51 protein-coding genes are annotated in these 57,331 nt (G+C 64.5%); 19 read left to right on the top strand and 32 right to left on the bottom strand.

From position 1 onward, the window contains the following. Positions 1-4 precede the first annotated feature (4 nt). From cysK to JJ959_RS08355, 3 genes are all read left to right on the top strand, one after another. Positions 5-964 (top strand): cysteine synthase A, encoded by a 960-nt coding sequence (gene cysK / locus JJ959_RS08365; protein ID WP_292882003.1) that lies wholly within the window; start codon positions 5-7, stop codon positions 962-964. Between the two features lie 6 nt (positions 965-970). Next, on the top strand, positions 971-1,759 hold the full coding sequence (gene moeB / locus JJ959_RS08360) for a molybdopterin-synthase adenylyltransferase MoeB (RefSeq protein WP_292882001.1): 789 nt from the start codon (positions 971-973) through the stop codon (positions 1,757-1,759). A gap of 174 nt (positions 1,760-1,933) precedes the next feature. Then, positions 1,934-2,113: a hypothetical protein gene (locus JJ959_RS08355; RefSeq protein ID WP_292881998.1), complete on the top strand. Its 180-nt coding sequence runs from the start codon at positions 1,934-1,936 to the stop codon at positions 2,111-2,113. A 6-nt stretch (positions 2,114-2,119) separates the two neighbouring features. On the opposite strand, the gene JJ959_RS08350 is transcribed toward JJ959_RS08355, so the two are convergent. Further along, a complete protein-coding gene (locus tag JJ959_RS08350) occupies positions 2,120-3,106 on the bottom strand; it encodes a D-glycerate dehydrogenase (protein ID WP_292881995.1) in 987 nt (328 codons plus the stop codon). 160 nt (positions 3,107-3,266) lie between these two features. Between JJ959_RS08350 and JJ959_RS08345 the strand changes: the two genes are divergently transcribed. Then, a complete protein-coding gene (locus tag JJ959_RS08345; protein WP_292881992.1) occupies positions 3,267-3,785 on the top strand; it encodes an SH3 domain-containing protein in 519 nt (172 codons plus the stop codon). 18 nt (positions 3,786-3,803) lie between these two features. Here JJ959_RS08345 and irrA read toward each other — a convergent pair whose 3' ends face one another. Then, on the bottom strand, positions 3,804-4,232 hold the full coding sequence (gene irrA / locus JJ959_RS08340) for an iron response transcriptional regulator IrrA (RefSeq protein ID WP_292881989.1): 429 nt from the start codon (positions 4,230-4,232) through the stop codon (positions 3,804-3,806). A gap of 255 nt (positions 4,233-4,487) precedes the next feature. Here irrA and fabA point away from each other — a divergent pair, with 255 nt between their 5' ends. The 3 genes from fabA to JJ959_RS08325 all read left to right on the top strand — a co-directional run bounded on the left by fabA (position 4,488) and on the right by JJ959_RS08325 (position 7,109). Beyond that, a complete protein-coding gene (fabA, locus tag JJ959_RS08335; RefSeq protein ID WP_292881987.1) occupies positions 4,488-5,018 on the top strand; it encodes a bifunctional 3-hydroxydecanoyl-ACP dehydratase/trans-2-decenoyl-ACP isomerase in 531 nt (176 codons plus the stop codon). A 1-nt stretch (position 5,019) separates the two neighbouring features. Beyond that, positions 5,020-6,243, top strand: coding sequence for a beta-ketoacyl-ACP synthase I (gene fabB / locus JJ959_RS08330; RefSeq protein WP_292881984.1), 1,224 nt, complete (start codon positions 5,020-5,022; stop codon positions 6,241-6,243). Between the two features lie 83 nt (positions 6,244-6,326). Then, the gene (locus JJ959_RS08325; protein ID WP_292882192.1) at positions 6,327-7,109 is read left to right on the top strand and encodes an SDR family oxidoreductase; all 783 of its coding nucleotides are present in this window, start codon (positions 6,327-6,329) and stop codon (positions 7,107-7,109) included. Between the two features lie 9 nt (positions 7,110-7,118). Here the strand turns inward: JJ959_RS08325 and JJ959_RS08320 are convergent, their stop codons facing one another. After that, complete coding sequence (locus tag JJ959_RS08320; protein WP_292881982.1) at positions 7,119-7,988, bottom strand: hypothetical protein; 870 nt, start codon at positions 7,986-7,988, stop codon at positions 7,119-7,121. Between the two features lie 253 nt (positions 7,989-8,241). Here JJ959_RS08320 and JJ959_RS08315 point away from each other — a divergent pair, with 253 nt between their 5' ends. Next, on the top strand, positions 8,242-8,661 hold the full coding sequence (locus JJ959_RS08315) for a ribbon-helix-helix domain-containing protein (protein WP_193184779.1): 420 nt from the start codon (positions 8,242-8,244) through the stop codon (positions 8,659-8,661). Here JJ959_RS08315 and ugpQ read toward each other — a convergent pair. From ugpQ to tsaB, 21 genes are all read right to left on the bottom strand, one after another. Further along, positions 8,562-9,296, bottom strand: coding sequence for a glycerophosphodiester phosphodiesterase (gene ugpQ, locus JJ959_RS08310; protein ID WP_292881977.1), 735 nt, complete (start codon positions 9,294-9,296; stop codon positions 8,562-8,564). The two genes, JJ959_RS08315 and ugpQ, sit on opposite strands and share 100 nt — an antisense overlap. 5 nt (positions 9,297-9,301) lie before the next feature. Beyond that, on the bottom strand, positions 9,302-11,419 hold the full coding sequence (pnp, locus tag JJ959_RS08305; protein ID WP_292881974.1) for a polyribonucleotide nucleotidyltransferase: 2,118 nt from the start codon (positions 11,417-11,419) through the stop codon (positions 9,302-9,304). A gap of 378 nt (positions 11,420-11,797) precedes the next feature. Further along, positions 11,798-12,067, bottom strand: a complete 270-nt coding sequence (rpsO, locus tag JJ959_RS08300) for a 30S ribosomal protein S15 (RefSeq protein ID WP_292881971.1) — start codon at positions 12,065-12,067, stop codon at positions 11,798-11,800. Between the two features lie 14 nt (positions 12,068-12,081). After that, positions 12,082-13,008, bottom strand: coding sequence for a tRNA pseudouridine(55) synthase TruB (gene truB, locus JJ959_RS08295; RefSeq protein WP_292881969.1), 927 nt, complete (start codon positions 13,006-13,008; stop codon positions 12,082-12,084). Beyond that, entirely contained in the window at positions 12,998-13,438 is a 441-nt protein-coding gene (gene rbfA / locus JJ959_RS08290) for a 30S ribosome-binding factor RbfA (protein WP_292881967.1), read from the bottom strand. The genes truB and rbfA overlap by 11 nt, the downstream gene beginning before the upstream one ends. A 43-nt stretch (positions 13,439-13,481) precedes the next feature. Further along, a complete protein-coding gene (gene infB, locus JJ959_RS08285; protein WP_292881965.1) occupies positions 13,482-16,085 on the bottom strand; it encodes a translation initiation factor IF-2 in 2,604 nt (867 codons plus the stop codon). Between the two features lie 51 nt (positions 16,086-16,136). Then, positions 16,137-16,799: an RNA-binding protein gene (locus tag JJ959_RS08280; RefSeq protein ID WP_292881962.1), complete on the bottom strand. Its 663-nt coding sequence runs from the start codon at positions 16,797-16,799 to the stop codon at positions 16,137-16,139. After that, entirely contained in the window at positions 16,777-18,345 is a 1,569-nt protein-coding gene (gene nusA, locus JJ959_RS08275; protein ID WP_292881959.1) for a transcription termination factor NusA, read from the bottom strand. Before nusA ends, JJ959_RS08280 begins: the two co-directional genes overlap by 23 nt. A gap of 44 nt (positions 18,346-18,389) precedes the next feature. Continuing rightward, positions 18,390-18,887: a ribosome maturation factor RimP gene (gene rimP, locus JJ959_RS08270; protein ID WP_292881956.1), complete on the bottom strand. Its 498-nt coding sequence runs from the start codon at positions 18,885-18,887 to the stop codon at positions 18,390-18,392. Between the two features lie 162 nt (positions 18,888-19,049). After that, positions 19,050-19,781: a tRNA (guanine(46)-N(7))-methyltransferase TrmB gene (locus tag JJ959_RS08265; protein ID WP_292881953.1), complete on the bottom strand. Its 732-nt coding sequence runs from the start codon at positions 19,779-19,781 to the stop codon at positions 19,050-19,052. 27 nt (positions 19,782-19,808) lie between these two features. Next, entirely contained in the window at positions 19,809-20,978 is a 1,170-nt protein-coding gene (gene metK, locus JJ959_RS08260) for a methionine adenosyltransferase (RefSeq protein ID WP_292881950.1), read from the bottom strand. Positions 20,979-21,157: 179 nt separating this feature from the next. Beyond that, on the bottom strand, positions 21,158-21,598 hold the full coding sequence (locus JJ959_RS08255) for a helix-turn-helix transcriptional regulator (protein ID WP_292881947.1): 441 nt from the start codon (positions 21,596-21,598) through the stop codon (positions 21,158-21,160). Between the two features lie 137 nt (positions 21,599-21,735). Further along, entirely contained in the window at positions 21,736-23,349 is a 1,614-nt protein-coding gene (gene lnt, locus JJ959_RS08250; protein WP_292881944.1) for an apolipoprotein N-acyltransferase, read from the bottom strand. Further along, positions 23,346-24,308, bottom strand: coding sequence for a hemolysin family protein (locus JJ959_RS08245; RefSeq protein ID WP_292881942.1), 963 nt, complete (start codon positions 24,306-24,308; stop codon positions 23,346-23,348). Before JJ959_RS08245 ends, lnt begins: the two co-directional genes overlap by 4 nt. Continuing rightward, a complete protein-coding gene (gene ybeY, locus JJ959_RS08240; protein ID WP_292882189.1) occupies positions 24,305-24,781 on the bottom strand; it encodes an rRNA maturation RNase YbeY in 477 nt (158 codons plus the stop codon). Before ybeY ends, JJ959_RS08245 begins: the two co-directional genes overlap by 4 nt. Before the next feature lie 113 nt (positions 24,782-24,894). Further along, entirely contained in the window at positions 24,895-25,917 is a 1,023-nt protein-coding gene (locus JJ959_RS08235) for a PhoH family protein (RefSeq protein ID WP_366816941.1), read from the bottom strand. After that, positions 25,914-27,350 carry a tRNA (N6-isopentenyl adenosine(37)-C2)-methylthiotransferase MiaB gene (miaB, locus tag JJ959_RS08230; RefSeq protein ID WP_292881939.1) on the bottom strand — a complete coding sequence of 479 codons (1,437 nt, stop codon included), beginning with the start codon at positions 27,348-27,350 and terminating at the stop codon, positions 25,914-25,916. The genes JJ959_RS08235 and miaB overlap by 4 nt, the downstream gene beginning before the upstream one ends. Before the next feature lie 206 nt (positions 27,351-27,556). Continuing rightward, the gene (locus tag JJ959_RS08225; protein WP_292881936.1) at positions 27,557-28,450 is read right to left on the bottom strand and encodes a lysophospholipid acyltransferase family protein; all 894 of its coding nucleotides are present in this window, start codon (positions 28,448-28,450) and stop codon (positions 27,557-27,559) included. Continuing rightward, on the bottom strand, positions 28,447-29,289 hold the full coding sequence (locus JJ959_RS08220; protein ID WP_292882184.1) for a GNAT family N-acyltransferase: 843 nt from the start codon (positions 29,287-29,289) through the stop codon (positions 28,447-28,449). The genes JJ959_RS08225 and JJ959_RS08220 overlap by 4 nt, the downstream gene beginning before the upstream one ends. A 307-nt stretch (positions 29,290-29,596) precedes the next feature. Then, positions 29,597-30,073, bottom strand: a complete 477-nt coding sequence (locus JJ959_RS08215; RefSeq protein WP_292881934.1) for a GNAT family N-acetyltransferase — start codon at positions 30,071-30,073, stop codon at positions 29,597-29,599. Beyond that, positions 30,070-30,759, bottom strand: a complete 690-nt coding sequence (gene tsaB / locus JJ959_RS08210) for a tRNA (adenosine(37)-N6)-threonylcarbamoyltransferase complex dimerization subunit type 1 TsaB (protein WP_292881932.1) — start codon at positions 30,757-30,759, stop codon at positions 30,070-30,072. Before tsaB ends, JJ959_RS08215 begins: the two co-directional genes overlap by 4 nt. A 122-nt stretch (positions 30,760-30,881) precedes the next feature. On the opposite strand from tsaB, the gene JJ959_RS08205 reads away from it, so the two are divergent. Beyond that, positions 30,882-31,961, top strand: coding sequence for a polysaccharide deacetylase family protein (locus JJ959_RS08205; protein ID WP_292881929.1), 1,080 nt, complete (start codon positions 30,882-30,884; stop codon positions 31,959-31,961). A 19-nt stretch (positions 31,962-31,980) separates the two neighbouring features. Here the strand turns inward: JJ959_RS08205 and JJ959_RS08200 are convergent, their stop codons facing one another. Together JJ959_RS08200 and JJ959_RS08195 are read right to left on the bottom strand one after the other, a co-directional pair. Further along, positions 31,981-32,964, bottom strand: a complete 984-nt coding sequence (locus JJ959_RS08200) for a glucosaminidase domain-containing protein (protein ID WP_292881928.1) — start codon at positions 32,962-32,964, stop codon at positions 31,981-31,983. Between the two features lie 120 nt (positions 32,965-33,084). After that, positions 33,085-33,642, bottom strand: a complete 558-nt coding sequence (locus JJ959_RS08195; RefSeq protein ID WP_292881926.1) for a NifU family protein — start codon at positions 33,640-33,642, stop codon at positions 33,085-33,087. A gap of 231 nt (positions 33,643-33,873) precedes the next feature. Between JJ959_RS08195 and JJ959_RS08190 the strand changes: the two genes are divergently transcribed. Next, the gene (locus JJ959_RS08190; RefSeq protein ID WP_292881924.1) at positions 33,874-35,175 is read left to right on the top strand and encodes an adenylate/guanylate cyclase domain-containing protein; all 1,302 of its coding nucleotides are present in this window, start codon (positions 33,874-33,876) and stop codon (positions 35,173-35,175) included. Here the strand turns inward: JJ959_RS08190 and trpS are convergent. From trpS to JJ959_RS08175, 3 genes are all read right to left on the bottom strand, one after another. Continuing rightward, the gene (trpS, locus tag JJ959_RS08185) at positions 35,165-36,166 is read right to left on the bottom strand and encodes a tryptophan--tRNA ligase (protein ID WP_292881923.1); all 1,002 of its coding nucleotides are present in this window, start codon (positions 36,164-36,166) and stop codon (positions 35,165-35,167) included. The two genes, JJ959_RS08190 and trpS, sit on opposite strands and share 11 nt — an antisense overlap. Before the next feature lie 81 nt (positions 36,167-36,247). Next, on the bottom strand, positions 36,248-37,813 hold the full coding sequence (gene murJ / locus JJ959_RS08180) for a murein biosynthesis integral membrane protein MurJ (RefSeq protein WP_292881921.1): 1,566 nt from the start codon (positions 37,811-37,813) through the stop codon (positions 36,248-36,250). Positions 37,814-37,886: 73 nt separating this feature from the next. Further along, the gene (locus JJ959_RS08175) at positions 37,887-40,715 is read right to left on the bottom strand and encodes a [protein-PII] uridylyltransferase (protein WP_292881919.1); all 2,829 of its coding nucleotides are present in this window, start codon (positions 40,713-40,715) and stop codon (positions 37,887-37,889) included. 164 nt (positions 40,716-40,879) lie between these two features. Between JJ959_RS08175 and JJ959_RS08170 the strand changes: the two genes are divergently transcribed. Next, positions 40,880-42,073 (top strand): FAD-binding oxidoreductase, encoded by a 1,194-nt coding sequence (locus JJ959_RS08170; protein WP_292881917.1) that lies wholly within the window; start codon positions 40,880-40,882, stop codon positions 42,071-42,073. Here JJ959_RS08170 and mutS read toward each other — a convergent pair. Beyond that, positions 42,070-44,715 carry a DNA mismatch repair protein MutS gene (gene mutS / locus JJ959_RS08165; protein WP_292882182.1) on the bottom strand — a complete coding sequence of 882 codons (2,646 nt, stop codon included), beginning with the start codon at positions 44,713-44,715 and terminating at the stop codon, positions 42,070-42,072. The genes JJ959_RS08170 and mutS overlap by 4 nt on opposite strands. 380 nt (positions 44,716-45,095) lie before the next feature. On the opposite strand from mutS, the gene JJ959_RS08160 reads away from it, so the two are divergent. The 8 genes from JJ959_RS08160 (at position 45,096) to phoB (ending at position 55,338) form a co-directional block, all read left to right on the top strand. Next, positions 45,096-47,360: an NADP-dependent malic enzyme gene (locus JJ959_RS08160; protein WP_292881914.1), complete on the top strand. Its 2,265-nt coding sequence runs from the start codon at positions 45,096-45,098 to the stop codon at positions 47,358-47,360. 200 nt (positions 47,361-47,560) lie between these two features. Further along, positions 47,561-49,057, top strand: a complete 1,497-nt coding sequence (locus JJ959_RS08155; RefSeq protein WP_292881912.1) for an ATP-binding protein — start codon at positions 47,561-47,563, stop codon at positions 49,055-49,057. 119 nt (positions 49,058-49,176) lie between these two features. Continuing rightward, a complete protein-coding gene (locus JJ959_RS08150; RefSeq protein WP_292881909.1) occupies positions 49,177-50,217 on the top strand; it encodes a PstS family phosphate ABC transporter substrate-binding protein in 1,041 nt (346 codons plus the stop codon). 141 nt (positions 50,218-50,358) lie between these two features. Then, positions 50,359-51,741 (top strand): phosphate ABC transporter permease subunit PstC, encoded by a 1,383-nt coding sequence (gene pstC, locus JJ959_RS08145; protein WP_292881906.1) that lies wholly within the window; start codon positions 50,359-50,361, stop codon positions 51,739-51,741. A gap of 7 nt (positions 51,742-51,748) precedes the next feature. Next, positions 51,749-53,050 (top strand): phosphate ABC transporter permease PstA, encoded by a 1,302-nt coding sequence (pstA, locus tag JJ959_RS08140; RefSeq protein WP_292882179.1) that lies wholly within the window; start codon positions 51,749-51,751, stop codon positions 53,048-53,050. Positions 53,051-53,076: 26 nt separating this feature from the next. After that, on the top strand, positions 53,077-53,868 hold the full coding sequence (gene pstB, locus JJ959_RS08135) for a phosphate ABC transporter ATP-binding protein PstB (protein ID WP_292881903.1): 792 nt from the start codon (positions 53,077-53,079) through the stop codon (positions 53,866-53,868). 28 nt (positions 53,869-53,896) lie between these two features. Beyond that, positions 53,897-54,604 carry a phosphate signaling complex protein PhoU gene (phoU, locus tag JJ959_RS08130; protein ID WP_292881900.1) on the top strand — a complete coding sequence of 236 codons (708 nt, stop codon included), beginning with the start codon at positions 53,897-53,899 and terminating at the stop codon, positions 54,602-54,604. Between the two features lie 35 nt (positions 54,605-54,639). Next, a complete protein-coding gene (gene phoB / locus JJ959_RS08125) occupies positions 54,640-55,338 on the top strand; it encodes a phosphate regulon transcriptional regulator PhoB (RefSeq protein ID WP_193186170.1) in 699 nt (232 codons plus the stop codon). On the opposite strand, the gene JJ959_RS08120 is transcribed toward phoB, so the two are convergent. Then, complete coding sequence (locus JJ959_RS08120) at positions 55,339-56,649, bottom strand: AmpG family muropeptide MFS transporter (RefSeq protein ID WP_292881897.1); 1,311 nt, start codon at positions 56,647-56,649, stop codon at positions 55,339-55,341. Further along, positions 56,642-57,331, bottom strand: a 690-nt coding sequence (locus tag JJ959_RS08115; RefSeq protein WP_292881895.1) for an adenosine kinase, incomplete at its 5' end; no start/stop codon positions are given. The genes JJ959_RS08120 and JJ959_RS08115, both read right to left, overlap by 8 nt.

The raw sequence follows: 57,331 nt of genomic DNA, 5'->3' as shown, positions 1-57,331 counted from the left end.
AGACATGAGCTCACCTGAATTCCGCGGCAGGATCTATGACAGCATCCTCGACACGGTCGGCGCGACGCCGCTGGTCCGCGTCTCCAAACTCGCGGCCGCAGAGGGCGTGAAGGCGGACATCATCGGCAAGCTGGAGTTTTTCAATCCGCTCGCCTCGGTAAAGGACCGGATCGGTGTCGCCATGATCGACGCGGCCGAGAAGTCCGGCAAGCTCAAGCCCGGCGCCACGATCATCGAGCCGACCAGCGGCAATACCGGCATCGGTCTGGCCTTCGTCGCCGCGGCGCGCGGCTACAAGCTGATCCTGACGATGCCGGAATCCATGTCGATCGAACGGCGCAAGATGCTCGCCTTCCTCGGCGCCGAGATCGTCCTGACCGAGGCGCCGAAAGGCATGAAGGGCGCGATCGCCAAAGCCGAGGAACTGCTCGCCGCGACCCCGGGCGCCTTCATGCCGCAGCAGTTCGACAACCCGGCCAACCCGGACGTGCATGTCCGCACGACGGCCGAGGAAATCTGGAAGGATACCGGGGGCAATATCGACATCTTCGTGTCCGGCATCGGCACCGGCGGCACCATCACCGGCGCCGGCGGCGTGCTGAAGCAGCGCAATCCGAAACTCCATGTCGTCGCGGTCGAACCCGAGGCGAGCCCGGTCCTGTCCGGCGGCGACCCGGCCCCGCACAAGATCCAGGGCATCGGCGCCGGCTTTGTACCGAGCATCCTCAATACCGGGATCTATGACGAAATCGTCAAGGTGAGCAACGAGGCGGCGATCGAGACCAGCCGCAAGGCCGCGCGCACCGAAGGCCTGCCTGGCGGGATATCCTCCGGCGCCGCGCTCTGGGCCGCGATCCAGATCGGCAAGCGGCCGGAAATGGCGGGCAAGCGCATCGTCGCCATCATCCCGAGCTTCGCCGAGCGCTATCTCTCCACCGCGCTCTTCGAGGGTCTCGGGGAATAAGCCGGCATGGAGCTGAGCGACGAGCAGTTTCACCGCTATGCCCGCCACCTGATCCTGGACGAGGTGGGCGACGAGGGGCAGGAAAAGCTGCTCTCCTCAAGGGTGCTGGTGATCGGCGCCGGCGGTCTCGGCTCGCCGCTTTTGCTCTATCTTGCGGCGGCGGGCGTCGGCACCCTCGGGATCGTCGACGACGACGCGGTCGATCTCAGCAATCTGCAGCGCCAGATCGCCCATGCAACCGATGCGGTCGGCGTCTCGAAAGTCGAGTCCGCGGCGGCATCGGTCGCCCGGATCAATCCGGGCATCCGCGTCGAGCCCCATGCCGAGCGGCTGACCGCCGCCAACGCCGCCCGGCTGTTCCGGGACTATGACCTGATCGCCGACGGCAGCGACAATTTCGCCACCCGCTATCTCGCCAACGATGCCGCCTATCTTGCCGGCAAGCCGCTCGTCTCCGGCTCGCTGTTGCGCTTCGAGGGCCAGCTCGCGACCTTCCGGGGCGGCGTCAAGGGTCACGAGGGCGAGCCCTGCTACCGCTGCCTGTTTCCGAGCGAACCGCCGGCGGGCATGATCCCGCGCTGCGAGGAGGCCGGCATTCTCGGCGCCGTCGCCGGGGTCATCGGCACCCTGCAGGCGACCGAGGTGATCAAGGAACTGCTCGGCCTCGGCAGTTCCCTCTCCGGCCATCTGCTGATCTACGACGCACTCGGCCCGACCTTCCGCAAGATGAAGGCCGCCCGCGATCCGGGTTGCGCGCTCTGCGGGACCGATCCTTCAATCCGCGAAATCGCCTAGACAGCGCCCCAATTCCGCCCGGTTTGGCATGTGTCCTTTGCCACAGCGGGACTCGGTAATGGTTTGGAAAGACTCATTCCGTGACCATATCCGTTATGTAAGCAATCGCAGAGGGATGCGGCCAACCGATTCCATTAGCGAATGGAACAGGGGCCGTCCCGGGAGCAAGGGGAAATGGCGAAGGATCGGAAGACGAGCAGCAGGACCGAGAACGGCGTCGTGCCAAGCAAGGCCGACCTTCAGGCCACCGGCACCTGGTCGATGCCGTTCCTCACCTTCGCGCTGATCCTGACCATCCTGCTCGTCGGCACGATGTTCGGCTCCGACCATGCCAGCGCCTTCTTCGGCCAGTAGGTCTTCCTAGAAATCCAGCTCGAGGACACGGTCCGGCGGGCGGTGCCCGTCGACGAAGGTCTTCACGTTCACGATCACCTTTTCGCCCATATCGATCCGGCCCTCGATGGTGGCCGAGCCCATATGCGGCAGAAGGACCACGTTTTGCTGCTTCAGCAGCCGCGGATCCACTTCCGGCTCGTGCTCGAAGACATCCAGCCCGGCTCCGGCGAAGTCCCGGTTCGCCAGCGCCTGCACCAGCGCATCCTCGTCAACCACCTCGCCGCGCGAGGTGTTCACCAGAATGGCATGGGGCTGCAGCAGGGCGAGCCGGCGCTGGTTCAGCAGGTGGAAGGTCGCCGGCGTGCGCGGACAATTGACCGAGATGATGTCCATGCGGGACAGCATCTGGTCGAGATTCTCCCAATAGGTCGCCTCGAGCTCCTGCTCGATCTCCGGATGCAGCCGGCGCCGGTTGTGATAGTGGATCGAGAGACCGAAACCGCGGGCCCGCTTCGCCACCGCCTGGCCGATCCGCCCCATGCCGATGATGCCGAGCCGCTTGCCGTGGATGCGATGGCCGAGCATGACGGTCGGCCCCCAGCCTTCCCATTTCCCCGAGCGCACCAGTTTCTCGCCCTCGACCAACCGGCGTGAGACCGCAAGGATCAGGGCCATGGTCATGTCCGCCGTATCCTCGGTCAGGACGCCAGGCGTGTTGGTGACGATGATCCCCTTCTTCTTCGCCGCCGGCACGTCGATATGATCGACGCCGGTCCCGAAGGACGCGATCAGCTTCAGTTTGGGACCGGCGCTCTCGATCAGCGCCGCGTCGAGCTTGTCCGTCACCGTCGGCACGAGGACGTCCGCCTCGGCCATCGCCGCCTGCAGCTGTTCCCGGGTGAAAGGCTCGTCACTCATGTTCAGCCGCGTGTTGAACAGTTCCATCATCCGGGTCTCCACCGGGTCCGGCAGTTTCCTCGTCACGATGACAAGCGGCTTGCTGGTGGTCATGGGTTATGTCCCTCCCCAGGAACGGCTCGATAAACCGGGAAATATCAGGGGTCCGGCGAATTGTCCACAAAGCGCCCGGGCTCCACGCCATATAGCGGTTGGCCCTCTTACCAGCCCCCATCTCTAGTGGTATGCTGAGCGGAAATTCAGGATCGGATCCATGCTGTTCAGACTGTTCTCGCTGTTCGCCGCTCTGCTGATCGTGCCGGCCTCGCTCCTCGTGACGGTCCATGCGCCGGCGCGGGCCGAAACCGTCGGCAGCGTCACCGGCCTGCCGATCCCGCGTTATGTGACGTTGCGCGCCGACGAGGTCAATGTCCGGACCGGGCCCGGCGTCCGCTATCCGGTCGACTGGGTCTTCGTGCGCGAGAACATGCCGGTGGAGATCGTCTCGGAATTCGAGAACTGGCGGAAGATCCGCGATTTCGAGGGCACCGAGGGCTGGGTCCACCAGAGCATGCTCTCCGGCCGCCGCTCGGTTCTGGTCATCGGACGCAAGCAGACCCTGAGACGCGAGGCGACGGACAGCTCGCCCGCGGTCGCGCATATGGAAGCCGGTGTCGTCGCCTGGCTCGACAGCTGTGTGCGGGAATGGTGCGAGATAGAGGTGTCCGGCCTCAGCGGCTGGGTCCATCGCTCGGCGATCTGGGGGGTCCGGGTGGACGAGTCCCTGCGCTAACGCGCCGCCGGAAACCTCTTAATCCTTGGACTTCAGTCGGATGATGAGGTCGACCCGTTCGATCTCCGTGCCTTCCGGCGCGTCCGGGATATTCACGAAGCCGATCTTCTCGCCCGGAATGTCGGTCAGGCAGAGCTCGTCCTCGATGAAGAAATGGTGATGGTCGGTGATGTTGGTATCGAAATAGGAACGGCCGGACTCGACCACGACCTCGCGCAGGAGGCCGGATTCCGTGAACTGATGCAGCGTGTTGTAGACCGTGGCGAGCGAGACGGTGATACCGGATTCCGCGGCTTCCTTGTGCAGCTGTTCGGCCGTGACATGCCGGTCGCCGCCTGCGAACAGCAGATCCGCGAGCGCGAGACGCTGGCGCGTCGGGCGCAAGCCTGCACGGGTCAGACGCCCCGACAGGTTTTCGTTGTCGATATTCACTTCCGCACTGCTCATTCCCGGTTTCCCTTTAGGTCTCTCGGGCACGCCTTTGCCTAGGCATTTCAAACCTTAGACAGAGCGTCAATAAGCCCCATATGTCAAGAGATCCTATGAAGCGCAACATGTGATTGCTTGCGTTCGGCACCGTATCTGCGGTACGCGGTGCATGAAATGTGGGAGATAGCGCGGTCGCCGGGTTGCAGTCTATCATAGAGCCGAATGAAACCGGCAGCGCAAGGTAAAGCCGGTCTGCGGGAAGGAACAGCATTGTTGGACTTCAAGGAAAAGAGCAGCTTCGATTACGACGACCTGATCGCCTGCGCGCAGGGCAAGTTGTTCGGCCCCGGAAATGCACAGCTTCCGATGCCGCCGATGCTGATGTTCGACCGCATCACCAAGCTTTCGACCGAAGGCGGTGCCTACGGCAAGGGCGAGGTCACGGCCGAGTTCGACATCAAGCCGGACCTCTGGTTCTTCAAATGCCATTTCGAGGGCGACCCGGTGATGCCGGGCTGCCTCGGCATGGATGCGCTCTGGCAGCTCCTCGGCTTTACCCTCGGCTGGATGGGCGGTCCGGGTTCCGGGCGCGCGATTTCGGTCGGCGAAGTGAAATTCACCGGACAGGTTCTGCCGAGCGCCAAACTGTTGACCTATACGCTCGACCTGAAGCGCGTGATCATGCGCAAGCTCTATATGGGAATCGCCGACGGCCGCGTCGATTGCGACGGAACCACGGTTTTCGAAGCCAAGGACATCCGGGTCGGTCTGTTCCAGAACACCGCCGCCGAGGGAGCCAGCTGACATGCGTCGAGTCGTCGTTACCGGTCTCGGGATCGTTTCCAGTATCGGCAACAATGCCGAGGAAGTGACCGCCTCCCTCAAGGCCGGAAAGTCAGGTATCGAATTCGCCCCGGACTATGCCGATCTCGGCTTCCGCAGCCACGTGCACGGGTCGATCAAGCTGGATCCGGCAGAGCATATCGACCGCAAGCAGATGCGCTTCATGGGTCCGGGTGCGGCCTATAACTATATCGCGCTGGAACAGGCGATCGCCGATGCGGGGCTCGAGCCGAACGAGATCAGCAACCCGATGACCGGCATGGTCATGGGGTCCGGCGGCCCCTCGACCTCGAACATGATGAACGCGTTCGACATCGCACGCGAGAAAGGCCCGAAGCGGGTCGGCCCCTACATGGTGCCGCGGGTGATGTGCAGCACCAATTCCGCGACGCTTTCGACCGCCTTCCAGGTGAAGGGCCTCAGCTACTCGATCTCGTCCGCCTGTTCGACGAGCTCGCATTGCATCGGCAATGCCTACGAGCTGATCCAGATGGGCAAGCAGGACGTGATGATGGCCGGCGGCGGCGAGGAACTGCACTGGACCCTGTCCGTGCTGTTCGATGCCATGGGCGCGCTGTCCTCCAAGTACAATGACACGCCGGAAAAAGCCTCGCGTGCCTATGACGCGAACCGCGACGGGTTCGTGATCTCCGGTGGCGGCGGGGTTCTGATCCTCGAGGAACTGGAGCGCGCCAAGGCGCGCGGCGCCAAGATCTATGGCGAGATCGTCGGCTACGGCGCGACCTCGGACGGCGTCGACATGGTGGCCCCGTCCGGCGAGGGCGCGGTGCGGTGCATGCAGATGGCCCTCAAGGGCATCGACCAGCCGGTCGATTACATCAACACGCACGGCACCAGCACGCCAGTCGGCGACACCAAGGAGCTGGAAGCGATCCGCGAGGTCTTCGGAAAGCGGAACGCGATTCCCGCGATCAGCTCGACCAAGTCCCTCACCGGTCATTCCCAGGGCGCGACGGGCGTGCACGAGGCGATCTACACGCTGCTGATGATGAAGGACGACTTCATGGCCGCCTCGGCCAATATCGACGAGGTCGATCCCGAAGCGACAGATATGCCGATCCTGCGCGAACGCCGAGACAATGCCGGGATGCGCCTCGCGCTTTCCAACAGTTTCGGGTTCGGCGGAACCAATGCCGTGCTAGCATTTCAGAAGTACGACGCCTGAGCGGAGGGGCGAGCGGGATGACCGACCTGATTGACGACCTTGCCGATCAGCGCGAGGCCGAAAAGGCGCCGTTCAAGGGACTGATGGCCGGCAAGCGCGGCCTGATCATGGGCGTTGCCAACGACCGTTCGATTGCCTGGGGCATCGCCTCCGCGGTCGCGGGCCAGGGGGCGGAACTCGCCTTCACCTATCAGAACGAGAGCCTGAAGAAGCGGGTCGAACCGCTGGCGGGGAGCGTCGGCTCGACGCTCGCGGTGATGTGCGACGTCGGGAATGACGACGCGCTCGACCGGGCCTTCGACGAGATCGGAACCGCCTGGGGCGGCCTCGATTTCGTGCTGCATGCCATCGCCTATTCCGACAAGGGCGAGCTGAAGGGCCGTTACGCCGATACCAGCCGCGAGAATTTTCTCAACACGCTCGATATCTCCTGCTTCTCCTTCACCAATATCGCGCGCCGCGCCTGGCCGCTGATGAAGGACGGAGGCAGCATGCTCACGCTGTCCTATCTCGGCGCCAACCGGACGACGCCGAACTACAATGTCATGGGGGTCGCCAAGGCCGCGCTCGAGGCCAGCGTGCGCTATCTCGCCGCCGATCTGGGTGAGCACGGGATCCGGGTGAACGCGATTTCGGCGGGCCCGATGAAAACGCTTGCCGGTTCGGCGATCGCCGATGCGCGCCACACTTTCCGCTTTGCCGAGAAGAACGCGCCGCTCAAGCGCAACGCTTCGCTGGACGAGGTCGGACGAGCCGGACTGTATCTGCTGAGCGATCTGTCGGCCGGGGTTACCGGCGAGATCCATTATGTCGACGGCGGCTTCCACACCGTCGCCATTCCCAAGCCGGATCGCGAGGAAGAATAGAGAGCCGTCTCAGGGACGGCGGGTTCTGAGGTCGACGACGCCTTCGCCGCCGCCCGGCTCGTATCCCGGAAGCTTCTTCTGCAGCAGGTCGACAGCCAGTCCGTTCGTCTGCGGACGGGTGATGCTGAGAATCTTCGGCAAGCCGTCCTTGGACTCGAACGGGAACAGCAGGCGCAGGAACCGCCGCTCCTCGCCGTGGGCGTAATTCCGATGCACGATGGCAAGGTTCGGCCACTGGGTTTCCCGGCAGACGAGGTAGTCCTCGAGCTGACAGCCCCGCAGGGCCTCGTCATCGAGTTCGGCGAACTTCATCCCGGTTATGTCGGCACCTTTCCACATACCGGTGCCGTTATCCCAGTGCTCGATGAAAAAGGCGTTCGGGTCGTCTTCGCCGACATTGAAGATATGGATCGCGCATTGCGGCGCCAGCGCGCGTAGCACGGCGATCTTGAATTTCGTCTCGAGCAGCCGGCCGTCCGGTTCGCGCACTTTATTTATATAGGCCGCGCAGCGCTCCACCTGGTCCGGGTCGAGCCCGTGCAGCATCTCGTCGCGGACATAGATCTTCCGGCTGCGGCTGAGGTCGCTTTCCCAGATCTTGTATCCGATGACCGGATCGTTCTTTGCGGGGACGATCAGTTTCTCGTCCGCGTCGTCGCTCGCAGGCTCCCACTCCTCCGGGATGACCTCGTCGAGCCGCTGAAGCGTCTTCAGCGACGCCTCGAAATCCGGGCTGTCGATATCTTTCAGCAGAGTGTCGGAAATTCCGGCCGCCGAGGCGAACTTGTACTTCCGTATTCCCGACTCGAGGTAATAGCGGTGGCAGCGGTGCCGGAGCTCCGCTTCGAGTTGAGATATCGCTTTCTTGTATCGACCCATATACCAAGTCTATTCCCATTTTTCTGGGAATGCAATTTCCATTTTTTTGGGAATTTTTTACCAGAGCTCGAAATTGAGCGAAATCGATAGGAAATTTTTTATTCCGTAAAACCAATAGGTTAGATTCTTTTTGTGTACATAAGTATGCAAAATCAACACGCTAGACGCGTAGGCCAAACAATTTACGCTTGCGCTTTCCCATTTTTCTGGGAATAGTGACGCTCATGAATGCCCTACTTACTGGAGACACCTCATGGCAGACAGCTTCAAACCGTCAGGACAGGGTAAAGACATATTCAATTCGGCCCTGAAGACGGTAGAAGACGGAGATAACGACGCGAGCCGCATGGTCCGCCGTCACTTCCGTCTGGAGAACCGGCGGACGAGCATCTGCCTTCATCCGGAAGAGTGGGACATGTTCGACATGGTGTCGAAGCGGCTCGGCTATGACGTCAAGGCGCTGATCAATGAAATCGACCGGACCCGCGGCGACAGCTCGGTTCCGTCCGCGATGCGGGTTTTCATGCTGGGATACTGGCGTGACCTGGCGCGGATGAACGCCGGCCGAGCGGCTCAGGCGAGCGCGGCCACCAGGGAAGGTTCGTCGGTGATGACCGCATCCACGCCCCACGCGATCAAGGTCGCGGCGCGCAGCGGATCGTTCACGGTATAAGTCAGGGTTCTGAAGCCCGCATCCCGGATCGCGGCGACAGCCGCCTCGGTAAGCGGGCGATGGTTCGGATGGACCGAAACACATCCAAGATCTTCGGCGGCTTGCCGCCACCCGTCTGCCAGACGCTCACAGAGATAGCCCCGATGAAAATCCGGGGCTTTTTCTTTGGCCACTTCCAGACAGTCCCGCTCGAAACTCGAGACCACGATCCGGTCCGTCAGATCCGGGCAGAGCGCGTTCAGCGTCTCCGAGACCACTTCCGCAGTCCGGATCGCGTGTCCTTTCGCCGGCTTGATCTCGACATTCATCGCAAGGCCAAGGGCCCGGCAGCAGGCGATTGCGTCGGCGAAGCCGGGAATCCGTTCGCCGGCGAAATCAGGCGCGAACCAAGCGCCCGCATCGAGCCTCTTGAGGGCCTCGGCGTCCTGCTCGCAGAACCGGCCGCGGCCATCGTTGGTGCGGCCCAGTTTCTCGTCATGATGCAGCATCGGAACCTCGTCCGCGCTCAGCATGACATCGAACTCCACCCACGAAAAACCGGCCTCCGCCGCAAGGCGGAAGCCGGTCAATGTATTCTCGGGCGCCGTAGCGGCCACCCCGCGATGTCCGATCACACGGGATAGCCGCAGACCCATGGTGTTTATTCCTCGGCCGGCTTCTCGGAGAGGTCTTCGCCGGTCTCCTGGTCGACGACCTTCATCGACAGCTTGACCTTGCCGCGGTCGTCGAAACCGATGACCTTGACCTTCACCTGGTCGCCGACATTCACCACGTCGGTGGTCTTGCCGACGCGCTCGTTCTTCAGCTCGCTGATATGGACGAGGCCGTCCTTGGCACCGAGGAAGTTCACGAAGGCGCCGAAATCAACGGTCTTCACGACCTTGCCGTTATAGATCACGCCGATCTCCGGCTCCGCGACGATGTAGCGGATCCGCTCGAGCGCCGCTTCGGTGGAGGCGGTATCGACCGCCGCGACCTTCACGGTGCCGTCGTCGTCGATGTCGATCTTGGCGCCGGTGGTCTCGCAGATCTCACGGATCATCTTGCCGCCCGGGCCGATGATCTCGCGGATCTTGTCGGTCGGGACCGTGATGGTGGTGATGCGCGGCGCATTCTCGGAGACGCCCTCACGGGAGGTCGTCAGGGCCTTGGCCATCTCGCCGAGGATGTGCTTGCGGCCGTCACGAGCCTGATCCAGCGCGATCTTCATGATCTCCTCGGTGATCGAGGTGATCTTGATATCCATCTGCAGGGAGGTAACGCCCTTCTCCGTACCGGCGACCTTGAAGTCCATGTCGCCGAGATGATCCTCGTCGCCGAGAATGTCGGAGAGCACCGCGAACTCGTCGCCTTCCTTGATCAGGCCCATGGCGATACCGGCCACCGGCGCGCTCAGCGGAACGCCCGCATCCATCAGCGACAGCGAGGTGCCGCAGACGGTCGCCATCGAGGAGGAGCCGTTGGACTCGGTGACCTCGGAGACGACCCGGATGGTGTAGGGGAAGGCTTCCTTGGACGGCAGCAGCGGCCGCACGGCGCGCCAGGCGAGCTTGCCATGGCCGATTTCGCGGCGCCCCGGGGAGCCCATGCGGCCCGCTTCACCGACCGAGTAGGGCGGGAAGTTGTAATGCAGCATGAAGTGCTCGCGGTATTCGCCTTCGAGCGCGTCGATGATCTGCTCGTCCTGACCGGTGCCGAGGGTGGCCACGGCCAGCGCCTGGGTCTCACCGCGGGTGAACAGCGCGGAGCCGTGGGCGCGCGGCAGAATGCCGACCTCGGAGACGATCGGGCGCACCGTCTTGGTGTCGCGGCCGTCGATCCGCTGGCCGGTCTTCAGAATCGCGCCGCGCACGACGTCGGCCTCGACTTCCTTCATCAGGCTCTTGGCGATTTCCTTGTCCGCATCTTCCTCGAAGAGGGCGATGCCCTTCTCGCGGACGGCGGCGACATTGGCCTGACGCTGGGTCTTGTTCGGCTCGGCATAGGCCTCGGTCATGTCGGCGGAGATGCCGGCCTTCAGAGCGTCACGGACGCGGGCGACATCTTCGCTCTCGCCCGCCATTTCCATCGGTTCCTTGGCACAGGCTTCGGCCAGATCGATGATCGCATCGATCACCGGCTGGAATGCCTTGTGGCCGAAGGTCACGGCGCCGAGCATCACTTCCTCGGACAGCTCGGAGGCCATGGATTCGACCATGAGCACGCCTTCCTGGGTGCCCGCGAGGACCAGATCGAGCTCGGAGTCCGGCAGCTCGCTCTGGCGCGGGTTCAGGATGTATTCGCCATTCTTGTAGCCGACACGGCAGGCCGCGATCGGGCCGAGGAACGGCACGCCGGAAATGGTCAGGGCGGCGGAGGCGCCGATCATGGCGACGACGTCCGGATCGTTCTCGAGGTCATGCGACAGAACGGTGCAGACGACCTGCGTCTCGTTCTTGAAGCCCTTGACGAAGAGCGGACGGATCGGGCGGTCGATGAGGCGCGAGGTCAGCACTTCCTTTTCGGTCGGGCGGCCTTCGCGCTTGAAGAAACCACCAGGGATCTTGCCGGCGGCAAAGGTCTTTTCCTGGTAGTTCACGGTCAGCGGGAAGAAATCGACACCCGGCTTCGGCTGGCGCGCGTAGACGGCGGTGCAGAGCACGGTGGTCTCGCCAAGCGTCGCCATGACGGCGCCGTCGGCCTGGCGGGCGATCTTGCCGGTTTCGAGCGTCAGCTTGCGCCCGCCCCAGTCGATTTCTTTCTTGTAGATCTGAAACATTCAGCTTTCCTTCAAAGCTGAACCGCTCGGTTCCGAGCCTCGGTCGATTTGCTGATTCGCGTGGGAGGGAGCTGTCCGGGACGGTTCTTCAAACGCAGCGCCTCGTCTGGCGCGGGAGAACGGTCCGGGAGGCCCTCGGTCACCGAATACAGTTCGAACGAGGTGACACCCGGCTCATATTTCTCGGTGTCGATATCGGTGCGGTTCTTCGGTTTTTCCTCTATTGAGCGGGCCTTCAATCGCATGGATCGCCGGGGGCGTCAAATGCCAATCACGGCGCCCGATAACGGCGGTCCATCAAAGCCCTGCAGAAACGCAAACCGCCCCACGACAATCGCGGGGCGGGTGCGGTCCTGTTCCTTAGTCCTGCGGCACGGATTAGCGGCGCAGGCCCAGTTCGGAGACGATGGTCTGATAGCGCTCGACGCTCTTCGACTTCAGATAGTCGAGCATGCGGCGGCGCTGGCCGACCATGATCAGAAGCCCACGGCGGGAGTGGAAGTCCTTCTTGTGGGTCTTCAGGTGTTCGGTGAGGTTCACGATGCGCTCGGTGAGGATCGCAACCTGAACTTCCGGCGAACCGGTGTCGCCCTTTTCGCGGCCGAACTTCTGGATGAGCTCGGTCTTGCGCTCTTGCGTAATCGACATCGGATACTCCTAGGTCAAAGGTTGAGTACGCGCATGGGGCAAATACAGCCGCCGTCGATCCGTCCGATCGCGACCGGGCTGCCCCCGGAAACGGCGTACATGAGGTCGCCTTCCCGGAGATCTCCGAAACGGTCGAGGTCCATAGCCCGGAAGACCGGGACGGACTGACCGCATCTGAGCTTATTTGCCTCTGCACCGGCCAGAGTGAGCGCCGGGATGCCGTCCAGCGCCGTTTCCACCGGCAATAGGTGCTCGAAAGCGGCGGGACTATGATCCAAAGCTTTCAAGGAATCCAGAGAAATCGCATCTTTTTCGAGGAACGGGCCGACCCGGTGCCGCCGGAGCATCGAAATATGCCCGAGCGTTCCCGTCGCGCGCGCGATATCGCGGGCGAGGCTGCGCATGTAAGCACCCTTGCCGGAGCCGACCCGGAACAGCGCGCGGTCGGCGCCGCGCATCTCGACCAGGTCGAAGAAATCGATCCGCACCTCGCGCGGCGAGAGCTCGACCGGCTCCTCGTTGCGCGCGAGATCGTAGGCCCGCTGGCCCTGGATCTTCACGGCGGAAAATTTCGGCGGAACCTGGGTGATCGTCCCGATGAAAGCCGGCAACGCGGCCTCGATCGCGGCCTCGTCCGGGCGCACCTCGGAGGTCCCGGTCACCTCGCCCTCGAGATCGTCGGTCGAGCGTTCCTCGCCCCAGGTCACCTCGAAGGTATATTCCTTCGACGCATCCATCACATAGGGGACGGTCTTGGTCGCCTCGCCGAGGGCGATCGGCAGGATCCCGGTGGCCAGCGGATCGAGCGTCCCGGCATGACCCGCCTTCTGCGCGTCGAACACGCGGCGCACGGCGGAAACCGCCTGGGTCGAGGTGACGCCCGACGGCTTGTCGAGGATCACCCAGCCATTGACCGGATTGCCGCGTTTCCTACGCGCCATTGCCGCCCTCTTCCTCGTCATCGTGCTTTTCGAGATCGGCGCGCACCACCGGATCCTGGAACATCTCGTTGATCCGGCTGGCGGTCTCGAATGCCGTGTCGATGATGAAGCGCATCCGCGGAACGGTGCGCAGGGTCATCTGCTTCGCCAGCATTGTGCGCAGGAACGGCGCCGCCCTTTTCAGGCCGGCGAGCACGTCGTCGGCATGGGCGCCGCCGAGCGGCATGACGAAGACCGTGGCGTTGCGCAGGTCGGGGCTGACCGAGACCTCGCTTACCGTGATCGAGACTCCATCGAGCTCCGGGTCATGCAATTCACCACGCTGGAACACGCCGGCAAGCACATGACGCACTTCCTCGCCCACGCGCAACTGGCGCTGGGACGGCGCGCGACCGCGCCGCCCTGCCTTCTCAGGGTGCGATCCAACCACTTTCTAGCTCCCGTCAGTCTGTGTGACAGTCAAACCCCGCCGCTCAGGACGAGGTGCTGGCCTGCTGGACCGATTCCAGGCTGCGCGCGACTTCCTTCACCTCAAAGCACTCGATGAAATCGCCGACCTGGATATCGTTGTAGTTCTCGAACGCGGCACCGCATTCGTACCCCTCGCGAACTTCCTTCACTTCGTCCTTGAAGCGCTTCAGGGTCTTCAGCGTGCCTTCGTGGATCACCACGTTGTCGCGCAGCAGACGGACCTTGGCGGCACGACGGAGCAGGCCTTCGGTGACCATGCAACCACCGACCTTGCCGACCTTGGTGATGTTGAAGACTTCGCGGATTTCCGCATTGCCGAGGAACTCTTCCTTGAGGTCCGGGGACAGCATGCCGGTGAGCGCCGCTTTGATGTCGTCAATCAACTCGTAGATGATCGAGTAATAGCGGATCTCGAGGCCTTCCTGCGCCGCCAGATCCCGCGCCTGCGGGACCGCACGGACGTTGAAGCCAATGATCAGCGCGCCGGAGGCCTTGGCCAGGCTCACGTCGGACTCGCTGATGCCGCCGACGGCACCGTGGAGGATCCGCACCGCAACCTGGTCGTTGGAGATCTTCTCCAGGGTCGACCGGATCGCTTCAAGCGAGCCGTGCACGTCGGTCTTGATGACCACGGGCAGCTCTTCGGCCTGGCCCGCTGCGATAGCGGACAGCATCTGCTCGACGGAACCGCGGGCGCCGGCCACGGCCGACTTCTCGCGCAGCACGCGCTGACGATATTCCGCGATCTCGCGGGCCTGGCCCTCGGTCTCGACCACGCCGAACTCGTCACCCGCGACCGGCGTGCCCTGCAAGCCGAGAACCTCGACCGGCATGCTGGGACCGGCGCTCTGGATGCGCTGGCCATGGTCGTCCAGCAGCGCGCGGACGCGGCCCCATTCGGCACCGGCAACGAAGATGTCGCCGACATTGAGGGTGCCCTTGGTGATGAGCACGGTCGCGACGCTGCCGCGGCCCTTTTCCATCTTCGCCTCGACCACCGCGCCTTCGGCACGACGGTCGGGATTGGCCTTGACCTCGAGCAGTTCGGCCTGCAGGAGGATCGCCTCCTCAAGCTTGTCGAGGCCCTGCTTGGTTTTCGCCGAGACGTCGACGGCAAGCACGTCGCCGCCCATTTCCTCGACCACGATCTCGTGCTGCAGCAGTTCCTGGCGGACCCGGTTCGGATCGGCGTCCGGAAGGTCGCACTTGTTGACCGCGACGATGATCGGACAGCCGGCCGCCTTGGCATGCCGGATGGCTTCCACGGTCTGCGCCATGATGCCGTCGTCGGCCGCGACGACGAGCACGACGATGTCGGTGACATTTGCACCGCGCGCCCGCATCTCGGTGAAGGCCTCGTGGCCCGGCGTGTCAAGGAAGGTGATCTTCGCACCGGAGGGCACGGTCACCTGATAGGCGCCGATATGCTGGGTGATGCCGCCGGCTTCGCCCGCCGCCACGTCGGAGCGCCGGAGCGCGTCCAGAAGCGAGGTCTTGCCGTGGTCGACGTGGCCCATGACGGTCACGACCGGCGCACGCGGCTTCAGGTCTTCCGGAGCGTCGTCCTTGACCTGGAGCTGCAGCTCGACGTCGGATTCCGAGACGCGCTTCGCCTTGTGGCCGAATTCGGCCACCACGAGCTCGGCGGTATCGCTGTCGATCGACTGGGTGATGGTCGCCATCATGCCCATCTTCATGAGCGTCTTGATGACGTCGCCCGCACGTTCCGCCATACGGTTGGCGAGTTCCTGCACGGTAATCGCGTCCGGAATGACGACTTCGCGGACCTGCTTGGCCTGCTCGCCACCCTCCTCGCGCATCCGCTGCTTCTCGCGCTCGCGGGCACGGCGCACGGAGGCAAGACTGCGGGAGCGTTCGCCGCCCCGATCGTCAAGAGCCTGGGAAACCGTGAGCTTGCCGGACCGGCGGCGCTGTTCGCCGCGCCGGCTCGGAGTCGGGGCCGCACGGCGGTCCGGCGCACCGGCGCCGCCACCGCGGCGCTTGCCGCGCCGGCCTTCACTGTCCTCGTCCGGCATTGCCGGAGCCGCGGCCGCAGCCGGGCCACGGTCGCGATCGGGCTGGTTCCGCGGTTCCGCCGCACGGGCGGCGGCACGTTCGGCCTGCGCCTTGGCTTCGCGCGCGGCGGCCTCTTCGGCGAGACGCGCGGCTTCTTCTTCGCGCACCTTGCCTTCAGCCTCAGCGATCCGGCGCATTTCCTCAAGCTCGGCCTGACGGCGATCGACCGGCTCCGGCGCCGCTTCCGGTTCGGCCTGCGGGGCCGCTTCGGGAGCCGGCTGCGCGGGTTCGGCCGCAGCGCTGGGCTCCGGCGCCTCGGCGCGCGCGGCTTCCTGCTGCTTCAGGCCTTCCTTCAGTGCCCGGGTACGGCGTTCCCGTTCCTCCGCGCTCAGGCCTCCGGAATCACCGGCACCGCCAGGACCGCCGGGACCGCCGACGCGCTTGCGCCGCCGCTCGACCTGAACAGTCTTGGACCGGCCATGGGAAAAGCTCTGCTTCACCTGATCCTTGTCGACGGACTTTCCGAGGGAAAGTTTCCCCCGTCCGGACAGGCTCAGTTTCTTGCGATCAGTCTCGTTGCTCGTTGTCATTCTAGGTCGCGCGTCTTTTCCATGATACCGGGCAGGGGCCTCAATACACCCCTAGCCGTTGTTTTCCAAGCCGAGTCGAGAAATATCGCCCCGGAATCCTGCAAGTCGTGCAAATTCTCGTGTCAAACGGGCCGTCAGACCCTTCGAATGGTCGCCTGCCGCCAGGATGGCCGCATGCACCGTCTGCTCACGGTCGAAGGCCGCTCCGAGCTCGGCGCGGGTCAGCAAGGCCAGGGCCGGGAGGCCGCCGCCAAGCCGTGTCATCTTCTCCCGCGCATCCGCAGCGCCGTCCGCCGCTTCGATCAGCAGGACCGCCTTGTGGTGGCGCACGGCGTCTTCGACCTTGGCATGGCCCGCGATGGCCGCTCCCGCACGCCGGGCCAGTCCGATAAGCGACTGGATCGAGGCGACGAGCATGGCTTCGACGGCCTCGACGAGGTCGTCGCGCACCGTGACCTTCTGCTTGGCGGCACGGGAAAAGGCCCGCTTGCGGCTGGCCTCGGCAAGCGCATCACGGCTCGCCGTGACCCAGAGGCCGCGGCCCGGAAGCTTTTCCGAAAGATCCGGAACGACGTCACCGTCCGGGCCGATCACGAAACGGATCATGCCCTCCGGGCCGCCGCTCTCGCCGGTGGCGATGCACCTGCGGTCGCCGCGGCCGGACCGGTCGCTATCGGCTAGCGCGAGGGTCTCATGTTGCCGGGGTCTCGTCATGAGCCTCCCCAGCTTCGGCACCGTCCTCGCCGGCCTCGGACTCCTCGTCCTCGAACCAGTGTGCGCGGGCCGCCATGATGACCTCGTTCGCCGTGCTCTGATCGAGGCCCGCCTCAGGCAGCATCTCGATCAGCTCGTCGCCTGCCAGATCCGCCAGATCGTCCAGCGTCTTCACGCCCTGTTCGGCGAGCTGGACGATATTGGCGAGGTTCAGGCCCTCGAAATTCAGCAGGTCTTCCGCCACACCGAGCTCGGTGCTGCGATCCTGCAGCCGGTTGCGTTCGGCCTCGGCGAAGGCCAGCGCCCGGTTCTGCAGCTCCTCGGCGATGTCCGCATCGAAACCTTCGATGCTCATCAGATCTTCGAGCGGCGAATAGGCGATCTCGTCGACCGAGGTGAAGCCTTCCGCCACAAGCAGATGCGCGATCACATCGTCGATATCGAGGGAGTCGATGAAAGTCTTCGACCGGGTCTTGAACTCTTCCTGACGGCGCTCGGATTCCTCGGCCTCGGTCAGGATGTCGATATCCCAGCCGGTGAGGATCGAGGCGAGGCGCACGTTCTGGCCGCGGCGGCCGATGGCGAGGCTGAGCTGGTCGTCCGGCACCACCACTTCGATGCGGCGCTGCTCCTCGTCCAGAACGACCTTGCTGACCTCGGCCGGAGCGAGACCGTTGACCACGAAGGTCGCCGGATCCTCGGACCAGGGAATGATGTCGATCTTCTCGCCCTGCAGCTCGCCGACCACGGCCTGCACGCGCGAGCCGCGCATGCCGACGCAGGCGCCGACCGGATCGATGCTGCCGTCATAGGAGATCACCGCGATCTTCGCGCGGCTGCCCGGATCGCGGGCGACCGACTTGATCTCGATGATGCCGTCGTAGATTTCCGGCACTTCCTGCTTGAACAGGTTGGCCATGAACTGCGGATGGGTGCGCGACAGGAAGATCTGCGGGCCGCGTTGTTCCTCGCGGACGTCGTAGATGTAGGCGCGCACACGATCGCCGTTGCGGAAGCTTTCGCGCGGCAGCAGCTCGTCGCGGCGCAGCACCGCCTCTGCCCGGCCGAGATCGATGGTGACGTTGCCGAACTCGACCCGCTTGACGATGCCGTTGACGATCTCGCCGACGCGGTCCTTGAACTCCTCGTACTGGCGGGCCCGCTCGGCCTCGCGCACCTTCTGCACGATGACCTGCTTGGCGGTCTGCGCGGCGATGCGGCCGAAATCGATCGGCGGCAGCGGATCGACGATCAGGTCGCCCGCCTTCAGGTTCGGATCCCGCTTCTGCGCGGCGGCAACGGAGATCTGGGTCATCTCGTCCTCGACCTCGTCGACCACCTCGGTCACGCGGACGAGTTCGATGGCGCCGCTGGTGCGGTCGATATTGGCCCGGATGTCACGATCATGGCCGTATTTGGAGCGGCCGGCTTTCTGGATCGCCTGCTCCATCGCCTCCAGGACCTCGTCGCGCTCGATACCTTTCTCGCGCGCTACGACATCGGCGACTTGAATCAGTTCAAGCTTGGGTTGGGTTGCCGTTTCCATGGGTCGCGTCTTCTTGCCGTTTGTTCCGTTTGCCCCAGACCGCCTCAGATCTCGCCGCGCTCGGCAGCGTCGATCAGAGCATCGGTCAAAACCAGTTTCGCCGTTCGGATCGCAGCGAAGGGAAAGCTCAGCTTTTCCCCGTCCTGTTCGATCGCGACGGTTCCGTCTTCTGCGGACCCGAGGACCTCGCCCCGGAACCGCTTGCGCCCGTTCACCGGCACCTCGAGCTCGATCTTCGCCTCGAAACCGCTGAAACGGTCGTAATCCTCCGGCCGCACCAGAGGACGATCGATCCCCGGCGAGCTGACCTCGAGATTGTATTCCCCGGAAATCGGGTCCTCGACATCGAGGATCAGCGAAATCGCACGGCTGATATCGGCGCAGTCGTCGACCGTCATCTGGGTGCGGTCGGTGCGCTCTGCCATGATCTGCAGCACGGCCTTCTTGCCGCCGGTAAAGCTCACCCGCACGAGATCGTAGCCCATCGACTCAACCGATGGTCCGATCATTGCGGCAATGCGCTCGTTCAGCTGTTGCGTCACCCGGATCCTCTAACAGTCCGCCCCGGCCAGGGCCGGGAAAACCACCCTCGGGAAACGCAAAAAAAAAGTGGGCCGTTGGCCCACCCTATCAGCGTTACCGATTGGGTCATGTAATGGAGCCCCAAATATAACCCAGTACGCGAATGCTTCAAGAAAATTCGGTCAACCGTCGGTATGGAGACGTTCGAACCGCATGAAGGCCGGCCGGCGGCCCTGCGCCCGGGCCTTGGCCTCGTAACGCGTCTCGGGCCAATCGTTCGGCCGGACCCGCCAGTCCTGCGGCCCGCGGGCTAGCCAGCGGAAACCCTCGTTCGCGGTTGCGCGGGCCAGCATCCAGCGCAGATAGCCCATGTCGTCGGTCGCCAGCCGCAGCTCGCCGCCGGGCTTCAGCAGGCGGTGAAAGTCGGCGATCGTCTCGTGCTGGATGATGCGGCGCGCATGGTGGCGCTTTTTCGGCCAGGGATCGGCGAAGAGCACGGCGATCCGGTCGAGGCATCTATCCGGCAGAACGGCGAGCAGGTCGCGCACGTCGTCGGGATAGATCCGGACATTGCCGAGACCGCGATCCTCGCAATGGCGGAGCAGGCTGGCGACGCCGTTCATGAAAGGCTCGGAGCCGATAAAGCCGACCCCGGGATTGGCGTCTGCCTGCGCGGCCAGGTGCTCGCCGCCGCCGAAGCCGATCTCGAGCCAGATCTCCTCCGTATCCGGCGGAAACAGCGTCCGGGGATCCAGTCTGGCGCCGGGTGTGTCCGGCAGCTCCACGCGAAGCTCCGGCAGCCGCGTTTCGAGCAGCGTCTCCATACCCGCGCGCAAGCGCCGACCGCGCCTTCTGCCATAGAAGACGCGGTCGCGCTGTACGATGTCTTTCGGATCTTCCTTGCCCGTGGGCACGGCTCGGTCCCGTTTCTCGTCTGGTCCTTAAGCGAAGGCGCTTTTCAGGTCGTCCACGAGGTCGAGCTTCTCCCAGGTGAAGTGCCCGGGCGCACCGTCTTCGCGGCCGAAATGACCATATGCCGAGGTCGGCCGGTAGATCGGATTGCTGAGAGCGAGACGCTCGCGGATTCCCCGCGGCGACAGATCGACGATCTCGCGGATCACCGAAGCCAGCTTGGCCTCGTCAACCTTGCCCGTGTTGTAGGTCTCGAAATAGATCGAGAGCGGGTGGGAGATGCCGATCGCGTAGGACACCTGGATCGTGCACTTGTCGGCGAGGCCGGCGGCCACGACGTTCTTGGCGACCCAGCGCGCCGCGTAGGCCGCGGAGCGGTCGACCTTGGTCGGATCCTTGCCGGAAAACGCACCGCCGCCATGCGGCGCCGCACCGCCATAGGTGTCGACGATGATCTTGCGGCCGGTCAGACCGGCATCGCCGACCGGACCGCCGATCACGAAGCGGCCCGTCGGGTTTACGTAGAAATGATCCTCGGGACACATCCAGCCCTCGGGAAGGACCTTCAGCACGTGCTCGCGAACCATTTCGCGGATCGCGTCCTGCTCAAGATCCTCGTCATGCTGGGTCGAGACCACGACGGAGGAAGCGCGCACCGGCTTGCCGTTCGCGTATTGCAGGGTCACCTGGCTCTTGGAGTCCGGCCCGAAGCCCTTTTGCGCACCGGATTTGCGCGCTTCGGCCATGGATTTCAGGATCTGGTGCGAATAGTGGATCGGCGCCGGCATGAGCGCCTCGGTCTCGCGGCAGGCAAAACCGAACATGATGCCCTGGTCGCCGGCGCCTTCGTCCTTGTTGCCCGCGGCGTCGACACCCATCGCGATATCGGTGGACTGCTCGTGCAGCAGAACCTCGATATCGGCCGTCTTCCAGCTGAAGCCGTCCTGTTCGTAACCGATGTCGCGGATCGCCTCGCGCGTCGACTCGATGATCGCATCCTTGGTAACGGACGCCGGCCCGCGCACTTCGCCCGCCAGGATGACCTTGTCGGTCGTGGCCAGGGTTTCGCACGCGACGCGGCTCATGGGATCCGCGGCAAGAAACATGTCAACGACCGTATCGGAGATCCGGTCACAGACCTTGTCCGGATGTCCTTCGGAAACGGATTCGCTGGTGAATTCGTAGTCGGATTGAGTCAACGGGGGCTCTCCTAGGAAATGAGTTACACCCATGCCGGCATAAAACGTACCCGTGAACGCCTGCCCCGGTTGGAAGCGCCGTGCATGAATCTCTGTTCGGTGAATCTGTCGAAGGCACCGAGAGGTAGGATTACCTGCCGCTTTTGCGAATCCCGGTCAAGCAGAAACCGACGCGGTTCCTATTCGGACTCTTCGCCGTCGAAAGTGTTCGCGATCGAACGCATCAGGTCGAACAGCCGACGCCGTGCTTCCGGGTCCGCGATACGGTAATAGGCACGAACGAGTTCAAGGGTTTCGCGCCGGTTCATCGGGTCGTCGGGAAGCTGGTAGGCCTCCGGATCCTGATCTTTTTCGAACAGGCGTCCAGGCGACTGCTCGCGGACTTCCTGTGCCATCTCTTCGAAGAAGTAATTGACCGGAACCTCGAGCACCCGGCTCAGATCGTACAGCCGGCTCGCGCCGATCCGGTTTGCGCCGCGTTCATACTTCTGCACCTGCTGGAACGTCAGTCCGAGTGCCTGGCCGAGCTTCTCCTGGCTGATGCCGAGAAGCGTACGGCGCATGCGGACGCGCGATCCGACATGAACGTCGACCGGATTCGGTTTTCCCAAGCTGGCCATCCGGCCACCGGGACGACGCTTTCTCGACGGCTGCTCCATAATCAGAACCATTAATCTCAAATTGCGTTGAAACCAGTTACCCATACAAACGTATGCAGTCAACAGGAAAGCCTTAACAAAAAAAAGAAAAAAGAGAGCTAACTGGCCCTGCGAAGAAATGCCGCTAATAGTGGCAGAAGCGCCAGCACTATTGCCAAGCTGTCTCCGACGCGCGCATAGAGCGTTTTACTTGGCAGAGCCGGGGGAAGCGGACTGTCAATCGCACCCGTCCGCTCAAGAGGAAGCGAGGCGAGAACACGCCCGTAGGCATCGATGATTGCGGAAATTCCCGTATTCGCAGCACGGATAATCGGGATTCCTTCTTCCACGGCACGCATCCGTGCGGCCGCGAGATGCTGGTAAGGTCCTGAACTGAAACCGAACCAGGCATCGTTTGTTACGTTCACCAGAAGCCCTGGACGGGGTCCGGCAGGCGCCGTGACGGCGCCGGGAAAGATCACCTCGTAGCAGATCAGGGAGCCGATCGGTGGAAGACCCGGTGCCTCGAAGCTGCCCGGACCGGGACCCGGCGTGAAGCCCTGGCCGGTCTTCACCACTGGTCCGAGCGGCAACCATTCGCTGAACGGCACATATTCGCCAAACGGAACGAGATGGAACTTGTCGTGCCGGGCGATGATCCGGCCGGTGCGGTCGAGCGCCACGACGGCATTGTAGTTCCGGGTTGCCTCGGGATATCCGGGTATTGCCTCGCGCAGCGGCGCTCCGGTCATCAGCACGGCATCGCCGGGCGGCAGCAGGGAGCCGAGATAGGCCGCGAACTGCGGCTCGCGATTGAGGGCATAGGGGATGGCCGTTTCCGGCCAGACCACCAGGCGCGCGGGCGGCAGTGCACCGAACCCGGCCGGCACGGCGTCGGCTTCTCGCAGACGCGTCAGCATCGCATATTTCGCGACATGCCCGCGGATCAGCTCAGGGTTCCACTTGTCCCGCTGGGGAATGTTTCCCTGCACGACGCGCACTGTCGGCGCGGCCGGGTCGAGGGGCATCGCCGCGTCCAGGCGAAACTGGCCAAAGACGAGAAAAAGCAGCGGCAGCAGGAGCGAGCAGATACCGATGCCGCGCTCGAGACGCCCGGCGCCGCTCCGCAGCAGCAACAGCGGAGAGAGCGCGAACAGCAGGACGAAGAAGCCGTAGCCATAGGCGCCGAACAGGGCCAGCGGCTGCATCAGGGCATCGGAAAAGGACCAGGCGGAGGCCGGCAGGTTCCAGGGAAAGCCGGTCGCGATCGTGCCGCGCAGCATCTCGGCCAGCGTCCAGGCGCCCGCGAGGACCGGAGCCCGCAGCCAGCCGCGCGGCCGGAGCCGGTGATAGAGCAGCGCAGCGAGCCCGCCATAGAGCGCAAGCACGGCCGGCAACCCGACGGCGGCGAACGGCACCGCCCAGGCGAACCGCTCGCCGTCGACCAGCAAGGCGTTCGAAATCCAATAAAGCCCGGCGACGTGATGACCGAAGGCAAAGGCCCATCCGCCGGCGAAGGCCCCGGCCGCGCTCCGCCGATGCTCCAGCGACAGCATGAGCAGGGAGAACGCGAACAGCGCGGGAACGATGCCGAGGGGCGGGAGCGCTAGCGCCGCGACCGCCCCGGATCCCGCCATCAGAGCGATATTCACGGCTCCCGTCAGGCGCACGAGGCGCAGGACAGTGCTGCGGGCGCCCGTGCCCAACCGGGCAACGGCCGCCCGGGAACTCACGAACCGGCCTCCGGCAGGAGCGCGTCCGGCTCCACCCTGCGGATGCGTATCCGTTTGATCCGGCGGGAATCCCCTTCCAGCACCTCGAATTCGATGCCGGCCGGATGGGTCAGGAGTTCGCCGCGTGCGGCAACCCGCCCGGCGAGCGAGAAGACCAGGCCGCCGACCGTGTCGATCTCCTCGCGCTCCTCCTCGTCCAGGACCTGGCCGAACAGCTCCTCGAACTCCTCGATCTCGGCCCGGGCATCGGCGATCGCGGTGTCCGGCCCGACCATGGTGATTTTCGGACCTTCGTCCACATCGTGCTCGTCAACGATATCGCCGACGATCTCCTCGACCAGATCCTCGATCGTGATCAGCCCGTCGACCCCGCCAAACTCGTCAACGACGAGGGCGAGGTGGCGCCGGGTCAGACGCATTTCCTGCAGCAGATCCATAGCCCGGATCGACGGCGACACGAACAGCACCTCGCGCAGCAGCGAGCTGAGCGGAACGTCCTTGCCGGCATGGATATGCGCGAGCACGTCCTTCATGTGGACCATGCCGACGACATCGTCGAGGGTCTCGCGATAGACCGGAACGCGGCTGTGCGCGTCCTTGACCATGTCGTCGACGAGTTTGTCCAGAGAGGTGCTGATCTCCACCCCGGTAATATCCGCCCTGGGGACCATCACATCCCGCGCGGTGATGTCCCGCAGCCCGAGGATGTTCCGGATCAGCGCCCGTTCGTGCGGATCGATCGCAAGACCTTCGCCGGGTTCGCCCTTGCTGTCCTCGTCGATCAGCTCTTCGAGAGCGTCGCGGACGGACGAGCTTCCGTTTCGCTTCAGCCTGAAGGCCTTCACAATCTGCTTGAGCGGCTGCCACGAGGCATCGCGGCGTTCTTGCGGATCGCCCTGCTCCGCCGGAGAAACCGGCAGGTCTGCGTCAAGCGACGCCTTTTCGGTGTCCGAACTCATCGCACCGGCTCCGCCACCGCCTCGTAGGGATCCGCAATGCCGAACCCGGCAAGGATCTCGACCTCGCGACGCTCCATCTCGGACGCCTCCGCCTCGGTCTCGTGATCGAACCCGAGCAGATGCAGCACGCCATGCACGACAAGATGGCGCAAATGGGAGTCCAGCGATTTACCGTCCCGGGCCGCTTCCATGGAGACCGTTTCAAAGGCGAGGATTACGTCCCCGAGCATATCGGCATCGCCGACCCCGGATGCAAGTCCGGACGGAAAGGACAACACATTGGTCGGGCTGTCCTTTTTCCGGTAGTCGCGATTGAGCACACGAACTTCGTCATCCGAGGACAAAACGATGCTGAGTTCGGTCTGACGCAACGGGCTGCCGATCGCGGCGGCGGCACTGGCGATGCAGATGCACTCCACATCCGGGAGAGCGTCCGTCCAGGCCGGATTTGGCACGGCGACGGCAATATCCAGATTTCTGTCCGGCTGCTCCGGGTCTTCCGGCGGATCCTGTTCAGCCAAAGCGCTGAAGCGACTACTTCCTGGCTCCGATTCGTCGGGCACGCGCGGGTACTCCTCTTTTGTCCCTATTTCTTCCCGTCATCGAGACGGGCCGATTCACGATCATTGTAAGCATGGACGATTTTCGTCACCAGCGGGTGACGCACAACGTCGCGGGCGGAAAACTCGACCACGCTGACGCCGGGAATGCGATCGAGCACGCCCATCGCATCTACCAGACCGGACTTGGCGCCAAACGGCAGGTCGATCTGCGACGGATCGCCGGTGATCGCCATGCGGGAATTCTCGCCGAGCCGGGTCAGGAACATCTTCATCTGCGTCGGCGTCGTGTTCTGCGCCTCGTCGAGGATGATGTAGGAATTGGCCAGCGTCCGTCCGCGCATGAAGGCGAGCGGCGCCACCTCGATCTCCCCCGCCGTCAGCCGGCGTTCGACCTGGTCGCCCGGCATCATGTCGTAGAGCGCGTCATAGAGCGGCCTGAGATAGGGGTCGACCTTGTCCTTCATGTCTCCCGGCAGGAAGCCGAGCCGCTCGCCGGCCTCGACCGCCGGGCGGGAAAGGATCAGACGCTCGACCTTGCGCTCCATCAGCATCGAGACCGCCATCGCGACGGCGAGATAGGTCTTGCCGGTACCGGCCGGGCCGAGGCCGAGCACAAGCTCGTCCCGCGACAGCGCCTGGATGTAGCGGTGCTGGTTCGGCGAGCGCGGCTGGATGGCCCGCTTCCATGTCGGTACGAAGGCGGAACGATCGTTGAAGCCGCTGGAACCGTTGGCGACGTCATCGTCGCTCTGGGCCCATTTGACAGCGGCATCCACCGTCCCGATGTCGAGGCTCTTCAGTTTCTTGCCGGCATCCCGGTCGCCCTCGAGGCGCCTGTAGAGCGAGGTCAGCGCCGATTGCGCCGTGATCACCGAGTCCTTGTCGCCCTCCACCGTGACGGTGTTCCCGAAGCAGGAAAGGGAGACGGGAAGTTTCTGCTCGATCCGCGCGAGGTTCCGGTCATGCTCGCCGAGCAGCGCCGGCAGGAGATCGTGATCGGCAAACTCAAGTCGGACGCTCTCGGTGGCCTCGTTCGTGATGCTCAAGCAATCGCCCTTTCATGGTCAGGGTTGCGCGACGAGAGTCCGGGAACGCCGTCCCATTCGCTGGTGACCACGGTTCCGGACAGGGAATTGGCATAGCCCGCATCGATGCGGACATCGACGATAGTGCCGACAAGCCGCTCCGATCCTGCGAAATGCACCGATTGCATATAAGGGCCGCGCCCGACGAGCTGGCCGTCCTTGTGACCCGTGCGCTCGACCAGCACCGGCTGCACCGTCCCGGCGGACGCGGCGTTGTAGGCGAGCTGCTGCGCGTTCAGAAGCTGCTGCAGGGTTTCCAATCTGTCCGACTTCACCGCTTCGTCGACCTGCATGTCCGTGCCCGCCGCCGGGGTGCCCGGCCGGGGACTGTATTTGAACGAATAGGCCTGAGCGTAGCCGATATCCGTGACAAGTTTGAGCGTCTCGGCAAAATCCGCGTCGCTTTCTCCCGGATGCCCGACAATGAAGTCGGAGGAGAGGGCGAGATCCGGGCGCGCCTCGCGCAGCCGGTCGACGACACAGCGATAGGTGGCCGCATCGTGCTTGCGGTTCATCGCCCGCAGAATGCGGTCCGACCCGGACTGCACAGGGAGATGCAGATAGGGCATCAGCTGCGGAACGTCGCGGTGCACGGCGATCAGATCCTCATCCACGTCGTTCGGATGCGAGGTCGTGTAGCGGATCCGCTCCAGCCCATCGATCTCCGCCAGTTCGCGGATCAGCCGCCCGAGACCCCATTCCCCGCCGTCGGCTGCGCCGTGATAGGCGTTCACATTCTGCCCGAGCAGGGTGAGTTCGGCGGTGCCGGACGCGACCAGCCGGCGCGCTTCCGCCAGCACCTGTTCGACAGGCCGCGAGAATTCGGCGCCGCGGGTATAGGGCACGACACAGAAGCTGCAGAACTTGTCGCAACCTTCCTGGATCGACAGGAAAGCCGCCGCGCTGCTCGCGTGGCGCTCTTCCGGCAGGAAATCGAACTTGCTCTCGACCGGGAAGTCGGTGTCGACAACGCCTGCGCCGCGGGTGCCGCGCCCGCCGGATGCGGCCTGCCGCTCGCCGGCCTTGCGTTCGGCCTCGCGCACCAGTTCCGGAAGCCTGTGATAGGTCTGCGGCCCGAAAACGAGATCCACGAACGGCGCGCGCTTGACGATCTCCTCGCCCTCGGCCTGGGCCACGCAGCCCGCGACCGCGATCAGCAAAGGCCTGCCCTCGGCGGCGCGTGCTTCCTTTTCCAGACGGATGCGTCCGAGCTCGGAAAAGACCTTTTCCGTCGCCTTCTCGCGGATATGGCAGGTGTTGAGGATCACCATGTCCACATCTTCCGGCGTCGCCACCGGGTCGTATCCGAGGGAAACGAGGCTGTCCGTCATACGCTCGCTGTCGTAGACGTTCATCTGGCAGCCATAGGTCTTGATGAAGAGTTTTTTGCTCACGCGCGCTCAGCCTTACCGTCGCTCGAGGGGTCGAATTTCAGGAGATCGGCGGCACAAATACGCCGAGTGAAACTGAAATTCCAGCGTGCGTTTGCTTCCATCAGGAGAATGCTAACACCGGGCGACCCACAGTCAAGCGGCAGAACTGCGCGAAAACCGGGATTCCGCGGCGCGAACCTCGTGACGAGCGGCGATCAGCGGATATCCTAGACCCGCCCCGAAAGCGCACGCGAAACACCGCGCGAGACAACCTGCTCGCAATGGGCGGCAAGCGCCTTGCGGTTCGCGAAAGCCGAAGGGTCGACCGGCTCGTGGAACTCGACCTCGACATCGACCCGGCCGAGCGCCAGCGCCTCCAGCAGGTGCGGCACGAGATCCATGTCTCCGTACCAGGCATAGAACGGACGGAGCCCGCGGCCCATCGGCATGCCGTTCAGCCGCGTATAGGCAATCGAAACCGGCTGTACCTTGAGCTCTCCGGCTGGGTCGCGCACTTCGGCAGCGGCGAACATGGAGCTCTTGAACGGCAACGTTCGGTTGCCGTCGTTGCTGGTACCCTCGGGGAAAAGCACGAGGCGATCGCCGCCGGCGAGCCGGTCGGCGATGGCATTTGCGTGGTGCTTCGAGCGGCCACGGCGGCGCTCGACGAATACCGTGCGCTGCAGAATTGCCAGCAGGCCGAAGCCGGGCCAGCTCTTCACCTCGCTCTTTGCGATAAAGCTCGCGCGGAGCAAGCTGCCGAGCACAACGATGTCGAAATAGGAGGCATGGTTGCTCGCATAGAGCACCGGCCCCTTGGCCAGCGGGCGACCCCGCACCTTCACCCGGAAGCCGAGCAGGCGAGCGCAGAGCCCGTGATAGAAGAGAGGCAGGGCCGAGGACATCGGCGACCGGAAAGCCAAAAGGAGCATCTGCAGCGGCAGGAGCGTGCAGGTCAGCGCCCCGTAGAGCGCGATCCGGCGCCAGACCAGGGTGCGCGACGGCGCAACCATGCCCGCCGCTTCGGCGGGCTCGAGATTGCGCTCCCACGACCCCAGGAGACCGGGATCCCCGAGGATCTCCTCCTCGTTCAGCTCCTCAAGCGTTCCGGCCATGCTCATTGAATGGAGATCCCGCGCGCTTCGCGTTCGTAGTGCTTGTAGTATTTGTCGGACACACTGTTCGTCTCGACGATCACGCAGACATCCGTGGTGTTGAACTGGTGATCGATCACCGCGCCGTGCCCGACAAAGCCGCCGAGCCGGAGATAACCCTTGATCAGCGGCGGCAGCGTGGCCGCGGTCCGGCGCAGGTCGATCTCTTCGGCCGCCATGCGGTCCATCTCGACATAGCGCTCCGGCAGCGCCGTCGCCCGGATCCGCTCCGGCGCCAGATGCTGGTGATGAAGATAGGCGAGCTGCGTTCGCAGCGCCTCGGCGTCGTTCCCAGGCAGGCTGGCGCAGCCGAACATCAGGGAGATGTCGTTCTGGAACACGTAGGCCGCGATGCCTTTCCAGAGCAGTTGCATGGTCGGACGCGTGCGGTAGCCGCTCGCGGTGCAGGAACGGCCAAGCTCAAGGATCTCGCCCGGCTGGGCTTCCAGCCTGGAGATGTCGAATTCGTCGGCGGTGTAGAAGCCGCCCGCGGTCTCGGCCGCCGAGCGGCGGATCAGGCGATAGGTGCCGACCACAGCTTCCGGGCCGTTGCCGAGGTTGTGATCGAGCACGAGAAGATGGTCCGCCACATCGTCGAACGAATCTTCATCGAGACCGCTGGCCCGGGCCGCGGCCGACGGAATCGCACCCATTTCCTCGTAGAACACCCGGTAGCGCAGCTGTTTTGCCGCGAGGATATCCTCTTCTCCCGCGGCGAGCCTGACCTCCAGCGATCCGGAGAGCAGCGGCTGGTCGCCCAGCCGGTCCGCTCCGGTTATGGAAACCGGGCTGGTTTCGGAGAGCATCGTGCGCGTCGGAATCGAGAATCCCATGATTGGTCGCATCCCTATCTTCGGGGCCGCAGGTCACCGGAACCGAGGATGCCGCCGCGGCCGCAAATCCATGGCTCCGATATGGGTACGCGTTGCGCCGCCGCCAGAAAAATCGCCCGGTCGGCGCGGCGGATAGATCCGGAAGAGCCCATCCGATGCCCGCTTATACCGACAGACCGATGACAGTTTTCACACATTCGCATGACAGTCTGGTTGCAGCGGAAAACCGCCAAAAACCGGTATCTTTGTCGAAACCGCCGCGCCCGCGCCGGCCCGATCGTCAATCCTCGAAGATTAACTGCATCATTATGGCATCGGCATGGCTGCCATTGTCCGCTTTGTAATAGTTCGGGCGACGATCGAACGCGGTCATTCCGAGGGCCTCGTAGAGCCGGATCGCCGGCAGATTACCGTCCTGAACCTCGAGAAGCATCCTCTCCGCCCCCGCGCTGCGGGCCTTGTACATGGCATGCAGCATGAGCCGCCGCCCGTGGCCATGGCGGCGCTGCTCCGGAGCAACGGCGACGGTCAGGATTTCGGCAAAGTCGCCCAGACTGCGAAACAGAACGAAGCCCGCGAACCGGGGCTCGCCTTCAACATCGAGGACCGCCGCGCCCGCCGTACCCGGTACCGCGAGGAGGTCCTGAAGCGCGGCACGCGACCAGGGGCTCGCAAAAAGCGCGCCGTGCAACCGGGCGGCCTCGTCAAGATGTGCTGTGATAGCCTCATCCAGCACGAACCGGCCGCCTGCTGTCATGACGATGCCGGATGCGTCACGTCGGGCGCCCTGAGATAGAGAGGCGCGGCCTCGCTCTCGGTGCCGGCTTCGAGCAGAGCGAGACCGAGCGCGGAAACCTCGTCCGCATCCGGAACCGTGGCCGGACTGCGGATACAGGCGGAGCCGAGCAATGCGGTGACCTTGTCCGCGGCATCGCCCGCCAGCAGCACCGGCTTGGACGCAGCAAACGTCGCGAGACGCTCCGCGATGGCGTCTGCGGGCAGGGCGATGGGAGCGCCGGCCGGTGCTCCATCCACCTCGAAAATCTGCAGGAAGAGGTCGGCGCGCCGACTCTCCAGAACAACGGCAAGTGCAGTCGAGGCATCGCCCGATTCGGCGCGCGCCGCGCGCGCGACCGCGTCGAAACCGGTGACACCGATGACCGGAATGCCGAGCGCCTGACCCAGCCCCTTGGCAAAGGCAAGGCCGATCCTGAGACCGGTAAAGGAGCCCGGACCACGGCTGACCGCGATCGCATCCAGAGCGGCGAAACCGAGTCCGGCTTCCCGCATGACCTCCTCGGCCATCGGGGCGAGACGCTCGGATTGTCCCCGCGTCATGTCCTCGCGGCGCACCGCGCGCACCTCCGCGCCGACGCGCAGGGCGACGGAGCAGGCGCCGGTGCTGCTATCGATGCCGAGAATTGTGCGGGGCAGGTGCGCCATCTTATTTTCCGCCGCGAAATGCGTATGTTAGAGTGACAACGCGGCCCGAAAGTGCAAATTTTCCAGTCGCATCGCTGCCTGTAAACCACGTTGGCGGACGACAGCAAAGGAATATAGTGTCTATGCCGAATCGTACGCACTTTCGCCGCCCGGACAGGAGGAACACCCTCCGGCCGGCCGCGGCGCGCACAGTCACGGCCGCTCTCCTCCTGGCCTTCTCCTGCCTCTTCGCCGTCTTTTCCGGCCCGCTTGCGGCACAGGAAATTTCGGGTGCGGTGATCACGATGTACCACCGTTTCGGCGAGAACGACTTTCCCTCGACCAGTATCCGTATCGAGCAATTCGAAGAACATATCGAGGAACTGAAGAAGGAGCGCTATCACGTTTTGCCGCTTCCGAAGGTCATCGAGGCGCTGAAATCCGGCGAGCCGCTCGCGGACCGCACGATCGCGATCACCGTCGACGATGCCTATCTCTCGGTCTATGAGCACGCCTGGCCGCGCCTGAAGGAGGCCGGTCTGCCCTTCACGCTTTTCGTCGCCACCGGGGCGATCGACCGTCAGGTGAAGGGCTATATGAGCTGGGACCAGATCCGCGAGATGCGCGACGCCGGCGTCACGATCGGTAGCCAGACCCGCTCGCATCCGCACATGACGACGCTCGACCGGCTCGCGCTGGAGCGCGAACTGACCGAGTCCAACCAGCGTTTCGTCGACGAACTCGGCACCAAACCCGAACTCTTCGCCTACCCTTATGGCGAATACAGCCTGATGGTAAGGAAGTCCGTCGCAGATGCCGGCTTCACGGCCGCATTCGGTCAGCATTCCGGCGTCGCCTATACCGGCATGGACCATCTGACCCTGCCGCGTTTCGCCCTCAACGAACGCTATGGCGGGATCGACCGGTTCCGGCTGATTGCCAACGCCTTGCCGCTCCCGGTCAGCGACGTGCTGCCGGAGGACACCCTGCTTGTCGAGAATCCGCCCGCTTTCGGCTTTACGCTGGACGCGTCGATCGGCAGCCCGAACAGTCTCTCCTGCTTCGCGTCGAGCGAAGGGGAGACCCATCTCGAATATCTGGAACAGCGCGTCGAGGTCCGGCTGAAACAGCCGTTCCCGCCGGGCCGCTCGCGCATCAACTGCACGATGCCCGGACCGGACAACCGCTGGCGCTGGTTCGGCACGCAGTTCATCGTGCCGTGACGGGGTAAGCGACCGGCGGTCAGCCGGCCTGATTGAAGGCGGTGACGATATTGCGGTTGAGCAGTGCGTCGTCGAGTTCGTTCAGCCTGTTCTTCTCGATCACGCGGCGCAGGATATCGACATATTCCTCGCCGATTTCGGCATAGGCGAGCAATCCGCCGGCAAGCCGCTTGCCGTCCAGCCGCTCGCCGCTCTCACGCATTTCTTCACGGTAGCTGCGGAAATCGCTGTAGCTCGGATGAGTGTTGAGATTGTGGATATAGGAGGAGACCGAACTCAGCAGGGTGTCGTACTTGCGGACGACGTGACCCTCGCTGTCGGTGCGCTCTGTCGGAACGATGCCCTTGTCGTCACTCCAGGCCCGCTGCCCGAAGAGGGCATTGCCGTGACGGGCGAACCGGGACGAGCCCCAGCCGCTCTCGACCGCCGCCTGCGCCAGGGCCAACGAGACCGGAACCACGTCGACCCGTCGGTTCAGGGCGTTGAGAAGCGGACGGTCGATATCGCCCGAGGACTCGACGCCGTAGCGATCTGCCAGGCGGAGAAGCCAGTCTTTCTCGGATGAATGAAGGTTGGCGCCGTCGAGCACCCTGTCACGCAGGCGGACAAGCTTGGCACGGTCCCGCGAAACGCGCTCGTTCGCGCTCAGGACCAGCGGAAGCACGGCGGAGAAGAACAGCTTCTTCTTCCGTCCGACCTCGTCGATAAAGCCGAGATCGTCAGGCAGGCTCGACACATAGATCGCCGGAACGGGTTCCGATCCGCGCCGGACCTGCTTCAGGTCGAAACCGACGGTGCCGAAAACAAACTCAAGCGCCTTGGTGCTGGCGGGTTCAACGACATGCCCTTTCTGCGCAGAGACCGTCTGGGCCGGCCGCTCGGTTCGTTCCGGGGCAACGGTCTCAGGCTCGACTAAAACGGAAATCTGGGTCGCTAGTGCTGCTGCGCCGGCAACGAGCGCAACCATATGGAATGACGGCATTTTCAGACGCTGATTTGTCATCGAAAAAACCGCTGCCACATTCTGACGACAACGATCATACCGCTACATATAGACAAAGGGAATCCCTTGCCACTGCATTTCGCACATAGCTGGTATTCGATTTATTCTTGATTCGAATACTTACATCGCGGCGGCGCGAACTTCGCGGACCTCCGGGATATAGTGCCGAAGCATGTTCTCGATGCCCATTTTCAGGGTTGCCGTCGAGCTCGGGCAGCCGGCGCAGGCGCCGCGCATGTAAAGCGTCACGACACCTTCGTCGAAGCTTTCGAACACGATGTCCCCGCCGTCCATCGCCACCGCCGGGCGCACGCGCGTGTCCAGCAGTTCCTTGATCTGGGAAACGACTTCGCTGTCCTCTCCGTCGGCGCTGTGTCCGGCTTCGGAATCCGCTGTCACGACGGGCCGGCCGGCGGTGAAATGTTCCATGATCACACCGAGCACCGCCGGCTTCATCAGGTACCATTCCTTGTCGTCGCGCTTGGCAACGGTGATGAAATCGCCGCCGAAGAACACACCGGTCACGCCGTCCACGTCGAACAGCCGTTCCGCCAGCGGGGACTTTCCGGCCGCTTCCTCTTCCGAACGGAACTCCGCGGTGCCGCTTCCCATCACGTCCTGCCCCGGCAGGAACTTCAGCGTCGCCGGATTCGGCGTTTCTTCAGTCTGGATAAACATCCCATTCTCTCCTTGAGGGACCCCCGGGCCGGCCGGCGCCTTCTGAAATGTGCGCCGGTCCTGTCGGGGCCCGAGACTCTTAACTCGTCGGGCACTAAATTGGTACTATATAGAGTGTCCCTGAAGAAAGTGATTTCAAGCCCACTTTTTGCCACGGGCGCGCTGCCTTATCATTGAATTGCCGCTATGGCGCAAGGAAAGACAGTCTTTCCAGAACGGAGCCCGGATCCCTTGAAAGCGAAACCGGCCACAGAGCGTCAGATCGATCCCATCAGGCCGCATGTCCGCGTCACCCACGAGGGCGCCGATCACGAGACCGCATTGCCGCCCGGCAGCTCGCTTTCGGCCGAAGACCTGATCATGGCGCCGGAGCGCTGGCTCATGGAGCCCTCCAGCGGCATCCTTTCCATGCGCGAGCTGATGCGCGACCTCTGCAACCTGTTGGTCGCCCAGGGCATGCCCATGCTGCGCGCGACCTGTTTCATCCGGACACTGCATCCCCAGGCCCGCGGCCGATCGGTTATCTGGCGCAAGACGATGCGCGACCCCGAAGAACTCATGGTCCTGCACGGGATCGAGGAGACGGAGAGTTTCCAGCGCAGCCCGTTGCCCGTGATCTTCGAAGGGGCCGCCGCAATCCGCCGCCGCCTCTGCGATCCGGAAACGCCTCTCGACTTCCCGGTGCTGCATGACCTGAGAGAAGAAGGCGCGACGGACTATGTCGCCATGCCACTCAAGTTCAGCAACGGTGACCTCAATTTCGTTACCTGGGCGTCCGACGCCGAGGGCGGCTTCGCCGCATCCGATCTCAGCATTCTCGACGGTTTGCTTCCGGCCCTGAGCATGCGGATCGAGATCCTGGAACGGCAGAAGCTGACCCGCGACCTGCTGGAGGTCTATCTCGGCCGCGATACCGGACGCCGGGTCCTGAACGGCGCCATCCGCCGCGGGACCTCGGAGACGATCCGCGCCGCGATCCTCTATGCCGACGTCCGCGGCTTTACCGCTGCGTCCGACAGCCTGCCCAGCGCCGAGATTATCGAGATGCTGAACGATTATTTCGAGATCATGTCGCAGCCGATCGAGGAAAGGGGCGGCGAGATCCTGAAATTCATCGGCGACGGGCTGCTGGCAATCTTCCCGCTCGGCCGCGACAGCGTTGCCGGCGAAGCGGACGCGGTCCTGAAGGCTGCGATGGAGGCGCAGACCCTGCTGCGCAGCCGGAACGCGCTCCGGGAAAAGCACGGCAAGCCGCGGATCGAGCATGCGCTCGGCCTGCATGTCGGCGATGTCAGCTACGGCAATATCGGCAGCCCGACCAGGCTCGATTTCACCGTGATCGGCCCGGCGGTGAACCTGGCGAGCCGTCTGCAGGGGCTCGGCAAGGACCTCGGCCATACGATCGTGGCCTCGGACGCCATTGCCCGGATGGCGACATTGTCGCTCAAGACCCTCGGCAGCCATCCGGTGCGCGGCCTGCGCGCACCGGTGGAAGTGTTCACACCTTACGGCGTGGAGCCGGTTACGGCTTGAGGAAGCCGACGATTTCCTTGGCTTCGCGCACCACCGGCTCGGCGATCTCGCGGGCCCGGTCGGCGCCGCGCTTCAGCACCGCATCGACCGCAGCCGTATCCTCGGTCAACCGTTTCATTTCCGAACCGATCGGCCCCAGCACCTCGACCGCGAGCTCGGCGAAGGACTTCTTGAAGTCCCCGAAACCCTTGCCGGCGAACTGCTTCAGGACGGTATCGGTGTCCGTGCCCTCGAGCGCGGCATAGATCGCGATCAGGTTCTTCGCCTCGGGCCGGTCCGCCATCTCCGCCGCCGTCTCCGGGATCGGATGCGGATCGGTCTTGGCCTTGCGGATCTTCTGCGCGATATCGTCCGCCTCGTCGGTCATGTTGATGCGCGAATATTCGGACGTGTCCGACTTGCTCATCTTCTTGGTGCCGTCGCGGAGGCTCATCACCCGCGTCGCCTCGCCGAAGATCATCGGCTCCGGCAGCGGGAAGAAATCGACGCCGTACATTGAGTTGAAGGCCTGAGCGATATCCCGCATCAGCTCCAGATGCTGTTTCTGGTCGTCGCCGACCGGCACATGCGTGCCCTTGTAGACCAGCACGTCGGCCGCCATCAGCACCGGATAGTCGTAGAGCCCGACCGTCGCGTTCTCGCGGTTCTTGCCCGCCTTCTCCTTGAATTGCGTCATCCGGTTCAGCCAGCCGATACGGGCGACGCAGTTGAAGATCCAGGTCAGTTCGGCATGCGCCGGAACGGCGGACTGATTGAAGATGATGCACTCTTCCGGATCGATACCGGCAGCGATCATGCCGGCCGCGACCTCGCGGGTGGCGCGGCGCAGAACCTCCGGATCGTGCGGCGGCATGGTGATCGCATGCATGTCGACGACGCAGAAGATCGAATTGTAGTCGCGCTGCAGCTGCACCCAGTTGCGGATCGCGCCGAGGTAATTGCCGAGATGCAGGTTACCTGTGGGCTGCACGCCCGAGAAAATCCGGTTCATGTCACGCGATCCATAAGACTGAAGCGAAAAAAGGGCCTGATTTATCGCGGCAGGCGCAGCGGTGGTCAAGGCCGGACTGGCTCAGCTTGCCGGGGAGCGCCGGAAAGCCGTCCTGAGCTCCGCCGGGCGAAAGGCGCCGAGCAGGGTCGCGGTGCCGAAATAGACCGCCAGAGCCAGCAGGATGAAGCCGAGCAACGCCAGTGAGCCGACCAGAGTTCCCTGCCCGAAAAGCGCAAGCTCTGCACTGTCCGCGAGCCACAGCGCCGCGGACAGTGCGGCTCCCATCAAGAGAGCGGAGACAAGGATACGCGGCAGTCGCTTGCGCGAGCGCTGGTCGAGCCTGAAGACCCCGTCCCGGCGCAGCAGCCAGGCCAACGCGAAGCCGTTGACCCAGGACGCGATGGCGGTCGCGAGCGCGAGACCGACATGGGCGAGGAACTGCATCAGGATGAGGTTGAGGAGGAGGTTCAGCACCACCGCCCCTGCCGCCACCTTGACCGGAGTCTTGGTGTCCTCGCGGGCGAAGAAGCCCGGCTGCAGAACCTTGACCAGCACGAAGGCGGGAAGACCCGCGGCGAAGGCGATCATCGCCGCAGAGGTCGCGGCCGCGTCCGCCGCGCTAAAGGCGCCGCGCTCGAACAGCACGGTGATGATGGGCCCGGCCAGCACCGCGATCCCGACCGCGGCCGGCACCGTCAGCAGGGCGCCGAGCTCGAGCGCGCGGTTCTGCGTCGTCAGCGCGCCCGCCTCGTCGCCGCCGCGCCACTGGCGCGAGAGCATGGGCAGCAGCGCGGTCCCGATCGCGACTCCGATCACCCCGAGTGGCAGCTGATTCACCCGGTCGGCATAATAGAGAAAGGAGATCGAGCCGAGCGGCAGGGTCGAGGCCAGCACCATGTCGATCAGCAGGTTGATCTGCACCACTCCGGCGCCGAGCATGGCCGGCAACATGAGACGAAAGAGCTTGCGCACGCCCGGCGTCAGCCTCGGCACGCGCAGACGCAGCGAGAACCCGGCCCGCGAGGAGGCACCGATCAGCCAGAGCAGCTGGGCGAGACCCGCCGCCGCGACGCCCCAGGCAAGCACATGGCCCGGCGTCTCAAGCCGGTCGGCGAACCCGACCATGGCGCCGATCAGGATCAGGTTCAGCAGGATCGGGGCCGAGGCCATGGCGGCGAAGCGGTCGAGGCTGTTCAGCACGCCGCCATAGAGCGCGACGATGGAAATCAGCGGCAGGTAGGGAAAGGTGATGCGGGTGAGCTCGACGGCGATCTCGAAGCGTTCCGGTGTCGCAACGAAACCGGGCGCCAGCACATGCATAACCCAGGGCATGGTCAGTTCCATGGCGAGGGTCAGCGCCGCCAAGACCGCGCACATCATCGCCAGCGCGTCCTCGGCGAACCGCTTCGCCTCCGCGCGCCCCTCTGCCTCGAGCGACCCGGCGAAGAGCGGCACGAAGGCGACTGTGAAAGACCCCTCGGCAGTCAGGCGGCGGAAGAAGTTCGGCAGCTTGAAGGCGACGAAAAAGGCGTCGGCCACCGGCCCCGCACCGAGGATCGCGGCGATCAGCACGTCGCGCAGAAAGCCCGTCACCCGGCTGATCATGGTGTAACTGCCGACAGTCGCGGCGGCGCGGATCAGGGACATGGCACTTTCGGCTTAATGTCGGCGGGAACGGGAGACTGCATCGGAACCGGGGCAGGAAAAAGGCCGCCGAGTATCATGAAGCGCCATTGTCGGATCGCGGTGGTGCCGCATCGTCGGCAAGCGCGGTCAGCAGGGCGTCGCGGATTTCCTGGATCCGCGTCTCGGAATCGATCTTCAGCCCGAACAGGTCCTTCACGTAGAACACGTCGACGAAGCTCTCGCCATAGGTCGAGATCTTGGCCGAGAAGATCTGGATCTTGATCTCCCGCAGAGCGCGCGCGATGCGGTAGAGCACGCCGGGCCTGTCGGTCGCGTTCACCTCGATGACGGTATGGGTCACGCTCGCCTTGTTGTCGACCAGCACCCGGGTCGGGATCTTCATCACCCGGGCCCGGCGCTCGATGCTGCGGCGGCGCTTCACCAGTTCGGAGAGCAGGTTTACCCGGCCGGTCAGGGCCTGCTCGATCGCGACCGAGAGCTTCGCCAGCTTGTCCGGCCGGTCAAAAGCCTTGCGGTCCTCGTCCTGGATCCAGAAAACGTCAAGCGCCATGCCATTACTGAAGGTCGCGATGCGGGCATCGACGATGCTCGCGCCGGAAATCGCCATCGCGCCGGTGATGCGCGAAAAGAGGCCCGGATGGTCCGAGGTATAGACGATGATCTCGGTCACCTCGCGGGCCGCGTCGACCCGACTCTCGATCGCGAGCTCACGTTCCTCGATCTCCGCGGCGCGGACCATGCGGGCATGGCGCACATGGGTCTCGAGGTCGAAGGCGAGCCAGTAATCCGCGTAGCCGAGCGAGAGGTGGCGCTCGATATCTTCGGCCGGCCAGTCGACCAGGGCTTTCGCCAGCGCTCTCTTCGCCTTCTCGATACGGCGCTTGCGGCCGGCCTCCTCGCCCTGTCCGGTAAGCGCCTCGTCCGACGCCCAGTAAAGCTCCCGCAAGAGAGCCGCCTTCCAACCGTTCCAGACATTCGGGCCGACCGCGCGGATATCGGCGACGGTCAGCACCAGCAGCAGTCGCAGGCGCTCCGGCGACTGCACGATGGCGGAGAAATCGTGCACGGTCTTCGGATCGTTCACGTCGCGCTTGAAGGCGGCATAGCTCATCAGCAGGTGCCAGCGCACCAGCCAGGCGACGGTCTCGGTTTCCTCCTCGCTAAGGCCGAAACGCGGGCAGAGCCGTCGCGCGACCCGCTCGCCGAGGCGCGAATGGTCGCCGCCGCGGCCCTTGGCGATGTCGTGCAGAAACACGGCGACATAGAGCGCTCGCCGGGAAATCACCTTGTGGATCACCTCGCTCGCGATCGGTGCGATCTCCGCAAGCTCGCCTTTTTCGATCCGGTGCAGAATCCCGAGCATGACGATGGTGTGCTCGTCGACGGTATAGACATGGTACATGTCGTACTGCATCTGCGCGACGACACGGCCGAAATCCGGCACGAACTTGCCGAGAACCTGGGCCTCGTTCATGCGGCGGAAGATCCGTTCCGGACCTTGCGGCGCTTCCAGCATCTCGACGAAGAGCCGGTTCGCCTCCGCATCCTTGCGCAGGTCCTTGTCGATCCGCTTCAGGTTCTGGGTCACCAGGCGCAGCGCGTGCGGATGCAGCTCCAGATCGTTCTTTTGCGCGGTGTGAAAGAAGCGGATGAGGTTCACCGGATCGCGGGAAAAGACCTCGTCGTCCACCACGTTCAGCCGGTCGCCATCGATCTGAAAGTCGCCGAGATCCCGTTTGCGCTGGAACCCCCAGGAGAGCCGGAGCCGGGGCTTGCGGCGGTTCTCCGCCTCGATGCTGGCGCAGAAGATCCGGGTCAGGTCGCCGACATCCTTGGAGACCAGGTAATAGTGCTTCATGAAGCGCTCGACCGCGACGGCGCCCGCGCGATTGGTGTAGCCCATGCGCTTGGCGATCTCGGTCTGCAGATCGACGGTCAGGCGTTCCTCGGCCCGGTCGGTCAGGTAGTGAAGGTGGCAGCGGATGGTCCAGAGCAGTTTCTGCGCCTTGGCGAACTTGCGGGCTTCCGCCGCCGTCAGAACGCCGCGCTCCACCAGATCGGAAACCTGATCGACCTTGTAGACATACTTGCCGATCCAGAAGAGCCGGTGCAGGTCGCGCAACCCGCCCTTGCCGTCCTTGATGTTCGGCTCGATGACATAGCGGCTGTCGCCCAGCCGTTCGTGCCGCTCGTCCGCCTCGGAGAGCTTGGCCTCGACGAACTCCATCTCGGTCCCGGTCTCGACATCCTTGCGGAAGCGCTCGCGCAGATCCGCGAAGAGCGGTTCGGCGCCCCAGAGATAGCGGAGCTCCAGCAGCGAGGTCCGGATCGTCATGTCCGCCTTGGCCTGGCGGATGCACTCGTCGACCGAGCGGGTCGCGTGGCCGACCTTCAGCCGCAGGTCCCAGAGCAGGTAGAGCATGTACTCTACCACCTGCTCGCTGTATGGGGTCTGCTTGTAGGGCAGCAGGAAGAGCAGATCGAGGTCTGAATAGGGCGCCATCTCGCCGCGCCCGTAACCGCCGACCGCGGCGACGCAGATCTGCTCGGCCTGGGTCGGATTGGCGTTTCGGTAGATTCGCGTCGTCGTGGTGTCGGCGATCGCCTGGACGATTACATCCGTCAGATAGGCGTTGGCGCGGACCGCCTCGGCACCGTCATTGGTTTCGAGAAAGCGCCGTTCGACCTCGGCCCGGCCATCGTCCACCGTGTGCCGCAAGAGCTTCAGGAAAGCGGGCCGGAAGGTGTCCGCGTTCCCGCTCTCCTGCCAGAGCGCGTCGATGGCCTCGGCAAGCGCGGCCGGGTCCACGATCTTCTTGCGGCCCTTGACCTTCGGCACCGGCGCCGCCACGGCAGCGTCGGTCCCTGTCCCGCTTTCCGGCATCAGATTGTCGACGGCCATGTCCCTCTCGCACCTCGCGAAATCACCTCGCGGGACATTAGTGCATAATTGGCGGCCGCGCCATGTCCCGCGCTGCAACATGGCCGCTGGACCTTGGCCTTGCCCGAAGATAAGAACGACGGGAGAGATCTCTCGTTCCCCGCGTCCTTTCCGGAGCGTCCCCCGTGGCAGACAAATCAGTCAGCGATGTCGTGATCATCGGCGGCGGCGTGATCGGCAGCGCCATCGCCTACTTTCTCGCCTCCGCCCCCGACGCTCCCGGCTCGGTCACCGTCATCGAGCGCGATTCGAGCTATGCGACCGCGTCGACGCCCCGCTCCGCAGGCGGCATCCGCCAGCAATTCTCCAATCCGGAAAACATCGAGATCGGACTGTTCGGTCATCATTTCGCGACCCACCTCGCCGATTATCTGTCGGTCGACGGCGAGTGCCCGGACCCGGGCTTCGTCGAAGGCGGCTATCTCTTCCTCGCCGGACCGTCCGGCCTCGACGTGCTCCGGCAGAACCACGAGGAACAAACGCGTCATGGTGCCGAGATCGCGCTGCTCGATACCGTTTCCACTGCGGAACGGTTTCCCTGGCTGAACATGGACGGCATCGCCGGCGCGGCCTTCGGCTTGCGCGGGGAGGGCTGGCTCGATCCGAACACCCTGATGCAGGCCTTCCGGCGCAAGGCGCGCAGCCTCGGCGTCACCTATCTCGAGGCCGAGGTCACGGGCCTCGAGCAGGATGGCGCCCGCGTGACGGCGGTGTGGCTCGCGGACGGGAGCCGGATTGCGGCGGGAACCGTCGTCAACGCGGCAGGGCCGAATGCCGGCAGGATCGCCGCCATGGCCGGTATCTCCCTCCCCGTGGTACCGCGCAAGCGCAACGTCTACGTCTTCGATTGCCGGGAGGCACTGGAGCCCGCCGTTCCGCTGCTGATCGACCCGTCCGGCGTCTATGTCCGGCCCGAGAGCGGCGGCTATATCTGCGGCGTCTCTCCGCCCGCGGATCAGGATCCCGACGGCGAGACAGACGATCTGGAGGTCGAATATCGCTGGTTCGAGGAGGTGGTCTGGCCGGCCCTCGCCCACCGCGTTCCGGCCTTCGAAGCGATCAAGCTGACGGGTGCCTGGGCCGGTCATTACGATTACAACACGATTGACCAGAACGGCATCGTCGGGCCGCATCCCGAACTCACGAATTTCCTCTTCGCGAACGGTTTTTCCGGCCACGGTCTGCAACAGGCCCCGGCGGTCGGCCGGGCGGTGGCGGAGCTGATCACCAAAGGCGGCTTCCGGACCATCGATCTCTCGCGTTTCGGCTTCGAGCGCTTCGCCAGCGGCGCGCTCGTGCTGGAGCGCAATATCGTCTAGCTTTCCCGCTCCTTCAGCGCCCGCAGCTCGTAGATCAGGTCGAGCGCCTCGCGCGGCGTCAGGTCGTCCGGCCGGATCTCCTCCAGCCGGGCCTCGACTGCACTTTCCTTCGCGGCGGCGGCTTTCGGCGACGGCGCGAGGGCCTGGAAGAGCGGCAGATCGTCTGCAAGGCTGACGGCGGCGCTGGCGACCTTGCCTTTTTCCAACCGCTCCAGCACCTCCTCCGCCCGGGAAACGACTACCGGCGGCAACCCCGCGAGCTTGGCGACATGGATCCCGTAGGAACGGTCGGCTGCGCCGGAGACCACCTCGTGCAGGAACACCACGTCGTCATTCCATTCCCGGATCCGCATGGTGTGGCAGGCGAGACTGTCGAGCTTGGATTCAAGCCCGGTCAGCTCATGGTAATGGGTCGCGAAGAGCGCGCGGGCGCGGCTGACCTCATGCAGGTGCTCCACCGTCGCCCAGGCGATCGAGAGCCCGTCGAAGGTCGCGGTGCCGCGGCCGATCTCGTCGAGAATCACCAGCGAGCGCTCGGTCGCCTGGTTCAGGATCGTCGCGGTCTCCACCATCTCGACCATGAAGGTCGAGCGCCCCCGGGCGAGATCGTCCGCCGCGCCGACCCGGCTAAAGAGCCGGTCGACGACGCCGATATGCGCGCTTTCCGCCGGCACGAAGGAACCGGCCTGGGCCATCAGCGCGATCAGCGCGTTCTGGCGCAGGAAGGTACTCTTACCGGCCATGTTCGGACCGGTGATGAGCCAGAGCCGCTCCGGGTCCTGCAGCACGCAATCGTTCGGCACGAAGCCGCTCTCGCCTGGATTGAGCGCCTCGACCACCGGGTGCCGGCCGCCGCGGATCTCGAAGGCGCGGCTGCCGTCCACCTCCGGGCGGCAATAGCGGCGTTCGGCGGCGAGCTCGGCCAGCGCAGTCAGCACGTCGAGCCGCGCCAGCGCATGGGCCGCAAGCACAATGTCGTCGGCCTCGGCCAGAACCGCCTCGACCAGCTCCTGGAAGAGCGACTGTTCGAGCGCCACCGCCTTGTCGGCCGCCTGCGATAGATCGCGCTCCAGCTCGCCCAGCTCCACCGTGGTGAAGCGCACCGCGTTGGCCATGGTCTGGCGATGGATGAAATCCTCGCGCCCGAGCAGCTTCTCGCCATGCGCCGCCGTCACCTCGATGAAATAGCCGAGCACGTTGTTATGCTTGATCTTCAGCGCCGAAACGCCCGTTTCGGTCACGTAACGGGCCTGCAGTCCGGCGATCAGACGCCGGCTCTCGTCGCGCATGGTCCGGAGCCGGTCGAGTTCGGGCGCGTAGCCCTGGGCGATGAAGCCACCGTCGCGGGCGAGCAGCGGAAGCTCCGGCGCCAGCGCACGGTCGAGCTTGTCGGTCAGCGGCACGTGATAGCCGAGATCCTCGAAGATGACCTTCGCTTCCTCGGGCGCGCCGCCGGCATCGCCGGTCAGCCCGCTCGCCATCGCGTCGGCGCGGGCAAGCTGGTCGCGCAGCGGCCCGGTGCCCGAGAGACCGTCGCGGATCGCCGCCAGATCGCGCGGCCCGCCGCGGCCGAGCGCGAGCCGGGAGAGCGCCCGCTCGACATCCGGCAGGGCGCGGAGCGTGTCGCGGATCTCGCCGCGCAGCCGCTCGCCCTCGCGGAAATGCGCGACCGCATCGAGACGACGGGAAATCTCGGCGACATCCGTCACCGGAGCCGAAAGCCGCTGCGCCAGCAAACGTCCGCCGGCGCCGGTCACGGTGCGGTCCAGCACGCTCAGGAGCGAGCCGCGCTTTTCCCCGCCGAGGGTGCGCAGGATTTCCAGATTGCGCCGGGTCGAGGCGTCGATTTCCACCAGACCGCCCGCCTGCCAGCGGCGCGGAGGCTGCAGCCGGGGCATCGAGGAGATCTGGGTCAGTTCGAGATAGTCGACGAGGGCGCCCGCGGCCGCCAGTTCCGCCCGCTCGAAGGCGCCGAAGCCTTCCAGCGACGAGACCTCGAACAGTGCTTCAAGGCGCCGCCGCCCGTTCTCGCTGTCGAAGCGGCTCGCCGGCTGCGGGACGCTCGCGCCCGACCATTCCTCGAGCAGGGTCGCGAAACCGCTTTCCGGCTCCAGCAGGGTGTCCGGAAACAGCAGCTCGCTCGGCCCGATTCGCGCCAGCGCCGCGCCGAGACCGGCGGCTGTCACCGGCTGGGCATGGAAGTCGCCCGTCGAGACGTCGATCCATGCAACGCCGAACCCGTCCTGCGCCTTCGCGAGCGCGGCCAGGTAATTGTTGCTCCGGGCGTCGAGCAGCGCGTCCTCCGTGATCGTCCCGGGCGTCACCACCCGGACGACCTCCCGGCGCACCACCGACTTGGATCCGCGCTTCTTGGCCTCGGCCGGATCCTCGGTCTGCTCACAGATCGCGACCCGGTAGCCCTTGCGGATCAGGCGGGCGAGATAGCCTTCGGCGGAATGGTGCGGCACGCCGCACATCGGGATCGGCTCGCCACCATGCTGGCCTCGTTTCGTGAGCGTAATGTCCAGCGCCGCCGCCGCCTGTTCCGCATCCTCGAAGAAGAGCTCGTAGAAATCCCCCATGCGGTAGAACAGCAATGCGTCGGGATGCCGGTCCTTGACCTCGAAATACTGCTGGAACATCGGCGTCGCTTCCGCCCGGGCGCGGGAGGAGACGGGTGCTTCGGCGGGTTTGCTGTCGGAAGGCGAAATCGTGTTCACGGCCGGAATGTCACTCGGGTCCCAATGGCATCGAAAGGCGCGGCGCGGGCCGCTTCGAAAACGGCGGCGACCTTAACATGAGGGCGGCGGCCACTTCCAATGCGGAGAAACCGGCAATGCCCGGAAGCGGTCTCGTCCGGGCGCGATTATGGATTTCGATTCCGGGATATGAAATTGCCCCTGCCGCCGGTCCCGCCTATCGTGAGCTAATCCTATTTAACTTTATGAACTGAAGCGGCACGGACGGCCCGGTCCGCCCGCAATCCATCGGGCCAACAAGAGTTCTCAGGGAGAGAAACGTCATGGATGATGCGAAGCGCATGCTTGAGGTGGAAGCGCTGGAATTCCACGCCTCGGGACGGCCCGGCAAGCTGGAAGTCGCCGCCACGAAGAACCTGACCACGCAGCGCGAGCTCGCTCTCGCCTATTCGCCCGGCGTCGCCTACCCCTGCCTCGCCATCGAGAAGGATGAGAGCAAGGCTTACGAATATACCGCCAAGGGCAATATCGTCGCGGTGATCTCGAACGGCACCGCCGTGCTCGGCCTTGGCGATATCGGCGCCCAGGCCGCCAAACCGGTGATGGAGGGCAAGTCCGTCCTCTTCAAGCGCTTCGCCGATGTCGACGGCTTCGATCTCGAGGTCGATACCAAGGATGTGGACGAGTTCGTCAACTGCGTGCGCTTCCTCGGCAAGACCTATGGCGGCATCAATCTCGAGGACATCAAGGCCCCGGACTGCTTCATCATCGAGCAGCGCCTGAAGGAAATCATGGACATCCCGGTGTTCCATGACGACCAGCACGGCACCGCGATCATCACCTCCGCCGGCATGATCAACGCGCTCGACCTGACCGGGCGCTCGATCGAGACGGCGAAGATGGTGGTGAACGGCGCCGGCTCCGCCGCCATCGCCTGCGTCGAGCTGCTGAAATCGATGGGCATGAAGGACGAGAACGTCATCCTCTGCGACAGCAAGGGCGTGATCTACCAGGGCCGCGACGGCGGCATGAACCAGTGGAAGTCGAAGCATGCCGTCGACACGCCGCTCCGCACACTGGAAGAGGCGGTCAAGGGCGCGGACATCTTCTGCGGCCTCTCCGTCAAGGGCGCGATGACACAGGAAATGGTGAAGTCCATGGCCCCCCGGCCGATCATCTTCGCCATGGCCAATCCGGATCCGGAAATCACCCCGGAAGACGTCGCAGCGGTCCGTCCGGACGCGATCGTCGCCACCGGCCGGTCCGACTACCCGAACCAGGTGAACAACGTTCTCGGCTTCCCCTACATCTTCCGCGGCGCGCTGGACGTCCGGGCGAGCGAGATCAATGACGCGATGAAGATCGCCGCCGCCAACGCGCTGGCGGAACTCGCCCGCGAGGACGTGCCGGACGAGGTCGGCAAGGCCTATGGCAAGACCCTGCACTACGGCGAGGGCTACCTGATCCCGGCGCCGTTCGATCCCCGGCTGATCGTCAAGGTCTCTTCCGCCGTCGCCCAGGCGGCGATGGATACCGGCGTCGCCCGCAAGCCGATCAAGGACATGAACGCATACCGTGCCGAGCTCGGCGCGCGGCTCGATCCGACCTCCTCCAGCCTGCAGGTCATTTTCGACCGGATCCGCGCCAATCCGCGCCGGGTCGTGTTCGCCGAGGGCGAGGAGGAGCGGGTGATCCGCGCCGCCGTCGCTTTCCGCAACGGAGGCTACGGAACGCCGGTGCTGATCGGCCGCGAGGAAGTGATCAAGGAACAGGTGGCGAAACTCGGCGTGAAGGGTGCGGAAACCCTCGAGGTCCACAATGCGCGGCTCTCGGAGCACAACGCGGCCTATACCGAGATGCTCTACAAGCGCCTGCAGCGGAAGGGTCATATCCACCGCGACTGCCAGCGCATGGTGAACCAGGACCGCAACGTCTTCGGCGCCTGCATGGTTGCCGCCGGACATGCCGAGGCGATGGTCACTGGCCTGACCCGCAATTTCGGTGTGACGCACGAATACGTCACCCGCGTGCTCGACCCCAAGCCGGGACAGCGCGTGATGACCTATTCCATCGTGATCTCACGCGGCAGGACGATTTTCATCAGCGACACCAACGTGAACGAGCTGCCGAGCGCCGAGGAACTCGCCGACATCGCGATCCAGACCGCCGAACAGGCCCGCGCCTTCGGCCACACGCCGCGGGTCGCACTTCTCTCCTTCTCCAATTTCGGCTACCCGCCGCGGGAGAAGGCTGTGCGCATCCGGGATGCTGTGAAGGTGCTCGACGAGCGCGGGGTCGATTTCGAGTATGACGGCGAGATGTCCGCCGACATCGCGCTCGACCACGATCTGATGAAGCGGAACTATCCGTTCTGCCGCCTGACCGGACCGGCAAACGTATTGGTCATGCCGGCGCTGCATTCCGCCAACATCACCTACAAGATGCTGCAGTCCATCGGCGGCGCGGCCATCATCGGCCCGATGCTGGTCGGCCTGGAGAAGCCGGTTCAGATCGTTCAGATGAGCGCGACCGTGACCGATCTGGTCAATGCGGCAGCGATCGCGGCGCATGACGCGCTGACCGACTAGACCAATCGGCGATTGGTCCGGACGGCACGCATCCCGGACCTGGGAGCGTGCCGTTCTTTCGGTTTTTGTCGGTTTTCGGCTCCCGGATATGTTTTCCGGGCGGTATGATAGAAACCGTCACACTCCGGGAGTTAGTGATCCCGGTCAGGTGAGCCGCCAAGGCGCCGGCCTGAGAGAAACCGTCCCTAGATCGAAAGAGCATGAGCGAACAGCCGAGCGAAACGGAGTCCGGTACGACGAACGACCTTCCCGTCGCGCTGCCGCTCTGGGACGTGTTCCGTGGCGGCCTCGTCGTCTCGCTGCCGGCGGCAATCGCGCTCGGCGTCATCACGGCGCTCGATGCGGTGGAGCCGCTGCATGCCGTCGGCGCGTGGGGCGTGTCCCTCTTGGTCGCCATGGCCATCGTGCGCCGGCATTACAGCCTGCTTGTCACCATCAAGCGGCACATCCAGCGCCGCGCCGGCTCGAACGCGCCGGAGCGGGCCTCGAAAGCGGACGACGTGCTCTCGAACATCGCGGACGGGATCGGCGAGACCGCGGAGCTGGCCTCGGCCCTGACCCGCCTCTTCCGCGCGACGGCCGACCGCCGCAACCAGCTTCAGGCCCTGAACGAGCGGCACGTCTCGATCATCGACAATATCCCGGACCCGCTGCTGTTCCTCAACCAGAAGGGTCGGGTGCAGAGCATGAACAGAGCGGCGCGCGAGCAGTTCGGTGGCCGCATCATGGGCCGCGAACTGTCGCAGGTCGCGCGCGACCCGGCCTTGCTCGAAGCCGGCGATGCCGTGCTGGCCGAGGGCGGCTTCCGCACCGTGGAGATCTCGCTCTCGGATCCGGTGGTCCGGGTTTTCAACGTACGGATCGAGGCACTTCCCGGCGAAAAGGAGGAGCAGCGCTCGGCCCTGGTGATCTTCCGCGACCTGACCGAAATCCGGCGGATCGAGAGCATGCGCGTGGATTTCGTCGCCAATGTCAGCCACGAGCTGCGTACGCCGCTCGCCACGCTGCACGGTTTCATCGAAACCCTGCGCGGCCCGGCGCGGGACGATCTCGAGGCGCATGAGAAGTTTCTCGAAATCATGGACCAGCAGACGAGCCGCATGACCCGTCTGGTCACGGATCTGCTGTCGCTTTCCCGCATCGAGGCGGCGGAGCACACGGCGCCGGACCAGGAAGTGTCGCTGCGCCCGCTGGTCGAACATATCGTCGCCGCGACGGAGCTGAGCGCGGCACGGCGCGGGATCCGGATCGTTCAGGAGATTGCTCCCGACCTCCCGCCACTGATCGCCAACGGCGACGAGATATCGCAGGTTCTTCAGAACCTGGTGGAGAACGCGCTGAAATACGGCCGCGAGCAGAGCACGGTCACGATCCGGGCCGCAATCACCGCCGAGCTGCCCGCATCCGTTTCGCTGCAGGCCGAGGATCTCGTTGCGATCAGCGTCGTCGATCAGGGTGACGGCATCCCGCGGGAGCATATCCCGCGCCTGACCGAGCGTTTCTACCGCGTGGACACCGCGCGTTCGCGCGAAATGGGGGGAACCGGGCTCGGTCTTGCCATCGTCAAGCATATCGTCAGCCGTCACCGGGGCGCGCTGACGATCGACAGCAAGGTTGGAAAAGGCAGCACTTTCACGGTCTTCCTTCCGTGCAAGGCGCCCGGCGTCATCAGATCGCAACATTTCGCCGCCGGCTGAAACAAAAGCTTCACATAAACGTAGTAATACGGTCTCCGGACCAGCGTAGGAACGGGGCGTCCTGACATACACGGTGTCAGGTACGTCCGATCACACTCCTATGTCCCGGAGGCAAAATCGTGCTTAAGAATTCTCTCCTGAAGGCAATCCCGCTCGCCCTCGCCGGCGTCGTCGCTGTTGCCGCGGCCGCGGAAGCCCGCGACCAGATCCGTATCGTCGGATCCTCCACCGTTTTCCCGTTCTCCACGTCGGTTGCCGAGACCTTCGGCAAGACCAGCGGCTTCAAGACGCCGGTCGTCGAAAGCACCGGTTCCGGCGGCGGCCTGAAGCTGTTCTGCTCCGGCGTCGGCGTGCAGCATCCGGACATCACCAACGCGTCCCGCCGGATCAAGGCTTCGGAAGTCGAGACCTGCGCCAAGAACGGCGTCGCCGACGTCATCGAGATCAAGATCGGCTTCGACGGCATCGTCATCGGCAACGACAAGGGCGCTGCCAGCTTCGACCTGACCAAGAAGCAGCTCTTCCTGGCGCTCGCCGCGGAAGTTCCGGTCGACGGCAAGATCGTCAAGAACCCGTACAACACCTGGTCCGACATCGACTCCTCGCTGCCGAACCAGCCGATCGAAGTCCTCGGCCCGCCCCCGACCTCCGGTACCCGCGACGCGTTCGTGGAACTGGTCATGCGTGAAGGCGCCGAAGAGTTCCCGGAGCTCAAGGCGATGGCCAAAAGCGACAAGAAGGGCTTCCGCAAGATCTCCGACTCCATGCGCGAAGACGGCAAGTTCATCGAAGCCGGCGAGAACGACAACCTGATCGTCCAGAAGCTCCAGGCCAACCCGAACGCCATGGGCATCTTCGGCTTCAGCTTCCTCGACCAGAACAGCGACAAGATCAAGGGCGCGAACGTGCTCGGCGTCGAGCCGACCTTCGAGAACATCGCCAGCGGCGACTACTCGGTGTCCCGCTCGCTCTACTTCTATGTGAAGAAGGCGCATATCGGTGTCGTTCCGGGCATCGAGGAATATCTCGCCGAGTTCACGTCCGACAAGGCGATCGGCGACGAGGGCTATCTGACCGACAAGGGTCTGATCCCGCTCCCGGCCGCGGACCGCGCGAAGTTCCGCGAAGCCGCGACCAACAAGACCAACCTGGTGATGTAATCAGGTCTCGGGAGAGGCGGCTCGCCGCCTCTCCCCTGTCTTTATGGACCCGCATCGCGACGGATCCATAAAGACAGCGCCATTTGCGAGCCCGGGACCGACTGCCGGGCCGACAGCAGCATTCTCCGCCGGCGGGGCACAATGAACAGCTTCTTCCTTCTTCTCGTCGTCATCGGACTTTCGGTGGCGGGCTACGCCGCGGGACGGGCCCGTTCCGTCCTCGCCGCATCCGGCGACGTTCGCATCCTGCACTCCCTGCCAAGCTACTACGGCATGTTCGTCGCCCTCGGCTGCGGCCTGCCGGCCATCCTGCTTCTCGCACTCTGGCTGATCATCCAGCCGCAGATCGTCGAGCACATGGTGATGGCCGGCCTCGATCCCTCGATCATGCCGCAGAACGCGGACGAGTATTCGCTGATGCTGACCGATATCCGCAACCTGGCCAGCGGCAACGCCGTCAGCCGGGAGGCGAGCCCGGCCATCATGGCCGCGATGGAGCGCTACCAGTCGCTGCAGAGTGTCGGTTTCTGGACCATGGGCGCCGCCGTCGTCTGCATCGCCCTGCTGGGTCTGGTCTGGGCCCGCTCCCAGGTGAGCCGCAGCTTCCGGGCCCGCAACGTCGTCGAGAACATCATCCGCGTGCTGCTGATCGTCTGCTCGATGATCGCGATCCTGACCACGGTCGGCATCGTGCTCTCGCTGATCTTCGAGAGCCTGCGCTTTTTCGCCCGCGTCCCGTTCTTCGAGTTCCTGTTCGGCATTCACTGGAGCCCGCAGACGGCGATCCGCGCCGAGCAGGTCGGCGCCTCCGGCAGCTTCGGCGCCGTGCCGCTTTTCGCCGGGACCATGCTGATTACCCTGATCGCCATGCTGGTCGCGGGTCCGATCGGCCTGCTCTCGGCGATCTATATGGCGGAATACGCCAACCCGAAGTTCCGCGCCATCGCCAAGCCGATGCTGGAAATCCTCGCCGGCATCCCGACCGTGGTCTACGGCTTCTTCGCCGCCCTGACCGTCGCCCCGCTGATCCGCGGCTGGGGCGAGAGCATCGGGCTCGACGTCGCCTCGGAAAGCGCGCTCGCGGCGGGCGTGGTCATGGGCATCATGATCATCCCCTTTGTCTCCTCGCTCTCCGACGACGTGATCAACTCGGTGCCGCAGTCGCTGCGCGACGGCTCCTACGGGCTTGGTGCAACGAAGTCCGAGACGATCCGCCACGTCATCATCCCGGCCGCGCTGCCGGGCATCGTCGGCGCCTTTCTGCTGGCGGTCTCCCGGGCCATCGGCGAGACCATGATCGTCGTCATGGCCGCCGGGCTCGCGGCCAACCTGACCGCCAACCCGCTGGAAGCGGTGACCACGGTCACCGTTCAGATCGTCACCCTGCTGGTCGGCGACCAGGAATTCGACTCCGCCAAGACCCTCGCGGCCTTCGCCCTCGGTCTGGTGCTGTTCTTCGTCACCCTCGGCCTGAATGTGATCGCCCTCCGGGTGGTCCGGAAATATCGGGAAAAATATGACTGACGCGATCATGAACTCGAAACCCGATACCGCCGAGATCCGCCGGCCGTCCCCGGGCGGCGAGCGCCTCAAGAAGCGCTATGCCGCCGAGCGGCGGTTCCGTCTTTACGGATTGTGCAGCATTCTCGCCGCCGGCCTGATGCTGGTCTTTCTCGTCGGCAGCATCGTCGGGACTGGCTGGAGCGCGTTCCTGCAGACCTATGTGAAGCTTTCGATCACGTTCGATGCGGAGTATCTCGATCCGGCAGGCACCGGAGATCCGGCGCAGCTTCAGAACGCCGACTATGGCGGGCTGATGAAGAAGAACCTGCGCGACAACTTCCCCGAGGTCACCGGCCGGAGCGACAAGCGCAAGCTCTACAATTTCGTTTCCCCGAACGCCGGATATGTCCTGCGCGACATGGTGATTGCCGACCCGGCGCTGGTCGGGAAAACGCTCGATCTCTGGGTCAAGGCCTCCGACGATATCGACATGCTGACCAAGGGCTATGTCGACCGGACAGAAGCCGAGGATAACCGCCGCGTAAGCAATGCGGAGCTCGCCTGGTACGACAAGCTCGACAACGCGGATCGGGTCGAGACCCGGTTCAACACCGATTTCTTCGTCAATGCGGACAGCCGCGAGCCCGAGGAAGCCGGTATTCTCGGCGCGGTGACCGGATCGCTCCTGACCCTGCTGATCACGCTGTTGCTGTCCTTTCCAGTCGGCGTCATGGCCGCGATCTATCTCGAGGAATTCGCGCCGAAGAACCGTTGGACCGACCTGATCGAGGTGAATATCAACAACCTCGCCGCGGTGCCCTCCATCGTCTTCGGCCTGCTCGGTCTCGCAATGTTCCTGAACTTCTTCGGTTTCCCGCGTTCCGCCCCTCTGGTCGGCGGCATGGTGCTGGCGCTCATGACGCTGCCGACCATCATCATCGCGGCGCGTTCGGCGCTGAAGGCGGTGCCGCCGTCGATCCGCGAGGCCGCGCTCGGCCTCGGCGCCTCGCCGCTGCAGGTCGTCACGCACCATGTGCTGCCGCTCGCGATGCCGGGCATCCTGACCGGAACCATCATCGGCATGGCGCAGGCGCTCGGCGAGACCGCACCGCTGCTGATGATCGGGATGATCGCCTTCATCGTCGACATTCCGGGCGGTTTCACAGATCCCGCCACCGTTCTGCCGGTGCAGATCTATCTCTGGGCGGACAGCCCGGAACGCGCCTTCGTCGAACGCACTTCGGCTGCCATCATGGTGCTGCTGGCGTTCCTGATTTTCATGAATTTCGTCGCCGTCCTGCTGCGCAGGAAGTTCGAGCGGCGCTGGTAAGATTTCCGATGAGCGAGAAAGCAAAAATGAGCAAGACGAGCGGGTCCTCGGCCTCCGGCACCACACCGAAGATGAAGGGCGACAAGGTCAAGGTCTTCTATGGCGAGAAGCAGGCGCTGCAGGATGTCGACCTCGAGATCAAGCCGAACGAGGTGACCGCGCTGATCGGTCCGTCCGGCTGCGGCAAGTCCACCTTCCTGCGCTGTCTCAACCGGATGAACGACGTGATCGACATCTGCCGCGTCGAAGGCAAGATCACGCTGGACAACGAGGACATCTACAGTTCCGACCTCGATCCGGTGCAGCTCCGCGCCCGGGTCGGCATGGTGTTCCAGAAACCGAACCCGTTCCCGAAATCGATCTACGACAACATCGCCTACGGCCCGCGCATCCACGGCACGGCGTCCAGCAAAGCGGAGATCGACGAAATCGTCGAGACCAGCCTGACCAAGGCCGGCCTCTGGGAGGAGGTGAAGGACCGCCTGATGGAGCCCGGCACCGGCCTCTCCGGCGGGCAGCAGCAGCGGCTCTGCATCGCCCGGGCGATCGCGGTCAATCCGGAAGTGATCCTGATGGACGAGCCCTGCTCGGCGCTCGATCCGATCGCCACGGCGAAGATCGAGGAGCTGATCGACGAGCTGCGCGAGAACTTCACCATCGTCATCGTCACCCACTCCATGCAGCAGGCCGCGCGCGTCTCCCAGCGCACCGCCTTCTTCCACCTGGGCGAGCTGGTCGAGGTCGGCGATACCGAGCAGATCTTCACCAATCCGACGGATTCCCGCACCCAGGGATACATCACGGGACGGTTCGGCTGATCCGGACCGCTGAGAGACGCAAATGCCGATGAACGATCACATTGTCCGCTCCTTCGACGAGGATCTGGATAGCCTGAAGGCCAAAATCGCCCAGATGGGCGGGTTGGTCGAAGCACAATGCGAGTCCGCGGTCCGCGCCGTGCACCGCCGGGATCAGGCCCTGGCGCAGAAAGTGCGCGATGCAGACAGCCGGATCGACGCGCTCGAGGCCGAGATCGAAGCCATGAGCCTGCGCCTGCTCGCGCTGCGCCAGCCGCTCGGCGGAGACCTGCGCACCGTCGTCGCCAGTCTCAAGATCGTCAGCGACCTGGAGCGCATCGGCGACTATGCCGCCAATATCGGCAAGCGGGCGATCGTGCTCAGCGGCCTGCCGGAAATCCCGCCGGCCAACGGCATCGTGCGGATCGGCGGCCTCGTGAAGTCGCTGATCAAGGACGTTCTGGACGCCTATGCCGACGACGATCTTGAGCTCGCCGTCGCCGCCTGGCACCGGGACGAGGATATCGATGAACTCTATACCAGCCTGTTCCGCGAACTCCTGACCTACATGATGGAGGATCCGCGCAACATCACGGCATCGACTCACCTTCTCTTCATTGCCAAGAACCTGGAACGGATGGGCGATCACGCGACCAATATCGCCGAGACCGTGCACTTCCAGATCAAGGGAAAGAAAATGGAAGCGGACCGCCCGAAGGGCGATGACGCCAGCTACGTCGTTGAAATGCCTGAGTAAGCGTTGAAATCGAGAGTAGAAGTCCGATGAACATGATGAGTCAGAAGATCCTGGTGGTGGAGGACGAGGCGCCGATTGTCACTCTCCTGCGCTACAATCTCGAACGGGAAGGCTTCGAGGTTCTGGAAGCCGGCGACGGCGAGGAAGCCATGCTTCTCGCGATGGAGAAAAACCCGGACCTGATCCTGCTGGACTGGATGCTGCCGCTGCTCTCCGGCGTCGAGGTCTGCCGACGGCTCCGCCGCACGCCCGAGACCAAGGCCATCCCGGTCATCATGCTGACCGCACGCGGCGACGAGGGGGACCGTATCCGCGGCCTCAATGCCGGGGCCGACGACTATATCACCAAGCCCTTCAGCCCGAGCGAGCTCATCGCCCGGATCCGGGCCGTGCTGCGCCGCACGCGTCCCGCGAGCGACGCGGAAACCCTGCAGTTCGAGGATCTGGAAATGGATCTGGCGGCCCACAAGGTGCGCCGGAACGAACGCGAGATCCATCTCGGCCCGACCGAGTTCCGGCTGCTGCGCTATTTCCTCGAGCATCCGGGCCGGGTCTTCTCCCGCGAGCAGCTGCTCGACCGGGTCTGGGGACCGGATATCTATGTCGAGCCGCGCACCGTGGACGTGCATATCCGCCGTTTGCGCAAGGCGATCAATATCGACACCGAGTCCGATCTGATCCGCACCGTACGCTCCGCCGGTTACGCGCTCGACCGTCCGAGCGCCGCCGCCTGATCAGTCCGGCTGTTTCGCCCCGCCGGTCTTCTCCGGCGGGAACATTCGCATCAGCACCAGCAGCAGGATCAGCCCCGGCACGGCGATCGCCGTCGAGGCGATGAAAAAGCCTATCCAGCCGATATGGTCCGTGACCGCGCCCGCGCCGGAGCTCAGCACCGTGCGGCCGAAGGCCATGAAGGACGAGAGCAGCGCGTATTGCGTCGCCGTGAAGGCGACATTCGTCAGGCTCGAGAGATAGGCGACGAACGCCGCCGTCCCCATCCCGCCGGTGAAATTCTCCACCCCGATCGTCACGGTCAGCATCAGGACATCGTGCCCGGCGAGCGCCTGGGCGACGAAGATCAGATTGGACGCCGCCTGCAGCACCCCGGAAACCAGCAGGGCGTTGAGCAAGCCGAGACGCTTCACCAGCGCCCCGCCGGCGAACAGCCCGACCAGGAGCGCCACCAGTCCGAAAAGCTTCGTGACCTCGGCGATCTCCGTCTTGCTGAAACCGAGATCGATATAGAAGGGGTTGGTCAGGGTGCCGAGAAAAGCGTCCCCGAGCTTGTAGAGCAGGATGAAGGCGAGGATAAGCAGCGCGCCCCGCCGTGTCAGGAACTCCGCGAACGGCTCGTAGACCGCGCTCCGCAGCCATTCCGAGGGAGTTTCCGCGTGCGGCTCCGCCACACCGGTTTCGGGCTCCGGGCTGGTCAGCACGGTGAAGGTCCCGACCAGCACCAGCCCGGCCATCGCGAGATAGGCGACGAACCAGCCGGCCTGGTCCGCGATAATGAGCGCACCGGCGCCCGCGGCGAGCATGCCGACACGGTAGCCGAGCGTATAGGCCGCCGCACCCGCCCCCTGCTCGTCCTCCGTCAGGGACTCGATGCGGTAGGCGTCGACGACAATGTCCTGGCTCGCTGCGCAGAAGCTGACGACAACGGCGAAGAGCGCCATCAGCCAGGGCGTCGCCACCGGATCGGTCGCGCCCATCAGAACGATGGCCGACATCAGAAGGAGCTGGGTCGTCAGGAGCCAGGCACGTCGGCGCCCGAGCAGACGGCCGAGCACCGGGACCGCGAGCCGGTCCATCAGCGGTGCCCAGAGGAATTTCAGCGTGAAGGGGGTACCGACCAGCGCGAAGACGCCGATGGTCGTCAGATCGACACCCGACTCCCGCATCCAGGCGCTCAGGGTCGAAAACGAAAGCAGCAGCGGAAGCCCGCTCGAGAAACCGAGCAGCAGGACGACGAGGACGCGGCGCTTGAGATAAAGCGCCGCCGTCTCGGTCACCCAGTCACGGAGACCGCGCGCCGTGTCAACCAAGCCGCGCCGCCAGGAGTTCTCTCAGGTCCGCCTCGGGCCGCGCGCCGTAATGCGAGATCACTTCGGCCGCCGCGACGCTGCCCGCCCGGCCCCAGTCGGCCGGCTTCATGCCCTGGGTGTAGCCGTAGAGGAAGCCCGAAGCGTAGAGATCGCCGGCACCTGTGGTGTCGACCACCTTTTCGATCGGCTCGGCGTCGATCACATGCACCTCGTCCTTGTGCAGCACGAGCGAGCCCTTCGGCCCGCGCGTCACGCCCGCGGACTCGCAGCTCCAGCGCAGTTTCTGCAGGGCGTCGTCGAAATTGTCGGTCTGGTAGAGCGACAGCAGCTCCTGCTCGTTCGCGAACAGAATGTCGATATGATGATCCACCAGCTCGAGGAAGGCATCGCGGTGGCGGTCGACGCAGAACGGATCGGAGAGGGTCAACGCGACCTTGCCGCCGCTCGCATGGGTCTGCTTCGCCGCCTCGATGAAGGCCTTCTTCGCTTCCGGCGGATCGAACAGATAGCCTTCGAGATAGACCACCTTGCTGGCGGCGATCCGGTCGCCGTCGATATCCTGCGGGCCGAGCTGCACGCAGGCGCCGAGGAAGGTGTTCATGCTGCGCTGGGCGTCCGGCGTCACCATGATGAGGCTGCGCGCGGTCGACGGGCCTTCGAGCGTCGGCGGCGTGTCGAAGCT

The sequence above is a fragment of the Nisaea sp. genome (assembly GCF_017640745.1).
Taxonomy (GTDB): domain Bacteria; phylum Pseudomonadota; class Alphaproteobacteria; order Thalassobaculales; family Thalassobaculaceae; genus Nisaea.
Note: the sequence above shows the minus strand (reverse complement) of the source record. Positions and strands in the feature narration are given on the sequence as shown.

Excerpts from the sequence above, each read along its gene's own strand:
- cysK (WP_292882003.1), top strand. The coding sequence starts at position 5 with ATGAGCTCACCTGAATTCCGCGGCAGGATCTATGACAGCATCCTCGAC.
- moeB (WP_292882001.1), top strand. The coding sequence starts at position 971 with ATGGAGCTGAGCGACGAGCAGTTTCACCGCTATGCCCGCCACCTGATC.
- JJ959_RS08355 (WP_292881998.1), top strand. The coding sequence starts at position 1,934 with ATGGCGAAGGATCGGAAGACGAGCAGCAGGACCGAGAACGGCGTCGTG.
- JJ959_RS08350 (WP_292881995.1), bottom strand. The coding sequence starts at position 3,106 with ATGACCACCAGCAAGCCGCTTGTCATCGTGACGAGGAAACTGCCGGAC.
- JJ959_RS08345 (WP_292881992.1), top strand. The coding sequence starts at position 3,267 with ATGCTGTTCAGACTGTTCTCGCTGTTCGCCGCTCTGCTGATCGTGCCG.
- irrA (WP_292881989.1), bottom strand. The coding sequence starts at position 4,232 with ATGAGCAGTGCGGAAGTGAATATCGACAACGAAAACCTGTCGGGGCGT.
- fabB (WP_292881984.1), top strand. The coding sequence starts at position 5,020 with ATGCGTCGAGTCGTCGTTACCGGTCTCGGGATCGTTTCCAGTATCGGC.
- JJ959_RS08325 (WP_292882192.1), top strand. The coding sequence starts at position 6,327 with ATGGCCGGCAAGCGCGGCCTGATCATGGGCGTTGCCAACGACCGTTCG.
- JJ959_RS08320 (WP_292881982.1), bottom strand. The coding sequence starts at position 7,988 with ATGGGTCGATACAAGAAAGCGATATCTCAACTCGAAGCGGAGCTCCGG.
- JJ959_RS08315 (WP_193184779.1), top strand. The coding sequence starts at position 8,242 with ATGGCAGACAGCTTCAAACCGTCAGGACAGGGTAAAGACATATTCAAT.
- ugpQ (WP_292881977.1), bottom strand. The coding sequence starts at position 9,296 with ATGGGTCTGCGGCTATCCCGTGTGATCGGACATCGCGGGGTGGCCGCT.
- pnp (WP_292881974.1), bottom strand. The coding sequence starts at position 11,419 with ATGTTTCAGATCTACAAGAAAGAAATCGACTGGGGCGGGCGCAAGCTG.
- rpsO (WP_292881971.1), bottom strand. The coding sequence starts at position 12,067 with ATGTCGATTACGCAAGAGCGCAAGACCGAGCTCATCCAGAAGTTCGGC.
- truB (WP_292881969.1), bottom strand. The coding sequence starts at position 13,008 with ATGGCGCGTAGGAAACGCGGCAATCCGGTCAATGGCTGGGTGATCCTC.
- infB (WP_292881965.1), bottom strand. The coding sequence starts at position 16,085 with ATGACAACGAGCAACGAGACTGATCGCAAGAAACTGAGCCTGTCCGGA.
- JJ959_RS08280 (WP_292881962.1), bottom strand. The coding sequence starts at position 16,799 with ATGACGAGACCCCGGCAACATGAGACCCTCGCGCTAGCCGATAGCGAC.
- nusA (WP_292881959.1), bottom strand. The coding sequence starts at position 18,345 with ATGGAAACGGCAACCCAACCCAAGCTTGAACTGATTCAAGTCGCCGAT.
- JJ959_RS08255 (WP_292881947.1), bottom strand. The coding sequence starts at position 21,598 with ATGGCCAGCTTGGGAAAACCGAATCCGGTCGACGTTCATGTCGGATCG.
- JJ959_RS08245 (WP_292881942.1), bottom strand. The coding sequence starts at position 24,308 with ATGAGTTCGGACACCGAAAAGGCGTCGCTTGACGCAGACCTGCCGGTT.
- JJ959_RS08225 (WP_292881936.1), bottom strand. The coding sequence starts at position 28,450 with ATGAGCATGGCCGGAACGCTTGAGGAGCTGAACGAGGAGGAGATCCTC.
- JJ959_RS08220 (WP_292882184.1), bottom strand. The coding sequence starts at position 29,289 with ATGCTCTCCGAAACCAGCCCGGTTTCCATAACCGGAGCGGACCGGCTG.
- JJ959_RS08215 (WP_292881934.1), bottom strand. The coding sequence starts at position 30,073 with ATGACAGCAGGCGGCCGGTTCGTGCTGGATGAGGCTATCACAGCACAT.
- tsaB (WP_292881932.1), bottom strand. The coding sequence starts at position 30,759 with ATGGCGCACCTGCCCCGCACAATTCTCGGCATCGATAGCAGCACCGGC.
- JJ959_RS08205 (WP_292881929.1), top strand. The coding sequence starts at position 30,882 with ATGCCGAATCGTACGCACTTTCGCCGCCCGGACAGGAGGAACACCCTC.
- JJ959_RS08200 (WP_292881928.1), bottom strand. The coding sequence starts at position 32,964 with ATGACAAATCAGCGTCTGAAAATGCCGTCATTCCATATGGTTGCGCTC.
- JJ959_RS08195 (WP_292881926.1), bottom strand. The coding sequence starts at position 33,642 with ATGTTTATCCAGACTGAAGAAACGCCGAATCCGGCGACGCTGAAGTTC.
- trpS (WP_292881923.1), bottom strand. The coding sequence starts at position 36,166 with ATGAACCGGATTTTCTCGGGCGTGCAGCCCACAGGTAACCTGCATCTC.
- murJ (WP_292881921.1), bottom strand. The coding sequence starts at position 37,813 with ATGTCCCTGATCCGCGCCGCCGCGACTGTCGGCAGTTACACCATGATC.
- JJ959_RS08175 (WP_292881919.1), bottom strand. The coding sequence starts at position 40,715 with ATGGCCGTCGACAATCTGATGCCGGAAAGCGGGACAGGGACCGACGCT.
- mutS (WP_292882182.1), bottom strand. The coding sequence starts at position 44,715 with ATGTTCCAGCAGTATTTCGAGGTCAAGGACCGGCATCCCGACGCATTG.
- JJ959_RS08160 (WP_292881914.1), top strand. The coding sequence starts at position 45,096 with ATGGATGATGCGAAGCGCATGCTTGAGGTGGAAGCGCTGGAATTCCAC.
- JJ959_RS08155 (WP_292881912.1), top strand. The coding sequence starts at position 47,561 with ATGAGCGAACAGCCGAGCGAAACGGAGTCCGGTACGACGAACGACCTT.
- pstC (WP_292881906.1), top strand. The coding sequence starts at position 50,359 with ATGAACAGCTTCTTCCTTCTTCTCGTCGTCATCGGACTTTCGGTGGCG.
- pstA (WP_292882179.1), top strand. The coding sequence starts at position 51,749 with ATGAACTCGAAACCCGATACCGCCGAGATCCGCCGGCCGTCCCCGGGC.
- pstB (WP_292881903.1), top strand. The coding sequence starts at position 53,077 with ATGAGCAAGACGAGCGGGTCCTCGGCCTCCGGCACCACACCGAAGATG.
- phoU (WP_292881900.1), top strand. The coding sequence starts at position 53,897 with ATGAACGATCACATTGTCCGCTCCTTCGACGAGGATCTGGATAGCCTG.
- phoB (WP_193186170.1), top strand. The coding sequence starts at position 54,640 with ATGAGTCAGAAGATCCTGGTGGTGGAGGACGAGGCGCCGATTGTCACT.